The sequence below is a fragment of the Nitrospirillum iridis genome, assembly GCF_014205765.1.
Taxonomy (GTDB): domain Bacteria; phylum Pseudomonadota; class Alphaproteobacteria; order Azospirillales; family Azospirillaceae; genus Nitrospirillum; species Nitrospirillum iridis.
Map to the genome: position 1 here is coordinate 114,225 of NZ_JACIIZ010000009.1, position 56,760 is coordinate 170,984.

Below are 56,760 nucleotides of genomic sequence, written 5' to 3' on the forward strand. Positions count from 1 at the left end.
GCCATCGGCGTTGGTGCGGGCCTCTGCCACGCGGGTGCGACCGCCGTCGTCGCCCAGCCGGTCCAGCACCACGGTTATGCCGGCCCCTGGCCTGCCCGCCATGGTGTCCAACACATGGGTTGTCAGCCGTCCGTCGCCCTTGCCCGCGCCCTTGACCGCACTCATGATTCGCCGCCCGTTCGTCGCCCTGATCTCGCTTGTGCACAAAGGGTACATGGGGTCCCACCCCACCGTCAGCCAGCCACCCCCGGAAAGTCTTTCAAAACAATCAGGAAGGCGCCCACGGCAACCCGCACGATATGCTGGCGGCCTATGCTGGACCTTTAAGGGTCGCGGCGGCAACCCTATCGGGCGATGATGCGTCTTAAGGGCTGTGATACAGGCGGGAGACCACACGGGCATGACGGCGGATTATCCTCGCGACCTGATCGGCTACGGCGCCACCCCGCCCCAGGCAGACTGGCCGAACGCGGCCCGCATCGCGGTGCAGCTGGTGCTGAACTATGAGGAGGGCGGGGAGAACTGCGTGCTGCACGGCGATGCCGCGTCGGAGGCCTTCCTGTCGGAGATGGTGGCGGCCCAGGCCCTGCCGGGCGTGCGCCACATGTCCATGGAATCGCTGTACGAATACGGATCGCGCGTCGGCGTCTGGCGCCTGCTGAAGCTGTTCGAGCGCCAGAAAATCCCCCTGACCATCTTCGCCGTCGCCATGGCCGCCGAACGCCATCCGGCGGTGATACACGCCATGGTGGACCAGGGCCATGAGATCGCCAGCCACGGCTATCGCTGGATCAACTACCAGTACATGTCCCCGGAGGAGGAGGCCGCGCACATGCGCCAGGCCATGACCATCCTGGAACAGGTCAGCGGCACGCGGCCCGTCGGCTGGTACACCGGCCGCACCAGCCCCAACACCCGCCGCCTGGTGGCGGAGCATGGCGGCTTCCTCTACGACGCCGACGCCTATGACGACGACCTGCCCTATTGGCAGGACGTCGCGGTCAGCGATGGCGGCACCCGGCCGCAATTGATCGTGCCCTACACCCTGGACTGCAACGACATGCGCTTCGTCCAGGTCCAGGGCTTTCACTCCGGCGACCAGTTCTTCACCTACCTCAAGGACAGCTTCGACGCCCTGTATGCCGAGGGGGCGGAGACGCCGCGCATGATGTCGGTGGGCCTGCACTGCCGCCTGGTGGGCAAGCCCGGCCGCATCCAGGCGCTGGAACGCTTCCTGGATTATGCCCGGGGCCACGAGGGCGTGTGGTTCGCCACCCGCGCCGACATCGCCCGCCATTGGCACGCCCGGCATCCGTACAAGGGCGCTGTCGCATGAGCGAAGGTTTCGACAGCCGCGAGGCCTTCGTCGCCCGCTTCGGCGGGGTGTTCGAGCATTCGCCCTGGATCGCGGCGCGGGCCTGGGACGCCGGCCTGCCGTCCGACGCCGCGACGGCGGACGGCCTGCACGCGGCCCTGGTGGCCCCGTTCCGCGCCGCCAGCCGGGAAGAGCGCCTGGGGGTGCTGCTGGCCCATCCCGACCTGGCCGGCCGCCTGGCCGTCCGGGGCGAGCTGACGGCGGACTCCACGGCGGAACAGGCCTCCGCCGGGCTGGACAAGTGCACGCCGGAGGAATTCGCCCGCTTCCAGTCCCTGAACAACGCCTACAAGGCGCGCTTCGGCTTTCCCTTCATCCTGGCGGTGCGGGGCCTGACCCGCGCCGCCATCCTGGCCAACTTCGAGGGCCGCGTGGACAACGACACGGAGACGGAGTTCGCCACGGCGACAGCCCAGGTGGAGCGCATCGCGCTGCTGCGCCTGCGGGAGATGCTGCCATGAGCGGTATCTTCGGCCCCGCCCTGATGGCGCGCCTGGAGAACTTCGCCCGGCACAGCGCCGATGCCCCGGCCCTGACCCGCCTGTACCTGACACGGGAGCACCGCGCGGCAGCCGACCAGTTGCTGATCTGGATGCGCGAGGCGGGGATGGAGGCGCACGTGGACGCCGCCGGCACCGTTGTCGGCCGCTATGAGGGCCTGGCACCCAACCAGCCCGCCCTGCTGCTGGGTTCCCACATCGACACGGTGCGCAATGCCGGCCGGTATGACGGCAACCTGGGTGTGCTGGCCGCCGTCACCGCCGTGGCGGAGCTGAACCGCCGGGGCGAGCGCCTGCCCTACGCCATCGAGGTGCTGGGATTTGGCGATGAGGAAGGCGTGCGTTTCCCCGTCACCCTGACCGGCAGCCGCGCCGTGGCGGGAACCCTGGCGCCTGACGCGATGGCCGCGCGCGACCGCGACGGCGTTACCTTGGGCGAGGCGCTGAAACTCTTCGGCGGTGATCCGGCCCGACTGGACGCCGTGGCCCGGGACCCGGCCAAGGTGCTGGGCTTCGTCGAGGTGCATATCGAACAGGGGCCGGTGCTGGAAAGCCTGAACCTGCCTCTGGGCATCGTCACCGCCATCAATGGCGCCAGCCGCTACGCCGTCACCATCACCGGCCAGGCGGGCCATGCCGGCACCGTGCCCATGGGCCTGCGCCGCGACGCGCTGGCGGCGGCGGCGGAAATGGTGCTGGCCGTGGAAGCGCGCGGGGGGGCGGAGCCCGACCTGGTTGCCACCGTGGGCCGCATCGAGGCCAAGCCCGGCGCCATCAATGTCATCCCCGGCCAGGTCACCTTCACCATTGACCTGCGCAGCCCCAGCGACGACAGCCGCCGCCAAGCCGCCGCCGACTTGGCCGAGACGCTGACCGCCATCGCGGGGCGACGCGGCGTGACCCTGGAACTGCGGCAGACCCACGATGCCGCCGCCGCCCGCTGCCATCCGGGCCTGATGCGCCAGCTAGACCAGGCGGTGGCGAGGGCGGGCCTGTCCATCCACCGCCTGCCCAGCGGCGCCGGACACGACGCCATGGCCCTGGCGGCCCTCTGCCCCATCGCCATGCTGTTCGTCCGCTGCAAGGGCGGCGTCAGCCACCACCCGGCGGAAAGCATCACGGGGCCCGACGCCGACCTGGCCGTCGCCGTGCTGCTGGACTTTCTGCGCCGTTTCGAGCCCGTTTCCCCCATCGCTCCTTACCCCGCCAAAGGACCGCTTTCATGACCACCGATGTCGGCGCCACCGTCCACGCCTTCCTGACGGCCAAGCGAGAGGAGCAGGTCCGCTTCCTGGCGGAACTGATCAAGGTGCCGTCCGACAACCCGCCGGGCGATTGCGCCCCCCATGCCGGCCGAGCCGCCCAGTTGCTGGAGGGCCTGGGCTATGCGGTGGAGCGGCATGCCGTGCCGGAGGACCTGGTCAAGGCCAACGGCATGATCAGCGCCACCAACCTGATCGTGCGCCGGACATTCGGGACCGGCGGCCCCACCATCGCGCTGAACGCCCATGGCGATGTGGTGGCGCCGGGCGAGGGCTGGACGGTCGATCCCTATGCCGCCACCATCAAGGATGGCTGGATGTATGGGCGCGGCGTCGCCGTCTCCAAATCCGACTTCGCCTCCTACACCTACGCCCTGATGGCGCTGGACGAACTGGCCCGCCAGGGTGCCGCCCTGAACGGCACGGTGGAACTCCACCTGACCTATGATGAGGAGGTGGGCGGGGAGATCGGGCCCCGCTGGCTGCTGGACCAGGGCCTGAGCAAGCCGGACTACGCCGTGTCCGCCGGCTTCAGCTACGGCATCGTCACCGCCCACAACGGCTGCCTGCATCTGGAGGTCGAGGTGCGCGGCAAGTCCGCCCACGCGGCCTTGCCCGCCACCGGCATCGACGCGCTGGAGGCCGCGACCGTCATCCTCGGCTGGCTGTACCAGCATCGCGCCGGCTATGCCGCCACCGTCTCGGCCGTGCCCGGCATCGGCAGCCCGCAGTTGACCGTGGGCCTCATCTCCGGCGGCATCAACACCAACGTCGTGCCCGACCGCATCACCTTCCGCCTGGACCGTCGCCTGATCCCGGAGGAGCAGGGTGCCACGGTGGAGGCCACCTTGCGCCAGGTCATCGCCGCGGCGGCCGCCGAACGGCCGGAGGCGACGGTCACCGTCCGCCGCATCCTGCTGGCCGAACCGCTGAAGCCCATCGCCGGCACCGACCGCCTGACCGAGACGATCAGCCGCCACGCCAGCCGCATCCTGGGCGAGCCGGTGGCCGCCAAGGGCGTGCCGATCTACACCGACGCCCGGCACTACGCCGCCGCCGGCATCCCCACCGTGCTCTATGGCGCCGGCCCCCACACCATCGAGGAGGCCAACGCCCACCGCGCGGACGAACGCCTGCCGCTGAGCGACCTATACAAGGCGACGGAGGTCATGGCCCTGACCTTGGTGGATTTCCTGACAGCCTGACGATGTGCGCAGGCGCTGCCCTCACAGCCGGGGCCGGCGCGGCTTCCAGGGCTTGCCGCTGACGATCTGCGCCAGGACCAGGGCGCCGTTGATCAGGCCCAGCGCGCCCAGGATGAGCGCGCCCAGCCGGGCGCCATGCAGGGGACCGCTGTCAAGCAGGGGATCGGCCACCAGCGCCGCCAGCGCCAGCACCGTCACGCCGCCCATCAGCAGGAAGCCCTTGCGGACCCTGGCCGTGCGCAGGCCATGGACGCAGATGGCGAGGATGGCCAGCAGGCCCACGGCGGCGAGGATATCGAGGATCATGCCGGCTGTCTTACGGGATGACCGGCGGCGATGGCTATCGGTTTTTGACATGCCCCGGGCGACTTGCGGCCATCGGCGAAAATGACCATATTGACCAATATGGTCATCGAAGGGATCGCGCCATGAAGACCTGGACCGTCGCGGAAGCGAAAGCCAAGTTCAGCGAGGTGATCGACCGTGCGGCCGCCGGCACACCGCAAGTGATCTCCCGTAACGGCCGAACCACCGCCGTCATCGTTTCCGCCGAAGAGTGGGAGCGCAAGACGAAACGGGTGGGCAATCTGGCCGAGTTTTTCGCCGCGTCCCCCTTGCCGGATTCCGGCTTGTCCGTGGAGCGCACGCCGGAGCGCCCTCGTGAGACCGATCTTTGAACTATCTGCTGGACACCAACGTCGTGTCGGAGTGGGTGAAACCCCGTCCGGACGCAGGCGTCATGCAATGGCTGGCCACGGTGGATGAAGATCGCGTCCATCTGAGTGTCGCAACCCTGGCGGAACTGCGCCAGGGCATGCAGCGACTGGTGCCCAGCCAACGCCGGGATCGCCTGGACATCTGGCTGAAGGATGACCTGCCGCTGCGCTTCGACCAGCGCATCCTGGCCATCGATAGCGCCGTGGCCGATGCCTGGGGCGTTATCGTGGCGCGGGGGCAAGCCTCCGGCCGGTCGATCAGTGTCATGGACGCCTTCATCGCCGCGACGGCAGAAGTGCATGACCTGACCCTGGTGACGCGCAATGTGGCCGACTTCGGTCTGCTGAAGCAGCCAATCCTGAATCCCTGGACCGCCGCCTGATGGCAGCCGCGCACCTGGGTGGGTCATCTCTCTTGACTCTTCCGTTCGTCATGACTTACCGTAAGTCATGTCTTACGAACAAGCCTTGACCGCCCTGGCCGATCCCACCCGGCGGGCGGTGTTCGAGCGGTTGCGGGCGGGGCCGCAGCCGGTGGGGGAGCTGGCCCGCCACCTGCCCATCAGCCGGCCGGCGGTGTCGCAACATCTGAAGGTGCTGAAGGATGCCGGCCTGGTGACCGACCATGCCGAGGGGACCCGCCGCATCTATCACATCGACCCGCACGGCCTGGGCGCATTGCGCCGCTGGCTGGACCAGTTCTGGGATACCGCGCTCGACGCTTTCGCGGCCGAGGCGGAAAGGACCGCCGATAACCCCTAATCAGGGAATCACCGCCATGACGCCTGCCGAGACGCGCACCATCGCCATCGCCCCCGTCGTGAAGACGGTCCAGGTGAGGGCCAGCCAGGCCCACGCCTTCCAGGTCTTCACCACCCGTTTCAGCAGCTGGTGGCCGTCCACCCATCACATCGGCAAAACGCCCATGGTGAACGCAGTCATCGAGCCGAAGGTGGACGGCCGCTGGTACGAGGTGGGCGATGATGGGTCGGAATGCGACTGGGGCCGCGTGCTGGCGTGGGAGCCGCCAGCACGCCTGGTGCTGAGCTGGCATCTGGACGGCGATTTCCAGTATCGCACCGACACCTATTCGGAGGTGGAGGTGACCTTCACCGAACTTGACGCCTCCCTGACCCGGGTGACGTTGGAACACCGCGACCTGGAGCGCTTCGGCCTGGAGAATGGGGCGCGGCTGCGCGGCAAGGTGGATGGCGGCTGGGCCGGCATCCTGGACCTGTATGGCGTGGCGGCGAACCGCTGAAGGACGGCACCGACCAAACGGGGGGCCCAAACGGGGGGCGACAATGGGCAAGAGGGTGGACCGCGTTCTGGCGGTGCTGTTGATCCTGGGGGCAGGCGGGCACACCGCCGGCTCCTTCCGCGCCTATGGCGACCAGCCCATCGTGCTGCTGTGGTCGCTATGCGCCAGCGTGCTCGTCATTCTGCTGGGGGCGGTGAACCTGCTGCGCAGCGGTAGGCCGGCCGATCGCGCGCTGGCCTGGCTCAGCGCCGGCGGGCTGGTGGCGTGGATGGCCAGTTGCGTCGCCTTCGCCGCGATCGCCGGCACGTGGCTGGAACCGCACGCCGTCTTCTTCTTCCTGCTGTCGGCCGGCCTGCTGGCCTTCAGCTTGCGGACGGCGCTGCGCCGCGAAAGCTGGCCGCCACCGGCCTGACACGCCCCATCAAAGCTGGGCGGCGGACCGCTTAAAGCCCGACGGGCATGGGCAGGGCCTCGAACCCGGGCCGGGCGAAGAGATAGCCCTGGAACAGGGTCATGCCCATGTCGCGCAGCGCCTGAAGCTCGGCCTCCGTCTCCACCCCTTCCGCGATGGTGGTGATGTTCAAGGTGCGGCAGACTTGCAGGATGGCGCTGACGATCGTGCGCGCCACGAAGCGTTCATGGATGTCCCGGGTCAGTTCCATGTCCAGCTTGATGACCTGGGGCTGGAACTTGGCCAGCAGGTTGAGGCCGGCATAGCCGGCGCCGAAGTCGTCAATGGCGGAAATGAACCCCTGACGCTGGTATTCCTGGAAAATGCCCAGCAAATGGGCCGGATCCTGTACCGGCTCGTTCTCCGTTACCTCGAACATCAACCGATCAAGCGGCATGCCCACCCGGCGGCTGGTGCGCAGGGTGGTCCGCAGGCAATTCTCGGGCCGGTAGACGGCGGCCGGCATGAAATTGATGGACAGCTTCGCGGAGGTGGCCGGCAGCCCCAACCGGGCCGCCAGTTCTATCGCCTTCACACGGCAGGCCTGGTCGAAGGCGTATCGGTTGCCGGCATCGACCTGGCCCAGCACGGAGGCGGCAGACTGCCCGTCCGGCCCGCGGACCAGGGCCTCATACGCGAAGATGCTTCGGCTGGACAAATCCACGATGGGTTGGAAGGCCATGGAAAAAGAGAAGGGAAGTTCGGTCCCCTCCAGACAGGCCTCACACGTCATGCCACACCACCGCCCTATATCATGCCACGGGAAACGGCCGCCCGGGTCCTCTCCAAAACCATGATGGTACTTGGGAACGGTTGGCTATTGATCAATGACCGAATCGGTCGAACCATCATGATCAGGTATGCGCGGTCCACAGCCAGGGCAGGCATTGGGCAACCGCTCAGGCATCCGCCGCGACACGGACATGGCGATCGATATAGGCGCTGATGTGCTGAGCCAACGTCGCCGCCTGCATCCGGATATCCGGCACCGCCGTCATTTCCCAGAACGTGCCGCGGGTGACCGGACCGATGGCGTAAAGCCCGGCGACAGGCCGGCCGCCGGCGTCCAGCACCCGCGCCTCCACATCCACATCCAGCCCCAGATGCAGGGGATCGGGGCGGATGGTGCCCTGGGCCAGCAGATCGCGGACCAGCGGGTCGGTCACCCGCAGGATGTCGCAGCAGGGTCCGGAACAGTTGATGACCTGGTCCACTGGGAAGGTGATGTCCGATGCCTCATTACGGGGGCGGTAAGTCACCCGCACCCGGCCCTGCACGGCGTCCGGGACCTCCTCTATCCTCTGCAGGCGGCCCGCGGTGACGATCAGCGCGCCCGTCGCCTGCAAGGCGGTCAGCTGCGTGGCCACCGATGGCGCCAGGCGGTGGCGGTGCACATCCCACCAAGGCCGCAAATGGCGCAGGAAGCGCTTGCGCTCCACCAGCGGCAGGGCCTGCCAGTAGGCGACGGTTCGGGGCCGCAGGCTGTCGATCACCGGTTGCCAGGCTCGCCCGGCGGCTTGTTCCTGACGGACGGTACGCCGCACATGGGCCAGGATGCGGGACAGCGAGGCCGGCATGTCCGGCGGCGGCGGCACGACATGGGGGGCGGCGTCGGTATGGCGACGGGGCAGCAGACCACGCCGCGACAGCGCCACGATCTGCCCCTGGTGGCCGCGCGCGCGCAACGACAGCACGGTATCCACCATGGTGAGCCCGGTGCCGATGACCAGCACGCTGTCACGCACGCCAATGTCCCGGGCGACGCTGGGCGCCCAGGGATCGGGATGGAAGCGGGGCGAGCGGAAGAAGGAACCGTCAAACAGATGCGGCGGCTGGGGCGGGAAGTTGCCGATGGCCAGGACCGCGGCGTCCAGGGTGTATTCACGGCCCACATCCAGGCGCACCACCATGCGCTCTCCCTCCCGCCGCAGGGCGACGGCGGTGTCCGGCACCAAGATGAGGCGACCGGCCGAGCGCGACTGCTTGGCCGCGTCCGACACCAGCTTCTGCAGGTAATGGCCGTAGGTCTGCCGGGCGACGAAGCTGGCGGGCCCCGCCCCCTCGGCCCCGGGGACGGCGTCGCCCTGGGCGCGCAGCCAGGACAGGAAATGTTCCGGCTGGTCCGGGAACGCGCTCATGTTGCCGGCGCGCACATTCAGCAGATGGGCGGGATTGCCGGTGGCGTATGCGAGGCCGCGCCCGAAATCGGAGGCGCGTTCGATCAGCAGCACGCGGGGACAGTCGACCCCACGGGAAAGAAGGTGCAAGGCCAGCAATGAGCCGCTGAAGCCCGCGCCGATGATGGCGATGGTCGGCCGTGTCGTCATAGGGTGTTCCTGCCCGGCGCCAGAGAGGCGGCCCAAGTTGGTCCCCATGCTCAATGGCCGCCACCCCGCTGTCAAGCGACGTTTGGCTTACATAACACATTATCCATAACGTGAAATGAAAAAGCCCGGGGATCAGCCGAAAGGCCTGACGTCTATACCATTCGGGCATGGCACCCCCGCCCGCCAAACGATGCGATCGACACTTGCAGGACTATCGCACATCGGTCCATGCTTTTTGTGGTTGTTGAATTAAATTATGCACAGAAAAAAAGTGTTGTTATTGCTCCTTCCCGTGATCCGGGTGGGCGCGTGGTGACGACGCCTCGTCCGGACGCCCTTCCAGAACGGCACCGGACGGTGATAACCTCATGGGAGCCTTCATTCATGTCCATCATCCTGCCCCGCCGCCGTCCGGCGGCCACCGCCCTGGCGCTGATCCTGGGCGCCCCCTTTCTTGCCCTCGCCGCCCAGGCGGCGGAGCCCTCCCCCCAGGCCACCAGCGCCAATAGCACCTTAAGCGACCTGGACGAGGTGGTGGTGACAGGCACGCGGCGCAGCGACCGCACCGTCGCATCCTCCCCCGTGCCCATCGACGTGCTGCCGGTGGAGGAACTGGAGAAGACGGGCCTGGTGCAGACCACCCAGATGCTCCGGGCGCTGGTGCCCAGCTTCAACTTCCCGCAGCCGGCCAACACCGACGGCACCGACCATGTCCGCCCCGCCACCCTGCGCGGCCTGAGCCCCGACCAGACCCTGGTGCTGGTCAACGGCAAACGCCGTCATGTCAGCGCCGTGCTGAACCTGAACGGCAGCGTGGGCCGCGGGTCCGATGCCGTGGATCTGAACACCATCCCGTCCATCGCCATTGAAAAGATCGAGGTGCTGCGCGACGGCGCCGCCGCCCAGTATGGCTCCGACGCCATCGCCGGCGTGATCAACATCCGCCTGAGGGGCCAGGACAGCGGCGGCAGCGCCGCCGTGGAATATGGCGAATACGGCGCCGGCGACGGCCAGACCGGCCGGGTGGAGGCCAATGTCGGCCTGCCCCTGCCGCGCAACGGCTACGTCACCCTGTCAGCGGAGGCGCATCGGTCGCGCCCCACCGACCGTTCGGGCGATGACCCGCGCCAGCAATATCTGACGGCGGGCGACCCGCGCGAAGCCACGTTCAACCGCCATGACAGCCGCTTCGGCGATCCGCTGGACAAGGAATACAACCTTTTCCTGAACGCCAGCCTGCCGGTGAGCGACAAGGCGGAGATCTACGCCTTCGCCAGCCTGGGACAACGTGACGGGCAGAGCGCCGGCTTCTACCGCCGGGCGCTGGACGCGCGCACGGTGCGGGCCCTGACGCCCGATGGCTACCTGCCCTACATCACCTCCAAGCAGTTGGACCTGTCCACCACGGTGGGCGTGCGCGGCGACCTGCCCGACGACTGGACCTATGACCTGAGCGTCGACTATGGCCGCAACCGCTTCGACTATGGCGTGGAGAATTCGGTCAACGTGTCCCTGGGCACGGCCAGCCCGCGCAGCTTCTACGCCGGTGAGCTGGTATCGGACGACCTGGTCGGCAACCTGGATGTCCGCAAGCTGGCCCATGTCGGCTTCCTGCCCGACACGCTCTCCATCGCCTTGGGCACGGAGGTGCGGCGCGAGGACTACACCATCAAGGCCGGCGAACCCGCCAGCTACATCAACGGTGGGGTGCCGGTGCTGGACGGCCCGTCCAAGGGGACGCCGGCCGCCCCCGGCGCCCAGGTCTTCCCAGGGTTCGAGCCCGCTGACGCCGGCACCAACAGCCGGGGCAGCGTCGGCACCTATGCCGAGCTGGAAACCAAGCTGACGCCCGATTTCCTGGTCAACCTGGCTGGCCGATACGAGCATTACAGCGACTTCGGCGACACCACCAATGGCGAGCTGTCGGCCAAGTACGACCTGATCTCGTTCCTGTCGGTGCGCGGCGCCGTCAGCACCGGCTTCCGCGCGCCCTCCTTGGCGCAATCGCACTACTCCGCCACCAGCACGGTGTTCATCAACAGCGTGCCCTATGACGTGCGCACCTTCCCGGTCACCGATCCGGCGGCCAAGGCGCTGGGGGCCGAGCCGCTGAAGCCGGAGAAATCCACCAACTACAGCGCCGGCCTGGTGTTTCGCCCGGCGGACAACTTTTACGCCACTGTGGATTTCTACCAGATCGACATCGATGACCGCATCGTGCTGTCCGAGAACCTGACCGGCGCGGCGGTGGTGAAGTTGCTGGCGGCCAACGGCGTCACCGGCGTCGGCGGCGGCCGGTTCTTCACCAACGCCGTCGACACCCGCACGCGGGGTGTGGATATCGTCGGCCGCTACGCCATCGACCTGGGCGATGTCGGCAGCCTGTCGCTGACCGCCGGCCTGAACCTGAACGACACGGAAGTGACGCGGGTTGAGGGCAATCCGTCGCAGTTGGCCAGCCTGGGCACCACCGTCTTCCGCTTCGGCCGGTCGGAGAAGGGGCGCATCGAAAAGGGCCAGCCCAAGAACAAGCTGAACCTGGCGGCCACCTATGACTGGGACAAGCTGTCGACCACGGTGCGCACCACCCGGTATGGCAGCACCACGTCGCTGGACAGCAGCAACCCGGCGCTGGACCAGACCTATGGCGCCAAGTGGATCACCGATATCGCCATCAGCTATCAGGTGACCGACGCCATCGGCGTCACCGTCGGGGCGGACAACGTGTTCGATGTCTATCCCGACAAGGTCATCGCCGCCAACAGCACCAGCGGCATCTATCCCTACAGCAACTACTCGCCCTTCGGTTTCAACGGGGCTTTCTACTACGGCCGCGTCAGCTACAAGTTCTGATAGGCGCGCGATGACGGCGGCCGCCCGAGGACCATCCCCGTGGCGGCCGTATCCTTTTAGCGGGATGCGATCACCTGTGATCGCATCCCGCTCGTAACCTGTTCATGATGGAGCCCCCTGGCTCAGCCCTTGGGCGACGGCTTGGGCTTGTGCGCGTCGAGGAAGGCGCGGAACTGATCCTGGTCCAGGAAATACAGCTCCAGGCACTTCTCGTAATCGGCCTTCTCTTTAATGACCCGGCACAGGGTCTCCGCGTCCTCATTCTCCTTCTGCTGCTGGATGACCGCCTTCTTGTCGGGATCGGGCTGAGGAGATGTCTGCGCCACCGCCGGCAAGGCCAGCAGCAGGGGAAGGGCGACGGGGACGCAAAGGGCGAAAGCGGAAAGGATACGCACCGGTAACCTCCTGACGGCTGGCTTCAAGGCTGGGGACGGCGCCCCCTACGACCGGAAGTTTAGCGACCAACGGTTAAGGTTCAACACAGCGTTTCCATAGCCCCCGGCTATCGCCGCCCCCGTCGCCGGCTTGAAAGTCTTCCCGGATTTGCCGGGTGGCATGCCTGGCCGTCCACCGCCATAATGCCCTGGAGTGGCAACGGCATAACCGCCCGCGGCCCCCGCCCCTGGTGTGCCGACGGCCTGACCCTGTCCCATCCGGCGGGGTGCGCCATGGGTGGTCAGAACGATAAGGGGCATGGGGTATGAGCATGGGGGGATTCCGCACCCGACGGGGACGCACCGGGATATCGGGGCGCCGTCTGATGCTGGCGGCAGCCAGCCTGCTGGTGACCGCATGCGCGGCAGAAGGTGGACCAGGCGCCGGGCCGGCGGTGGTACCCCCATCCGCGCCAATGGTGGTGGCGCCCCCGGCCCTGACAGCGGAAGCCAAGACCGCCGACCTGTTCAGCCATCTGCGGTCGGATCCCGTGCGTCTGGCCATGTTCCTGCGCCGCATGCCCAAGGGGGCGGACCTGCACAACCACCTGACAGGCGGCATCTATGCCGAGAACATGGTGGACTGGGCGGCGGCGGGAAGCGCCTGCGTCGAGCCCAAGGCCCTGGTGCTGAAACCCGCCCCCTGCACCGGCGGCCTGGTGCCCGCGGCGGACGCGCGGCGCGATGTCGGCCTGTACAACCGCCTGATCAACACCCTGTCCATGCGCGGCTTCGTGCCGGGCGCCGAGTCCGGCCACGACCATTTCTTCGATACCTTCGCCAAATTCGAACCGGCGGTGAAAACCCACGTGGGCGAGATGCTGGCGGAAGCCGCCAACCGCGCCGCCGCCAGCCACGTGCTGTACCTGGAACTGATGTGGTCCAACGGCATGTCCCAAGCCGCCGGCCTGGCGGCCAAACTGGGCACCCCGGCGCCCGGGGCGACCGCCGGGGACACCGCGACGTTCGACGCCTGGCGCACGGCGGTGGAGCCCGGCCTGCCGGCCGTGATCGCCGCCGCCAAGGCCGACACCGACGCGGCCGAGGCGCGCATGCGCCAGATCCTGCGCTGCGGCACGGCCGAGGCCCAGCCCGGCTGCGCCGTGCAAATCCGCTATCTGGCCCAGGTCATCCGGGTGCTGCCGGCGCCGCAGGTGTTCGCGCAGAGCCTCTACGGCTATGCCCTGACCGCCGCCGACCCCCGCTTCGTCGGCATCAACCTGGTGGCACCGGAGGACAACCCGGTCAGCTTGCGTGACTACGGCCTGCACATGCGGGCGCTGCAATACCTGGGTGCCCGCTATCCCGCGGCCAACCTGTCGCTGCATGCCGGCGAGCTGACGCTGGGCCTGGTGCCACCGGAGGATTTGCGCGACCACATCCGCCTGGCGGTGGAGGTGGCGGGCGCCAAGCGCATCGGCCACGGCGTGGACATCGGCCAGGAGACCGGCGCCCAGCAGCTTCTGCGCACCATGGCGGAGCGGGGCGTGCTGGTGGAGATCAACCTGACCAGCAACGACGTCATCCTGGGTGTGTCTGGCCGCGACCATCCCATCACCACCTACCGCGCCTTCAGCGTGCCGCTGGCGCTGTCCACCGATGACGAGGGCGTGTCGCGCATCGACCTGACGCACGAGTATGGTCGGGCGGCGGAGACCTACGCCCTGGACTACGCCACGCTGAAGGCCTTCTCCCGCAATGGGCTGGAGCACGCCTTCCTGCCCGGCGCCAGCCTATGGGCGACACCGGGCCAATTGGCGGCCGCCTGCGCCGGCGCGGCACCCGGCGGCACCCCGACGGCCCCCTGCCGGGCCTTCCTGGACCAGAGCCCCAAAGCCGCCCTGCAATGGCGCCTGGAGGCTGATTTCAACGATTTCGAGGCGGCGGTGGCCACCGAAACCGAAAGCGGCTTGTGGGGCCAGGGCCACCACCCTAAAACCACGCCCCAATCTCCCAGCTGAGTTCTCCCTGCCTGAGTTCTCCCCACCTGAGTTATGACGAGAGAGTCCGTGGCCATGCGCCTTCTGATCGACACCGACACCGCCGGCGACGACGCCTTCTCCCTGCTGCTGGCCCTGCGCAATCCCAAGGTCCAGTTGGACGCCATCACCATCTGCCACGGTAACGTGACGTTCGACCAGTGCGTGGAGAACGCGCTGTACACGGTGGAGGCAGCCGGCCGCTCGGGCGAAGTGCCGGTCTATCCGGGCGCCCGCCTGCCGATGATGCGCAAGCCACTGGACGCGGCCTACGTCTTCGGCAAGGACGGCATGAGCGACGCCAACTATCCGCCGGCCAAGCAGCGGCCGGAAACCCGCCACGCCGTCGACGCCATCATCGACACCGTCATGGCCCACCCGGGTGAGGTCACCATCATCGCCCAGGCGCCGCTGACCAACCTGGCGCTGGCGGTGATGAAGGAGCCGGCCATCGCCCAGGCCGCCAAGCACCTGTGGATCATGGGCGGCACCGACAACGCCGTGGGCAACGTCACCAGTGCCGCCGAGTTCAATTTCTATGTCGATCCCGAAGCCGCCAAGATCGTGGTCAACGCCGGCTTCAAGGCCAGCCTACTGACCTGGACCCGATCCATGGTGGAGGGCGTGATCACCAGCGCGGAACTGGACGCCATCGCCGCCCTGGACACGCCGGTCTCGCGGTTCTTCACCCGTGTGAACCGCGACAGCCTCGCCTTCTCCCGCGATCGCCAGCGCATCGACGGCAGCATCCATCCCGACGCCCTGACCTGCGCCTGCGCCCTGGATGAAAGCCTGGTGCTGGAGGCGGAGGACTGCGTGGTGGATGTGGAGACGGCGGGCACCCTGACCCGCGGCTATTCCAGCGTGTCGTCCGCCATCCTGCCCGATGCCGCCGACGCTGACCCGGACCTGGCGCCGCAGGTCCCGAACATGCGGGTGATCAAGCGCGCCGACCGCGACGGCTTCGTGCGCATGATGACCGACGCCGTGCGCTAAGCACAGCCACCGGTGGTGGCGCCCCCTATCCTTTTCGTGTAGCCTGTCCGGGTAAGTCGTTCGGATGAGCGCACGGATTCGCCCGCCAATATCCTGTTCCAGGGTGGCGTGCTCCAGACCTTCTTTGACGCGCATCCCAGCCTTCGATCACCCGGGACCGAACACACGGGGGGGCCGTCATGAGTGGCATCACCCTGGATCGCCGGGTCCTGTTCCTGGGGGCTGGCGCCCTTGGCCTCAGCCGCTGGCCCGCCGCGCGGGCGGCGATCCCCACCTTGCGCTTCGTTTACGCCGAGAATGTGGTGCCGTTCAGCTTCGCCGATGCCGACGACAACGCCACCGGCCTGTTGAAGGACGACGTCGACGTGGTGCTGGCGGCGGCGGGCTATACCCAGGTCAGCACCCTGATGCCCTGGGCCCGCGCCCAGGCCATGGTGCGCATGGGCCAGGCCGATGGGTTCTGCACAGTGCCATCGGTGGAGCGCGGCGCCTATGCCCTGTTCTGCCAGCAACCGGTGATGAATTGCGACATCGGCATCTGGCACCGCCGTGACGATCCCCGCTTGCAGACCGTGGACAGCCTGGATGAGCTGGCGACGTTCCGCCTGGGCAGCTATGTCGGCAATGGCTGGGCGACGGAACACATGCGCGGCGCGGCCAACATGGCCTGGGTCTCCGACCCCGTCAGCGTGCTGAAGATGCTGGCCGCCGGCCGCATCGACGCCTTCGTCCACGATGAGCTGCAAATGAGTTATCTGGCCCGCGGCGCGGGGCTGACCGCCGCGTTGGCCTACACCGTCCGCCCCTTCCTGGGCACGGTGGTGCGCACGCTGGCCCTCCGCCGCAGCCTGCCGGAGTGTGCCGCGGTGGTGGCCGCCCTGGACGGGGCCATCCTCGCCCGCCGCGCCGAGCTGGACGCCCTGGCGCAGCGGGTACGGCTGGGCATGACGTGACCGAAGACGCGCTTAAGGTCGTGGGGCATCCGGGTGTAGGGTGTACGGCAGGCGGACGGGGTAGCCTATGGGACGGGGACATCCGGAACGGAAACGGGAAGAAGGGCGGCGCGGGACGTGGTCCTGGCGGGCGGGCGCCCTGGTGGTTGCCTTGTCCTGCGCGCCCTGCGGGCAACACACGATAGCCGCCCCCACGCCCGATGGCGTGCATGAGCCGGCGCGGGACCTCCGGATCCCCTATCATGGCCCGGCGGACGCCAAGTCCCCCAGCATGTGCGAGGAAATCATGCTGGCGCTGGTGCGCCAGGTGGCGGGAGTACGGCTGGTCTGGTCCACCCAGTGGCTGACCCATGGCCGGGCCGTGCAGGAGCTGGCCGCCGGCCGCCTGGATGCCGACTGCGGCTACTATCGCACGCCGGAGCGTGAGGCCCAGTTGCTGTATTCCCGGCAGGCCGCCATCCGGCTGGAAACGGTGCTGGCCGTACGGGTCGACGACCCGGCGACCGTCGAGAGCTTCGATGACCTGCGGGCGGCGTTGGCGGACGGGCACGACATGGTCCTGGTCAACGCCGGCTCCGCTTTCCTGGATCGTCTGCACCAGGCCGGCATCAGCGACCGCAACATCGACGCCTGGGCCAGCCATAGCGACACCAACCTGCGCAAGCTGATGCGCGGCAGGGGCCGCTTCTTCATCTTCCGCAACCCCGGGCTGACTGAAATCATCCAGAGCAATGGCTGGGACGGGCGTGTGCGGGTCCTGCCCCACCCCCTGGCGATGGATGAACAGTTCCTGGTCTTTTCCCGCCATCTGGATCCCGCCCTCCGGGAACGGCTAGAGGCGGCGCTGGCGGGCCTGGCGGCGGATGGCACACTGGCCCAGATCGCTCAGCGCCATGGGGGGCGTCCACCAGGACTGTAAAGCATCGCGCTGGGCGGAATCGTCTTTGCGCGTCAAGCGGCTCGCGCGGACTCAGCCCGCGTCCTTGACGCAACGGAAACCCACCAGGGCGGAGCGGTCGCGCGACGGCGCCATCAGCAGCAGCTTGCCATGCTGGTCGTTGCGGTAGGCCTGCGGGAAGTACCAGATGGAACCCTGGGGCTGGTAGGGGCTGCCACCGCGCAGGATGGCGGCGCGGGTGTGTTCGTCCTGGTATTCGTCCGTCCATTGCCAGACGGCACCCACCAGATCCTGCACGCCGAAGGGGCTGGCGCCCGCAGGATGCGCGCCCACGACGTCAGGCGGCCGCGACAGACGGCCCCGTTCCGGTACCGGCACGGCGTCATCGCGCCAGACGTCGCCCCAGGGATAGCGGCGACCATCCGGCCCCTGTGCGGCGTATTGCCATTCCCACTCATGGGGCAGGCGCTTGCCGGCCCAGGCGGCGTAGGCCCGCGCATCCTCCTGTGACACCCAGGTGACTGGGCGGTCATCCCAGCCGGCGGGGTAAGTGCCCCCCTTCCAGTCCTTCAGGAAGTTGCGATCGTCCTTGGGGTGGTAGCCGCTGGCATCCAGGAAGCGCTTGAAGTCCGCGTTCGTCACGGGGAAGCGGTCGATGAAGAAGCGCGGGAGGGACAGGCGATGCTCATGATGGCGGCGGGGGCTCTCCTCCCAGGGATAGGCCACGTCCACGCCGGCGGCGGTGCCCCCCTCGATCTCCAGCCCCTGGACGCGGAAGGTGAAGTCACCGGCCGGAATCTCCACCATGCCCGGCGGCGCCTCGGCAGCCGGCGCCGTGGCCGGGATGTCGACCAGACGCTGGGGCAAGGGCGCCCAGGCGCGCGGCAGGTTCGACAAGTTGACGGCCGTCATCGCCTTCATGCGCCCCATCAGCGCGGCCGTGGCGCTATCAGGGGCGCCGGGCAGGGCCAACACGGCACCGAAGCCCTGGGCCTCCACCGGGAAGGCCAGCAGGAGCTGATCACCCTGGTGCCGCGGCGTCAGTTCCACGCCGTGGTACAGGTCGAAGTAGCGCAGCGCCGGCTGGGCGGGGACGGCCAGCACCGCCTGGTCCAGGGCATGATCGTTGCGGTTGATGAGGGTCCAGGCGACACGGCCGTCGGCGCCCGGCCAGCGGCTGGCGAAGACGCCGTTGGCCAGCGTGGGATAGAAGGGCTGCCAGTCCGGGCTGGACAGCAGGGGGGCAAGGCCCCGTTCCAACGTCGCGACCCGGCGCATGGCCTCGCCATCGCGGGCGCTGATGCCGTTCCAGATGCCCCAGACGTTCTCCCACGCCTCCCATCCCACGCCATTGAAGAAGGCGTAGTGCAGGTCATCGGTCTTGTCCCGGGCCCAGCGGTCGGAGATGTTGACCATGTGGCGTGTCTCCAGCCACTTGTAGCGGTCGACCTTGGGCACGGGCGTGAAAGTGTACTGGCCCCAGGACATGAGGTCCCAGGCCACCGCCTCATCCGCCATCACCCCTTCCGGCTGGAAGGCCAGCGGATTGCCGGCCTTGTCCGCCGCCAGGGAAAAGGCCAGCGGCACGCCATCCTGGGTGTCACCGTTGATGCCGTCGATGCCGATCTCCCGGGCGAGGTCCGCGATGGCCTGCGGCCAGGGCCGGGCTGGCGCCCGGGTTCCCTGGTCCCACATCATCATGGGCAGCAGCACCCGCACCCCCCGTCGGTGGAAGTCCGCCACCATGGCCTTCACCGCCGTCAACCCACCCGGCAGGTTGGCCACCTGGTCCAGCTGGTTGCGATCATCGATGCCCATGTTGGGATAGTCGGGCCACAGCAGAACGGCATCGATGCCGCCGAAACGGGCCGTCAAATCGTCCAGATAGCGGTCGACGGTGTAGCGGCCGGCGACCGGATCATAGAAATAGCGGTCCTCCACCATCATCTGGGTCTGGACGAAGCTGGTCCGCGTCCAGGCCAGGCGGGGATCGTCATAGCGGGCGGCATCATAGCCGATGCGGATGCGCCGCTCCTGGCGCCAATGGCGGATGTCCGCCAGCCAGGCGTCATAATCGGCCGCCGTGCACTCCTGGTTCCCCCCTTCCCACGCCTCACGCGGGGTGAGGCAGGGCGGACTGTTGATCATCAGCTGCTTCCAGCTGCCATAAGGCACCGCATGCGTGTCCTGCGCGCCCGCCGGGCCGGCCGTCAGCAGGCCCAGGAGTAGCGCGGGGACGAAGCGGCGCATGGCGTTCCCTTCAGGGCTGGGTCAGCAGGTTGTTCATCAGCAAATCCAGGATGCCTTCCTTATCCTCTTTCAGGCAGACCTGCATGTTGGTGGGGCCGGGCGCCGGCACCGTCTCCCCCTTCGGGCCCACCGTCAGGCGCAGGGGCGTGGCGGGACACAGCTTGGGGTCCAGCACATAGGCCACGGGCACCAGGTCAAACAGCGTGGGGGTGATCTGGCCCCAGCCGTTGAGCCGGCGCCACTGGTGGTACATCAGGGCCAGCGCGTCAGTCATGGGCGTGCCGGCGGCAAACAGGATGTCGCGCTTCACCTCGTCCAGTTTCAACCGCGTGCTGTCCAGCGGCATGACCACCAGGGGAACGCCGCTGGCGAACAGCTTCCGGGCGGACGGGATGTCGGAATAGATGTTGTATTCCGGCGTCGGTCCCTTCAGCGGGCCATAACCCGTGTCGTCATAGCCGGCATGGACCGATCCGCCCATCATCACCACCCGCTTGAGCTTGGCAAAGCCTGCGGGGTCGCGGTCGATCACCGCGCCCAGGGTGCTGGGCGGCGCCAGCGAGATCAGGGTGACCTGACCCGGATAGCGGCGCGCCTGCTCCAGAATGAAGTCAACGGCCGAGGGCACGGCGGCGACCGGGGCCGGCTGCGCCTCCGCCCAGCGCTTCTGGGTGTACGGCGTGGTATTGGCGGTGGCCGGGCCTTGGGCCACGGGAATATCGGTGCGGCCGGCGATGGCCAGCAGACGATGCAGCTGGCGCACGCGCAAGGCCGTGTCACCCCACGCGGCGGTGACGCCCAGGACCTCCAGGCGCGGATCGGTCAGGGCAGGCGCCAGCGCGAAAGCGTCGTCGATATCATCGCCGATATCGGTGTCGATGATGACCTTTTCCGTCGCCAGCGCGACGGGCGGCGCCAGCACGAAGGTGCCCAACACGCCCATGGCGAGCGCGCGGAACAGGAAAGCGATTCGGATCATGAGTCCCCTCAGGGGCGCCAGGGCCCCTCCACGCCGGCGGGGTTCCGGCGAATGAGGTCCCGTCACGGTATCCCGGCGGCGGTTCGCGCCGCCGGGAAAGACCGCTGGACTGGTATTAGAACGAGTACTTGGCCTGAACACCGAAGATGCGGGGTTCGTTGACCATGCCCGTCAGGTTGTTGAAGTCGATGGCGCCGATGACGCGAATCTGGTCCAGCACGTTGCGGACGAAGCCCGCGACCTCGTACCCGGCATCGTTCTTGTAGCCGATGCGGATGCCGCCATCCAGGAAGGGCTTACCCGTGAACTCCTTCGCCGTGTACAGGAAGAAGTTGTCTTCGCCGCGGTAGGCCCAGTCGGTGTAGAAGAACACCTCGCCGTCCGCGCCAACCGGCACGCCATAGCGCAGGGTGGCGTTCAGGATCCACTTCGGCGCCTCGGGCAGCGGGTTGCCGTTGAGCAGGGCGTTGCCCGACGCGTTCAGCGCATTGGTCACAGTGCAGCCGCCGCCGCAGGTGGCGACCGACACGGTCGGATCCTGGATTTCGGTGTGGTTGTAGCTGCCGCCGGCGGTGACCAGCAGATGCTCGATCGGCTTCGCCTCGATCTCCAACTCCACGCCATAGCCGATGGCGTGATCGGCGTTCAGCAGACGGGCGGTGTTGCTGGCGCCGCCCACGGCGGTCAGCTGCATGTCGCTGGTGTCGTAGTAGTAGCCGGTCAGGTTGAGGCTGGCGCGCTTGTCGAACAGCGACGACTTGATGCCCGCCTCATAGGAGATGGTGGTCTCGGCCTTGGCGGTCGACGTGGCGTTGGCGAAGGTGACGCGATCCTGGATGGACGGCGCCAGATAGCCGGTGGCCACACGGACGAAGGCGTTCACGTCGCTGGTGATGGCGTAATCGGCCGACACGTCCCAGGAGGCGTTGCCACCGTTGACGCTGGTGCGCAGGAACAAGGGGCCGGTGTAGCCGAAGTCGCGAATGGATTCGACCGACTTGTTGTCGTGCGAGTAGCGCACGCCGCCGCCCAGGGTCAGGGCGTCGGTGACCTTGTACTTGACCGAGCCGAAGATGCCATCGGTCTCGCTGCGGTCCTTGTGGCGGACCTGGTCGTCAATGGCGCCGGTGGAGGTGACGTAGTCGTAGTCCTTACCGGTCATATAGGAGTTGAAGTAGTACAAGCCCCCCTGCAGCAACCAGGGGCCCAGGTCGTTGGTGGCCAGGCGCACTTCCTGGCTCAGCTCACGCGGGGAGTTGTAGCCGCCCGTCTCCACCGAGAACGGCACGGTGGACGGCACGCCGCCGTCGATGTCGCCGCGGCTGAAGACATTGGCGCGCTCATACCCGCTGACCGAGGTGATGGTCACCGGGCCAGCGTCGTAGACGACGTGCAGGTTGGAACCGAAGGAGTTCAGCTTCTGCGGGTTGGCGCCATCCTGGTTGGCCTTCTCGATATCGAAGCCGTCGACCAGGTCGTTGGTGCCCTTCTTGATGATGTTGGCGCGGAACAGGCGAGCGGAGCCGTCCAATTCGCGGCCATGGACATTCAGCAGGATGTCCAGGTTCTCATTCGGCGTGTATTCCAGCTGGAAGCGACCGGCCAGATCGCGATAGCCCTCGAAGTCCGTGTCGTTCTTGGTGCTGATGTCCTGGTTTTGGACCCAGTCGTTCCGGCGCTGCATGTTCACCGAGGCGCGGTACTTCAGCACGTTCTTGACGATGGGGCCGCTGACGGCGCCGGTGAAGTTCACCGTGTCATAGCTGCCGTAGGTCAGGTCGGAGAAGCCGCTGAAGGTGTCGGTCGGCTTGGCGCTGTCGATCTTGACCACGCCGGCCGGGGTGTTCTTGCCGAACAGCGTGCCCTGGGGGCCGCGCAGCACTTCCACCGCGCCGACGTCGAACACCGGGAAGGCCTTCAGCATGGGGTTTTCCATGGCGACATCGTCGAACACCACAGATACCGGCTGCGAAGCGTTGGGATCGAAGTCGGCGTTGCCCAGGCCGCGTATATAGAAGCGCGGATAGGTGCGACCGAATGACGACTCCGCCTGCAGGCTGGGCGTGCGCGCCGCCAGGAAGCGGATGTCCATGCCGCTGGAGTTCAGGACATCCAGCTTCTCGCCGCTGATGGAGGTGACGGCGATGGGCACTTCACGCTCCAGCGCCGGTCGACGTTCCGCCGACACAATAATTTCTTGAAGCTTGTCCGACGCCTCTTCGGCGTGGACCACGCCAGCCAGACCGACCAGGCCAAAAGCCGACATACCCATAAGCGCGGACTTCAGCCCGCGGCTCTTCTCAACCCTCATCATGCTCGATCCCTTCAACTTTTCCAGGCCCTTGGCGGACCTGCTTTTGCGTTGCCCGTAGCACCATCCCCGCCTCGAAGCCTAGGCCAGGTCCGGCTGGGGAAGGGTACATGGCAGCTTTTGTTTGCGGCAGCCCCACTACTCCCGAAGGTCTTTCAAATCCAACAAGAAAGCGAGGGCCGGACCGAATTTTTGCGGCGGCGCACATAATTTGATGCGCGGGTGTTGCCGCAATGCGGCACCCATGCCGGAGGTCCTAGCAAAATCAGCGCCACTCCAGGGTTTGCGCGACGCAAGCAGGTTGACGCCTCGGGACTTTGGCAAAAATGCTCATAGACTGGGCGCACGCGCCGAGGAAACCGCCCAGTAATTAGGCATTTGCCTACCCTCTCGGCGACCTTTCCGATGGGAACCCTTCAATTGAAGGGCGTTGGCAGACAGAGCCTTAGAATAGCCACACAGAGCCGGTGGAGTGTCCGCCCTCAGTCCGGAAGCCCCCCACAACGCGCATTCCGGCCTGCGATCCACGCCGGGGAGAGTTCGAGGTTTTAGGATGGATCAGCACGAGGGGGTTATGGTAACCCCTGAGCGGTTGAGAACGCCCCTGACCGCCGTCTTGGAAATGGATCTCCTGGGACTATCCCGGGGGGAGACTGTCCTGGACGACGGTGAAGGACCGCCTCAGGCCGACCGCCATGCCCGTCTTCCGGCGCGTCAGCGCCCGTCGTCCACACTAAACGGAACCCGGTGACCGGACCATGGCGAGATTTGTTTTGGAGCCGTCTTACACATGACCGTCGCCGGTAAGCCGCTTTCCGCCCAGGCGGACCCCATCGAAACCGCCAAGTCGGCGAGACCCAATCGCGGATCGCTGGCCCTTCAAGACCTGGGTAGCGGACTCAGCAAGCACTGGCTTTGGCGCGCCATGGCCATGCAGGACATCGTGTTGCGGTATCGGGGTTCCGTCCTGGGGCCCTTATGGCTGACCCTGAGCGCCGCCATCATGATCGCGGCGATGGGCTTGATCTATTCACAGCTCTTCAACATCGACCCCATCCGCTATGTGCCGTTCCTGGCCGTTGGCTTGCTAACCTGGCAGTTCATCTCCTCTGTCATCACCGATGGCTGTGAGGTGTTCATGTCGGTGCAGCACGCGATCCAGCAGGTGCGGCTGCCCTATACGGTGCATGTGTTCCGCAGTGTGTTCCGCAACCTGCTGATCCTGGGCCACAACGCGGTGCTGATCCCCATCGCCTTCCTGGTGATGGGTCACGGCATCGGTTGGGAGGCGCTGATGGCCATCCCCGGACTGCTGCTGCTGTGTCTCAACGGCATTTGGATCAGCCTATTGCTGGGTATGGTCAGCGCCCGCTTCCGCGACATTCCGCCCATCGTGGCCGCCCTGCTGCAGGTCGTGTTTTTCGCCACCCCGGTCTTCTGGCCGGTGGAAAATCTGGGCAGGTTCCGCCACCTTGGCGAAATGAACCCGCTGTTTGCCGCCATTGACATCGTCCGGGCACCATTGCTCGGCGAACCGACCGCGCCGCACTCCTGGCTGATCGTGGGCATCATGACCACGGGAGGCTTGGTCATGACCGCCGGCTTCTTCAGCCGGTTCCGGTCCCGGATCGCTTATTGGGTGTGATCTTATGGCCTCGTTGCATTTGCAAGACCTGACGGTCGAGTTTCCCATCTACCAGGCCAGCGGACGGTCGCTGAAAAAGGCGCTCTTCTCAGCCCCCCTGGTCGGCAGCAACCTGGCCCGGGATGCGTCAAACCGCATCCAGGTTCGCGCCTTGAACCATCTGACCTTGTCGATCGAGAAGGGCGACCGCGTCGGCCTGATCGGCCCCAATGGCTCGGGAAAGACAACGCTGCTGAAAACGCTGGCCGGGATTTATGAACCGACCGGCGGCGCGCTGCACATCCAAGGTCGTATTTCCGCCCTGCTGGACGTGTCCTTGGGCCTGAACCCGGAAGCCACGGGGCGTGAGAACATCATGCTGCGCGGGATGTACATGGGCATCCACCCCAAGGACATGCAGGGCCATGTCGAGGAGGTCGTCGAGTTCACGGAACTCGGCCCCTATATCGACATGCCGGTGCGGACTTATTCAGCGGGCATGATGCTGCGTCTGGCCTTCGCCGCGTCCACATGCGTCGAGCCGGAAATCCTGCTGATGGACGAATGGCTGGCGGCCGGCGACAGCCACTTCCTGGCGAAGGCGCAAAAGCGCATGGAAGATTTCGTGCAACGGTCCAGCCTCATGGTGCTGGCGTCGCATTCGCTGGATCTGCTGGGCAAGTGGTGCAACAAAGGGCTGTACTTGCGCAACGGCAACGTCATCGCATACGGTCCCCTGGCCGAGGTTGCGGACATCTACCAGCAGTCGCTGGCTGACACCTGATAGCCGCCGCTCCACCAGTTCTTCCCCGCAGGGACATCCCGGAACAAACCGTCGATCATGGTCAGAAAATACGTCTGGGCAGGCATCGCTGTCATGCTTGCCGTCATCGTGTTCAAGCTGGCCCAGGCCGGCGGTGACATGTCCTCGTTCTTCTTGACGATCCGTGAAGTGGCCAAGCCGCTGGCCGTCGTCTATCTCAAGCTGTTCGGCCAGCCGGAGTTCGCGCTGGTGCTGGCGGCGGGCATGATGCTGGCCTGCCTGGGCCTGCTGGGCGGATTCTGGGGTGGACAGGTGCGACGCACCCTGGACACGCTGAAGCACATCACCGGCTCCGCCCTGCCGATCATGTCGGAACCGAACGACCGCCGGATCGCCTCCATGAAGCGGCTGATGGAATCCAGCCCCCTGCTGATGGATGAGTGGCGGATGTTCGAGGCCACCCTGCTGGATGCCGGTCGGGGGAATGGCCGGCGCGTCTATTCCACCATCCGGCCCCAGGAGTATTTCTCCATGGAGGCGATGGAGAGCCGGGGTCTGGATTTCCGCTTTTATGTCGCCTTGCCCAATTATTTCGTGGGCGTGGGCCTGATGTTCACCTTTCTGGGCTTGGTGGCGGGACTGTATTTCGCCAGCAAGGGCTTGCAGATGGGCGATCTCGCGGAGGCCCGCCAGGCCTTGGGCCAGTTGCTGGCCGCCTCCACCATGAAATTCGTCAGTTCGGTTGTGGGCATCGGCGCTTCGCTGGTGACCTCCATGGCCGTGCGCCACTGGCAGCGCAAGGTGCAGGCGGCGCTGGACGATCTATGCCGCGCGATCGAGCTGTGTTTCCCCCTGATCTCCGCCCACCGCCTGATGGGCAACTGGGCCCAGGAGGACACCCCCGGTAATGCCATGGCGGTCTCTCCGCCAGAGCATGGCCCCGTGCCGCCCCCAGCCTCGCTGGATACCGCCGACCAGGCATCATAAGGCGGAGTGCGGCCATGCGACGCGGAACCAGGGCGCACGGGGAGGATCAGGAGAGCTATTTCGCCTCCATGTCCGACCTCATGGCCGGCATCGTCTTCATCTTCCTGATCATGTTGATGGCCCTGTCGATGTACAACATCGAAGAGGCGACGAAGACACAAGATCAGCCCGCCGAAAAGACCTACCAGGACACCATCGATACCATCATGGAGGAGCGCGCCCGCATGGTGGAAGCGCTGCGCCAGGATCTCGCGGCCCGGCATATCGAGGCAACGGCGGATGCCGCCAACGGCATCCTGCGGCTGCCGGCCCCGCAGTTCTTTGCATCCGGTGCTGCCGCTCTGAAGCCTGAGGGGCGGGAGAAGCTGGCCGCCGCCGCCGCCCTGTTGGCCCGCTATCTGACGTGCACGCCGCAGACGCCTGACCTGCCCGCCGGCGCCTGCCCCAGAACCGCCCCCGTGGACCAGGTGGACACGGCGATCGCCAACACCACGCCGCCCAGCCAGGGCATGGCGCCGGAAACGATGGCACGCATCCAGGCGTTGGAGATCAGCGCCGCCCTGACCTCCGCCCAGCCCACCTTGTATGAACTGCACGGCCGGGCGGGCCAGCCGATGCTGGCGGTGCGCGGCACCACCATCACCCCGCCCGCAGCCCCCAAAGCCGTGACTGCACGCCACGGGCACCGCCCGGCGCCCGCGGCGCCGACCACCACGCCACCGATAACCGCGCCGGCGGCGGACCAGTTGACGCTGACCTTCACCATGGCCCTGCCCGCCCGGCCCTAACCTAAGCCCCCCCTAAGATCAAAGGCATCCCATGCCACCGTCCACCGCCTTCACCCGTTACGCTTTCGACCGTCTACTGCCCCTCTGCCACCAACGGTTCGCGGATACGACGCATGGCGGCTTCTATGAGCGTCTGGACGCGGCGGGGCGGCCGTTGCCGCTGGGCTACAAGCGCTCCATGGTGCAGGCTCGTCAGCTGTATGTCCTGGCGCACGCCGCGCTGTTGGGCGACAGCGCCGGACTGGCGGCGGCGGAGCGGGGGTATGATTTCCTGGTACGCCATTTCTGGGATGACAGGCATGGCGGCTGGTTCTTCAAGGCGCAATCGGACGGGCAGCCGCTGGATCCGTCCAAGGACTTCTACGGCCACGCCTTCGTGATGTTTGGCCTGGCGTATGCGCATGCGGCTTTCGCCGCGCCCAACGCCGTGACGCTTGCCCAGGAAACATGGTCGGTGATGCGCCAACGGCTGGCGATGCCCGCGCTGGCCGATGGCGGCTGGGGCGGCCTGGCGGAGAGTGCCAGCGCCGAGTGGACACTGAATGGCGCCACGCGCCGCCAGAACCCCCACATGCACCTGCTGGAGGCGCTGCTGGCCCTGCATGAGTTCACCGGGGACGCCACTTGGCTGTCAGAGGCCACGGCGGTCGTGCACCTGTTCCGCAACCGCTTCTACAGCGCGACAACCCAAACCTTGGGCGAATTCTTCACCCAGGATTGGCAGCCCGCCCCGGCCACGGGACACATCGTGGAACCGGGCCACCATTTCGAATGGGCCTGGCTGCTGGATCGCTATGTCAGACAGGGGGGTGAGGCCACCGTCCTGCCCCTGGCCGACGCCTTGTTCGCCAAGGCTGTGGCTCACGGCTTCCTACCCGACGGCGGCATCATGGACCAGATGGATCCCATGGGCACGCCTGTCCAGCGCACCCGCCGCATCTGGCCGGTGGCCGAGGCGATCAAGGCCGCGCTGTCCCAGGCTCGCCGCCACCGGGGGACGCCGGCGGGCGACGCCGCCGACGCCATGGTCCAGCGTCTGGCGCTCCACCTTCAAACGGCCTTCCTGGATATGGACACGGGGCACTGGATCGAAACCCAGGACGAGGCGGGCAAGCCCAGCATGCGGGACCTGCCTGGCAGCACCCCCTACCACCTGTTCCTGGCGGCGGCTGAGGCCGCCCACCGCGGCTAATCGGCGCGCAAGCGCGATAGAGCAGATCGCCCAAAGGTGAAATCGCCTTTGAGCGTGAAGTTGCTCGTGAACAGACTCAGCTATAGCCTGCCCGGAGCACGGGATTCGACATGGGCTTTTGGCTATCGGCCGGAACCATGGGCGGATGACCAGGGATGCTGATGCGGCAGCGCCGGTTGCCGGTTACGGGTTCCGGTCCAGGCATTGACATTGGTCAGCGAGCCTATTTCCGCGTCCAGCGGCAACGCGCCCGGCCTCACAAACTCGACAAGAGGCCAGGCCATCTCCACCGCTGGCGGCGGAACGGATGTCCTCAATTTCACGGCGTGGTCCCGGGCGAATGCCATCGCCCCGTCGGTCAAGGCGGAAATGACGGCGGCCCGCCGACCCGTCGCCTCCCAGCGTTCATCCCTCACGACCTCCACCCGGCCGACACCCGGATCCAGGCCGATGATGGCATCCTGAGGGGCACCGAAAAGCAGGTCGATCAAAAGCCGGTTCTCATAAAGCCGGTGAATGATGGATGGCGCAACGGTCCGGGTGGAAAGCAGCGCGTCCGCCCGTCGTGGCGGCGCCCAGGCGCCTGCTTGCGTACCGGTGATCGCCCGGCACAGGGAATACCCGTGGATATTCAGCTCGAACAGCCCCTGCAGGGCAACCTCCAGCGCGTCCTGTGTTGCGCCGTCCCAATCCAGACCGACGAGCGCTACCCGGGCGCCGCGCCGCGCCTCCAGCTGCTTAAGCTGCGCAAACAGGCCGCGGCGGTTGCGGCGGCAAACCTTCAGTATCTCGAACCGGAGCTCATACAGGAAATGCAGCAGCCGGACGTGCGATGCCGTCGAAAGTTGGACGTCATCGCCCAAATTGTAATCCGCCATCACCTCGGGCGCCAGCGCCGGCACGCCGAGACGTTCCAGCACCTCATAGGGGGCCAAACCATCGCTGTCAGCGACCAGGAAAGGCAAGTGACCCTGGAAATTCTGGTCGTTCATCGCCGCCAGGGTGAAAGCGAGGTGCGACCCCTGGAATGAGGCGCATGGCGGCAGGTCCCATGCCCCGGGGTTTTCCCTGACGATGCGCTCCAGGAGGCCGCCACCGGGCGCCAGGAACAGCACCTGATTGATTCCGTCGGCTTTGACCTGGCGCTCCAGCCAGTTCAGAAAGCCCACAGCGGCAGGGCCGCTGACCTGATATCCCAACTCTCGCGGTGCCAACGGCTCAGCCGTCGCTTTTGTCTCAACCGTCGCTGGCGGAGATGGCGGCGCCGGACAGCGATAGTGGAACGTGGCGAACCCCTTGGCGGCGGCCTGCGCGATTTCCGCCTGTAAGTCCCCGCCGATATGCAGCAACCGATCGCGCGGCATCGCCAAGTAATCGGCGGCCAAGTCAAAAAGATCACCGCCGCGCGTGGTCGCGTTGCAGTCACTGGAAATGAAGAGGGCCACCGGGTCAAGACCATGCCGGATCAGCGCCTCGCGAATGAATGCGCGGCCCAGATACGTGTCGGCGATGATCAGCGATGGCCGGCCAAGCTCCAAGGCATGGTGAAAGGCGGCTTGGGCCACCAAGTCAGGACGGAGCACATCGAGTTCAAGGGCCAGCTCAGCCGCCTGCAAGGCCTCCGCCAAAGCCGGTTCCACCGGCAGGCGGTCGTAAATATTCGCGAGGGTGATCTCGCGACGGCCGGCTTGCCGCATACGCTCTACGGCCTCCGCCTGCGCCGCTCGGCGCAAGGCCGGGAATTCGGGTAGGTCGAAGCGGCGCCCCAGGATGGCGAAAACCTCATCCGCCGTTGCAATCGACCGATGGAAAAGGGTGCCGAAGAAGCCGAAGGAAACCGCCGCCGCTGTTAATATGGCATCGCGCATCCCCTCGCCCACGCTTGCGGATCCGGCATCCCGCGCGACGCCGATGGAGAGGGCCACCGTCTCCAGGGCGAAATTCTCATTCATGGCCGTCATCACACGATCTCGAAATTGATGCCGTTGGGATGCAGGTTGGGATTGTTGAACGGGTCGCGCTGGAAAAGATCGGGATGCAGGTCGAACAGGCAATCCCGATCCCGCTTCAACCTTTCCATTTTTTCCCTGGACACGAAATCCAGGCCGCGGCTGACGGATTCATGATGGATCAGTTGCACCGCCTGGCACATCACGTTGTAGTACCCGGCCTCATAGAGGCGCATGCACACATCGATGTCGTTATAGGCCACGGGCAGCCTGAGGTCGAAGCCGCCAATCGCCTCGAACTTGCGACGCTCCACCATCAGGCAAGCCCCCGTCACCGCCAACCAATTGTATTCCAGCAGGTTGCGCAGGAAATAGCCGTAATGGTCCGGGCTGTGCCGCAGGAAGGCGTGGCTGGGACCGGCGTCGATATTGAGGACGCCCGCATGCTGGATCTCGCTACCGCCGGGATAAAGCAGCTTGGCACCCACGGCCCCCACATGGTCCAGCTGCGCGAAGCCCGCCATACGTTCCAGCCAGTCCGGGGTCAGCACTTCGGTATCATCGTTCAGGAACAGCAGGATGTCCCCGGCTGCCGCCGCCACGCCCAGATTGTTCAGCTCGGAATAATTGAACGGCGCGTCATGACGAATGACCTTCACCCCCGGCCAGGACCGTATCCGGTTCAGATAGCCCAGGGTGGCGGGTTCCCGGCTGCCGTTGTCCACAACCACGATTTCATAACGATCGTAGCTGGACTTGCCACGGATGCTCTCAAGGCATGCGGCCAGCACGGCCTGATTGTCCCGCGACGGAATGATGACGGATACGGTGGGCGTGCCACGCATCTCATAACGAACGCGATGGTATGCAGGCAATTGGGGCAGCGGCTCCAGCGTGCCCTTCAGGCCACGGCGGGCCAGGGTATCGGCCCGCAGCCGTTCGGAAACGGCCACGACATAGGGCTTGGCCTGCAAGTCGGCGGCCGTCGACTGCGGAATGATGCGCCAGTGGTAAAGGACCTTGGCCACATGCTGAATGCGGGTGGTCCTTTCCGACAGCCGCAGAACCAAGTCCCAGTCCTGGCAGCCATCGTATTCAGACCGGAGGCCACCCAGCTCCTCGACCAGGCTACGCCGGACACAGCTGACATGGCACGTGTACATCGTGCTCATCATCGTGTCGGGCGACCAGTCCGGCTTGAAGAAGGGCTGGGTGTAGCGGCCGTCCTCGGTGATCTTGTCCTCGTCACTGTAGACGAAATCGGGATCGTGCGCCGCGATGCACAGCGCCAGCTCATAAAGGCAGTCGGCCGTCAGTTCGTCATCATGGTCCAGGAAGACGATGAAATCCCCGGTGGCCTTGGCCAATCCATCGTTGGTGGCCCCGGCAATACCCTGATTTTTCGGGGATCGCAGGACGGTCACGCGTGGATCGCGCGGCAAATCCAGCGCGGCGCGGGTGGCCAGATCGGTGCTGGCGTCGTCCACCAGTACCAACTGCCAGTGGGGATACCATTGCGCTTCGACCGAGCGAATGGCGGCCTCGAGCAGGGCCGGCGCCGTGTTATAGACCGGGACCACGATGGAAAAAGTGATCGACAGGTCCTTCAGGCGAAGGTCCAGATCGAACGGTCGGCGCAAAGCGCGATAAACATAACCGTCCGGCCCACGAATATCGCCTAATGGCACCCCAGATAAGGGGTTGGGCCCAGGGGCCATGCCCGGGGCCACACCGTTCAAAAGCCAGAATTTGAAACCGCTCGGGCCATGGTCCCGATAGAGACGGACGCCATCGACCACCGGCGCCAGCATGCCATGACGGCGCATCGTACCGCTCACCGTCCGCAGGACGGTCTTGAACTGCCCCGCCCGACGGAGGGCCCAGCGCAATGGGCGGGTTAGCTGCCAGCTGCGCGACCCGTGGATCAGCGCCAGCTCCTGCTGCAGGGCGTCCCGTTCCCCGGCCTGCTGGCGCAAAATCTCCAAACGTTCATCTGCCAGCCGGCTCAGACGCTGGATGTCGAGATCCCGATCCGCCAACGCCCGGGCAAGTTCCGCTATACGGCTTTCCTGCTCATCCAACCAAATATCCCTTCTTCCGATTCCTTATAGATGGCAATTCCGCGGAGACATACACAGACACATTGGATCATTTACTTATAAATAGACGGCTTTAAGGAATCTTGATCGTTCGACTAAGGAAATTCGGCAATAAACCTATAGAGCCTGGGCATTCATGTCAACCAGAGGCGGGCGTTCGCATTGCGGCGCAAACCGCCATTTTTCTTTGCCATTCAATCCTGTCCAGCCTTCGGCGACGGCGCCGCATGGGCTGACGGCCCAAAGCGCCGGGCCACGGCGGCCCACCCCAAGCGCCCCGCTGTGACGGCGGCGTCAGCGAGGGAGAGGATACGGTCGCGCTGCCGATTGGGGGCGGCGCAAGCGGCATGCAAGGCCTCGCCCAGCGCCTGCAACTGCTTCAAGCCGGCATTGCCGGCGGTGGCGATCAAATCATGGGCCTCGGCGCGCAGCCCGTCCACATCACCCCGGGCGCGCAGGGTGGCCACGCGCTCCAGACGTTCCCCACCATGGGTGACCAGGCTGCCGATCAGGCTGAGAAACTGCTCCCGGCCGGCAATGAGCTCCAGCCGCTCCAGTACCGCGTCGTCCAGCACGGGTGCCGTCGGCACGGGCGCCGCCGGCGCCAAGGGGGCGGGCTCGTAGGGCGACGCATCAGCCCACCGCGCGACGGCCGCCAGGAATTTACGCTGGTCGAAAGGCTTGGCCACCACGTCGTCCATCCCGGCCTCCAGATATTCCTCGCGCATACCGGCCATGGCGTTGGCCGTCAGGGCGATGATAGGGACCCGCGGACCGTCCTGGCGTGCCCGGATGAGACGCGTCGCCTCCAGCCCGTCCATCCGCGGCATCTGGACGTCCATCAGGATCAGGTCGTAAACGGCGCCTGCCGCGGTCGCCGCCTTGACCCCCTCCTCGCCATCCTCGGCCAGAGTGACCTCATACCCCTCCTTGCGCAGCATCAGCAGGGCGACCTGCTGGTTGATCTGGTTGTCCTCCACCAGCAGCACGCGCCGGCCAGCGCCCACACCAGCCTTTTGGGGGTCGGATTTGGCCGGAACGGCAGCCACCTGACTTAGAAACAGGCGGCTCAGCACGTCCAGCAAGGTCTGGCGGCGAACCGGCTTGGCCAGCACGGCGGAGAAAACGTCGACATCGGCGCTACCCCGATCCATCAACCCGAAGGAGGAGATGAGCACCAGTTTGGTTTCCGCGAAGCGTCCATCCTGGCGGATGCGCTGGCCCAGCTGGTCGCCCCGGCCATCGGCCAGGGAGAAATCGACCATCACCATGTCCGGCGGCGCGCCGGCCGCCCAGCTTTCCTCAAGCGCCGCGAATGCGGAGCCCGCGCCATCGGCGACGCTGACCACCAGGCCCAGGTCCCCCAGCGCGCGCGCCAGGATCTTCTGGTGCAAGGGGATGTCGTCCACCACCATGACCCGCAACCCCCTGATGCCGTCCACTAGGGAGTCGCGGCTGACCAGGGTGGCGGCCACCGGCTGCAAGGGCACGGTGAACCAGAAGGTGCTGCCCTGGCCCATGGCGCTGTCCACGCCAATCGCCCCACCCATCAGTTCCACCAACTGCCGGCAGATGGACAGACCCAGGCCCGTGCCGCCGAAGCGGCGGGTGATGGAACTGTCGGCCTGGCTGAACTTTTGGAACAGCCGGACGCGCTGTTGCTCGGGAATGCCGATGCCGGTATCGCTGACGGCGATGCGCAGCAGGGCCTTGCCATCCGCCCCCTTGACGGCCCGAGGCTCCAGCCCGATCTCGATGGCCACCGTGCCCCTGCCGGTGAACTTGATGGCGTTGGAGACCAGGTTGGCCAGGATCTGACGCAGGCGGGTGGGGTCGCCACGAAAGGCGCCCCGCGCGGCATCCTCCACGTAACAGACCAGATCCAGGCCCTTTTCCGCCGCCTTGGGTGACAGCAGCATGGCGACGCCGTCCGCCATCTCATCCATGGAAAAGTCGATCTCCTCCAGCTCGACCTTGCCGGCCTCAAGCTTGGAGACGTCCAGGATGTCGTTGATGATGGACAAAAGCATTTCGCCGCTGTCGTGGATGGCGGCGGCCAGCACCCGCTGCTCGCTGTCGAGCTTGGTGTCCAGGATCAGCTGGGCCATGCCCAGCACCCCGTTCATGGGGGTGCGGATCTCATGGCTCATATTGGCCAGGAATTCGGATTTCGCCCGGCTGGCCGCCTCGGCGGCCAAGCGGGCATGGTCGCGCTGTTCAGCCAGCGTCGCCATTTCCAGGGCTTGGGCCTGCAGGGCGATCTCGGCTCGGCGGCGCTCCCCCACCTCCACCTCCAGACGGGCGACGGTGGCCGTCCGCTCCTCCAGCAGCATCTGCTTCTCGTGGAAGCTGAGCTGCTTGCCCAACGCCCCGGCAAGGGCCTTGGCCATCATCTGCAGCAGCGCCACATCCTCGGTGGTGAAGGCCCCCGGCGCGGTGCCCATCACTTTGAGCACGCCGACAGCCCGCCCCGCCTCGAACAACGGGGCGCAGATCATGGAGCGGACGCCCACCAGGCGGCAGGCGTCGCGGTCAACCCGGTCGTCGGTCTCGCTGTCCTCACACATGAGGACCTTTTCGGTTTCAACGCAAAAGCCGGACAAGCTGCCCTTGCGCTTCAGGCGCACGCCCACGAACTGCGACACGGCCCCGCTGGCGGCGCGGTAGACCATGTCCTCGCCCTCCGCCAGTTCCACCACGGCGCCCTTGGCCCGCATGAGACGCTGCAGGCGGTCCACCACCGTCTGCATGAAAGCGTCCAGATCCAGGTCCGAATCCGCCAGCAGCGATTGGGTGAGCACCACTTCGCCCAGGCGCTCCACCTGATGCTCCAGCGCACGAATGCGATCCGTTTCGCGCTCCGACCGGGTCACGCCTGCCTCATCCACGCTCAAGCCATCGAACCTAACCATACCCAGAAATCCACTATACGTGCGCCATTCCCCGCGAACACCGGACAAGTGGGCGCGGCAATGCTATCTTTGGCAGTAAATAGTGGGGGGCGCCACCAATCCAGGCAGGTGGCGACGAAGCGGTGTTGTTCATCTTCCTTTAACTTTGACGTTCTATCGATATATCGCACGCCTGATCGGCGGCATCGCCATGGCAAACCCTGCTTGTTCGGAGGCCCGTCCCCGTGAACATCAGCAAGACCGTTTTGTCGGGTATCGGCGGCATCGCCATCCTGGCCGTCACGCTTTCCGGAATAATCGCCTTTGTCGCCGCGCGCGACTTGGCACGCCAGGCCGACGCCAGCCATGGCTTGGCCGCCTATGGTGACGCGCTGCGGCTGGGCGCGCTGCTGGCGTCGGAACGCAGCGCCTGGAACGCCGCCTTCAGCGCGGAGACGGCCGCGGAGCTGGGGACGGACTCGCCCCAGGGCAAGGCCATGGCGGCGACCGACGCGGCCCTGGTAACGGCCCGCGTCAGCGCCGCCACGGCCGGTCTGGACCCCGCCCCGTTGGGCAAGGCGGAAACCCTGCTGGCGGATATGCGCGCGGCCGCGCGCGCCGCGACCGGCAGGGCCAAGACCGACCGGCCGGCCGACGGCGCCGGCCGCATGCAGGACGGCATCGCCAACGCCGCCGCCACCATCGACCATGTCGCCGATCTGGCCTTCCGCCGCACCGCCACCTCGGCCGTGGCCCTGACCATCCCCATGCAGATCGCCGGCATGGCCCAGGACTTGCGCACAGCCGCCGGCACGCGATCCGCCATCCTCAGCCTGTTCCAGGCCGGCCAGGCCCTGGACGCCAAGCGGCTGCAGACCGCCACCCAGCTGACCGGCCAAGTGGCGACGCTGTGGCGGCTGCAAAGCCAGGCCGTGGCCAATCTGGGCAGCCCGGCCAAGCTGGCCGAAGCCCTGGCCTTGGAAGACAGCACCCTGATGAAGGAGGGGGAACCGCGCTACCAGGCCATTCTGGAAGCGGCGCGCACCGGCGGCCCCAGCCCCATGGACAACGCGGCCTGGCGCGCCTGGACCAGCCCCATGCTGGACAAGGCGCTGATCCTACGGGACCGCGCCCTGGAAACGGCGCGCGACTTGAACCGCGACGCCCTGGCCCAGGCCCGCTGGCGCCTTGGTCTCAGCGGCCTGACCCTGGCCTTCGTCGCCGCCATCACCGCCCTGGTGGCCTGGGTGCTGCGCCGCCGCGTCACCCTGCCCATCAAGGATTTGACCCAGGCCATCACCCGTCTGGCCGAGGGGGACCTTGAGGTGGTCATCGCCGCACCGCGCGTGCAGGACGAGGTGGGGGCGATGGCCACGGCCCTGACGGTGCTGCGCGACAACGCCGCCCAGGCGCGGGCGGCCGAGCGCGAGGCCGCGGCCGGCCGTCAAGCGGCCCTGGACCGCGCGCGGATGGTGGAACGCCTGTGCCATGACTTTGACAGTCGCGCCACCGCCGGCCTGAACGCCGTGGAGGAAGCGGCCGGCCACCTGGCCACCACCTCCGTCACCATGACGGAGACGGCACAGCATTCCAGCCGCCAGACGGCGACCGTGGCCAGCGCGGCGGAGAACGCGTCCAACGGCATCAATACCGTGGCGGCGGCGGCCGAGGAACTGTCGGCCTCCATTTCCGAGATCAGCCGCCAGATGGCCCAGTCCACCACCATCGCCAACGACGCCATCGCCAAGGCGAAAGAGACCGACCAGGCCATCGCCGTGCTGGCCGCCGCCAGCGCCAAGATCGGCGAGATTGTCGGCCTGATCACCGCCATCGCCAGCCAGACCAACCTGCTAGCCCTGAACGCCACCATCGAGGCGGCCCGGGCGGGCGAGGCCGGCAAGGGCTTCGCCGTCGTGGCGTCGGAAGTAAAGCACCTGGCGGGCCAGACCGCGCAGGCGACGGACGAGATCACCCGACAGATCGGGGAAATTCAGACGGTGACGCGTGCGGCCGTGGCCGGCGTACGCGGCATTTCAGACGTCATCCATACGATGGGGGGCATCACCGCCGGCATCGCGGCCGCGGTGGAGGAACAGGGGGCGGCCACCAGCGAGATCGCCCGCAACGTGCAGGAGGTGGCCATGGCCACCCACCAGATCACCGCCAGCATTGACGACGTGCGCGCGGCGGTGGACCAGTCCAGCGCCGTGGCCGGCGACCTGCGGCAGGCGTCCACCTCGATGACCGACCGGGCGGAGCGGCTGAAAGGCGATGTGGCGGGATTCCTGGGCGGCGTGCGCACCGCCTGATTCGGCCCACGGCCGCCTGGCCAACCCGCCGGCCTCGGGATTACAAGGGAACCCCGTAACGGAAGGACCCTTGCGCCATGATGCTGACGCACCGCCCACTGACGCCGGAAGACCTGGACCTGGTGTGCCGGCATCGCGCCGCCATGTTCCGCGACGCGGGCCGGCGGGAAGACGCCATCGCGGCCATGGCGGCACCCTTCCGGCACTGGCTGGCCCCCCGCCTGGCGGATGGGCGCTATTTTGGCTTCGTGTTGCACGGGGCGGACGGCATGCCGGTGGCCGGCATCGGCCTGATGGAGCTCGATTGGCCCCCCCACCCCGCCCATCCGCAGGACGGGCGCCGCGGCTATGTGCTGAACGTCTATGTCGAACCCAGCCATCGCCGCCAGGGGCTGGCCCGGCGGCTGATGGACCTGGCCGAGACGGAATTCCGTGGGCGCGGCGTCACCTACACCATCCTGCACGCCACCGCCGCCGGCCGGCCGCTGTACGAACAGGCCGGTTGGGCCCCCACCACGGAAATGGCCAAGGCCCTGGCCTGATCCGTCAGCCCCGGGCCAGGCCCAGCCCTTCGTCGATCCAGCCGGTCAGGCCGCCGATCATCTCCTTCACCGGGCGGCCCAGGCGCGCCAGCTTCAGCGCCGCCTTGGTGGAACCGTTGCAGTGCGGGCCAGCGCAATAGACGACGAACAGCGTGTCGGCCGGATACTCCGCCAGCCGCACCTCGCTCAATTGGCGGGTGGGGATGTTGATGGCGCCCGGCACATGACCGGCGGCGAACATCGCCGGGGAGCGCACGTCCACCAGCACGAAGTCCTTGGCTTCCTGGGTGGTGGCGTACCAGACGTCGGCGCAGTCGGTCTCGAACGCCAGCTTGGCCTCGAAATGCGCGGCGGCCGCGTGGGACGCAGCCGCCGGGGTCTTGGCAACGACGGAGCGGGTGGCAGTGAAGGGGACAGACGTCATGGAGAGATCTCCTGTCAGGCGGGGCGATGGCCCTTTGTCGCCCGCGCCCGATTTTCCCGCCAGTGGCGGGCCCGCCAATATGCGGGTAATTCCGGCCAACAAAACCTACTGACAGCGACTGTCACCAGGGCGCGCTATCCTGCCGCCATCGCCGACATCGCGGAAGGACACCCGACATGGCCCGCCCCAACTACATCGAACTGCCCACGCGCGACATCGCCGCTGCGCGGAGCTTTTACGAACAGGCCTTCGGCTGGTCGCTGACCGCCTTCGGCCCCACCTACGCCTGCACCATGACGGGCGACGTCGACATCGGCCTGCAGGCCGATGCGGCGGAGGCGACCAAGGCGCCCCTGACGGTCATCCAGGTGGACGATCTTGAAACGGCACTGGCTGCCGTCACCCGGGCCGGCGGCACCGTCGTCCGCCCCATCTTCAGCTTCCCCGGCGGTCGCCGTTTCCAGTTCACCGACCCCTCGGGCAATGAGCTGGCGGTGATGCAGTCAAGCGCGGACCACGGCTGACGCCCGCGTTGTTTGCAGGGCTGCACGGGCACCACCCCGCGTCTTCGGGTGGATGAGCGGGCTTAAAATACCCTCATCGCGGGTGACCTTCCGATCATCGGCTGGTCCTCCCGTTGGGAGGTTCATATGGTTCACGCCCATCCCCTGTCCAGCTTGGCCCTGCTGTTGCTGATCCTGGGGGCCTTGTTCGCCTTTGGCTTTGGCTTCGTGCTGTTTCATGTGCCGGGGGAGCCCGCTGTCCGGCGCGCCATCCTGCCCTTTTACTGCGCGGTCCCCGTCATCCTGATGGGCGCCGCGTTGCTGCTGAACGTGGGTTTAGCCAAAGGCTGGCCTGGCTTGCTGTTGATGGCCGGCATAGCCGCCGTGGTCCTGGCCACCTCACGTGTCTGCGGCAAATGTGGCATCGCCGTCCAGCCCCGCAGCCTGATCACGCCCAAATTCTGCGCCCACTGCGGCCATGCGCTGTCGGAATAGGAGGACGACACGCCTGACAGCGTGGCACACCCGCCAATAGCCGGGCATTTCCGGCCAAGGAGGCGCTCGCCCCTTGGCGGCCGGCGGCCGGCGGTGTTTCATCCCATGCATGACCCTGCGCCGCCCCACCCCACCCACCCCGCCGCCCTTGCGCAACCGCATCGTGGCCGTCCTGGCCTATGACGGGCTGTGCACCTTCGAGTTCGGGGTGGCGGTGGAGGTGTTCGGCTTGCCCCGGCCAGAGATGGCCAACTGGTACCAGTTCCGCGTCTGCGCCGCCGACCCCGGCCCCCTGCGCGCCGTCGGCGGCATCCAGGTGCTGGCCGAGGGCGGGCTGGAGGATTTGGCGGCGGCCGGCACCATCGTCATCCCCGGCTGGCGCGGCATGGACACGCCGGTGCCGGCGGACCTGCTGGACGCGCTGCAACGGGCGCACGCGAACGGCGCCCGGCTGGTGTCCATCTGTTCCGGCGTCTTCGTCCTGGCGGCGGCCGGCGTGCTGGCGGGCAAGCGCGCCACCACCCATTGGCGCTATGCCCGGACCCTGGCGGAGCGCTTCCCCGACATCCGGGTGGAACCCGACGTGCTGTACGTGGACGAGGGGGCTGTCCTCACCTCCGCCGGCAGCGCCGCCGGCCTGGATCTATGCCTGCACATCGTGCGTCGCGACCACGGCGCCCGTATCGCCAACCAGGTGGCCCGCCGCCTGGTCATCCCGCCCCACCGCGACGGCGGCCAGGCCCAGTTCGTCGAGGCGCCGCTGGCGGAAGAGGCCGCCCCCCTGTCGGCCCTGTTCGACTGGATGCGCCGCAACCTGGACCAGGAGTTGCCTCTGGCCCGGCTGGCCGCCCAGGCGCGCATGAGCGAGCGCACCCTGGTCCGCCGCTTCCGCGAAGCGGCCGGCACCAGCCCGAAGGACTGGATCCTGACGGAGCGGCTGAGCCGCGCCCGCACCCTGCTGGAAGCCACGTCCCTGCCGCTGGAGCAGGTGGCGGCCGAGTGCGGATTCGGCAGCGCCGACAGCCTGCGCCACCATTTCCGCGCCCGCCTGCGCACCAGCCCGGCCGCCTATCGCGGCCGCTTCGCCGACGCCGCCGAGTAGGTGCCTAAAGCGCCCCGCCGTTTGCGTTGATCCAGGCCATGGCGGTGCGCACATCCTCCGACACCGCATAATGGCCGCCGGCCAGGACGACGGCCTTCACGGTGCCATCCGGCGGCACCTCGGTGGCCAACGGCTCCCGCACCAGGCTGACGGCCGCCCCCTTGACCCACAGGGCCGATCCATCCGGCCGGGTCAGCCGGGCGAACCCCTTGGTCAGTGACAGCCGGGCCAGTAGGGCTTCCGGCGCTTCCGCCGTCGTCACCTGCTCACCCAGTCCGCCCAGGACAGTGCCACCCGTCCCCAGGGTAAGAACGCTGATGCCGCCGGCGTCGACGTGGACGACCGTACCGGCGGTGGTCTTGATTTCAGCCATGAAAAACACCCCAGATTGCGTCTTATGGCGACAAGACAACCAGAGTAGCGGGTAACCCACCCCAGGTAAACCGACCATACCGCGTCCCGCATCCAGGGCATCATCACGCGCCCGCCGCCGTGATCCCCATAAACAGGGTTGCACCCAATCCGGCCAAACCCTAGAGTGCCCGCCATATGACAAGGCTGTCATATGCTCCGCCGGGCCCGTCCGGCGGCAATAAAACAGGGAGTATCGCGTCCATGCCCCGCCTGCCGTTCGGGCCCCGCTCACGCGTCTTGACCACCGGCGCCGCCCTCTGCGCGCTGCTCATCGGTGGTGCCTTGGCCCCATCCGCCCAGGCCCAGATCCCGCTGGAGGCCGAGATGTCGGCGCGGGCCACGGCCGCCACCGTGCCGCCCACCCCCACGGTGCCCGGCCCGTGGATGGACACCAAGCTGTCGCCCGATGAACGCGCCCGTCTGCTGGAAAGCCAGCTGACGCTGGATGAGCGCATCGGCATGCTGCACGGCATCATGGCCCTGCCCTTCAAGATCGAGGGACTGCCGGACGGCGTGGTCTGGTCCGCCGGCTACATCCCCGGCGTGCCGCGCCTGGGCATCCCGGCGTTGCGGGAGACGGACGCCAGCCTGGGCGTGGCGACCCCCCACCGCCTGCGCCCCGACGGCGCCACCGGCCTGCCCGCCGGTTTGGCCATCGCAGCGACGTGGAGCCCGGAGTTGGCCTACCAGGGCGGCGCCATGGTGGGTGACGAGGCCACGCGGAAGGGCTTCAACGTCCTGCTGGGCGGCGGCGTCAACCTGACGCGTGAGGCCCGCAACGGCCGCAATTTCGAATATCTGGGCGAGGATCCGCTGCTGGCCGGCACGCTGGCAGGCCAGGCCATCCGCGGCACCCAGGACCAGCACATCGTGGCGACAGTGAAGCACTTCGCCATCAACAGCCAGGAGAGCAGCCGCCGCGCCGTGAACGCGGTGATCGCCGAAGCCCCTTTGCGCGAAAGCGACCTGCTGGCCTTCCAGTTCGCCATCGAGGCGGGCAAGCCCGGCTCCGTCATGTGTTCCTACAACCGGGTCAACGGCCCCTGGGCCTGCGACAATGACTTCCTGCTCAATAAGGTGCTGAAGGGCGACTGGGCCTATCCCGGCTGGGTCATGTCCGACTGGGGCGCCACCCCGGCCTTGAGCGCCGCCCTGAACGGCCTGGACCAGCAGTCGGGCGAGCAGATCGACAAGGACGTCTTCTTCGACAAGCCGCTGAAGGCGGCGGTGGAGTCCGGTCAGGTGCCGACGGCGCGGGTGTCGGACATGGTGCGGCGCATCCTGCGCTCCCTGTTCGCCGCCGGCGTGTTCGACGTGAAGGCCCCCACCGGCCCCATCGATTTCAAGGCGCATGCCGACATCACGCGCACGGTGGCCGAGCAGGGCATCGTGCTGCTGAAGAACAAGGGTGGCGTCCTGCCGTTATCCACCCAAGGGGGAGCCCCCAAAGGCAAGCGCATCGCCGTCATCGGCGGCCTGGCCGACGCCGGCGTGCTGTCGGGCGGCGGATCATCCCAGGTCATGGCGCCGGACGGGCCCAACCATGACTACAAGAACGGCGCCTTCCTGCACATCGGCGGCACGGGCGAGTTGGCCCACATCTCCGACGCCATCTACCAGCCCGATGCGCCCCTGGCCGCCATCGAGGCCAAGGTTGGGAAGGACAACGTCATTTTCGCCGATGGCCGCTACGTCAGCGAGTCCGTGGCCGCCGCCAAGGAGGCGGACATCGCCATCGTCTTCGCCACCCAATGGAACATCGAAGGCCAGGACGTGCCGGACCTGACCCTGCCCCAGGGCCAGGACGCCGTCATCGCCGCCGTGGCCGCCGCCAACCCCAACACCATCGTCGTGCTGGAAACCGGCGGTCCCGTCGCCATGCCCTGGCTGGACACTGTGGCCGGCGTGGTGGAGGCGTGGTACCCCGGCACCCGGGGCGGCCAAGCCATCGCCAACATCCTGTTCGGCGACGTCAACCCGTCCGGCCATCTGCCCATCACCTTCCCCAAGGAGGAGAGCCAGCTGCCCAGCCCGGTGCTGGCGGGCCTGTACAACCGTGACCGGACGGAACTATTCGACGCCCATTATCCGGAGGGGTCGGATGTCGGCTACCGCTGGTACGCGGCCAAGGGCCACACCCCCCTGTTCCCCTTCGGCTACGGCCTCAGCTACACCACCTTCGCCCAAGGCGGGCTGAAGGCGGCGGCCGGGTCCAAGGCGGGGGAGGCGATGAATATCAGCTTCACCGTCACCAACACCGGCACGCGCGCCGGCCAGGATGTGGGACAGGTCTATCTGGTGTCCGGCCCCCAGGGGAACCGCACCCGCCTGCTGGGCTTTGGCCGCGTCGACCTGAAGCCGGGCGAGAAGAAGACCGTCAGCGTCAGCGTCGACCCCCGCCTGCTGGCCGATTTCGACACCCAGGCCCACGCCTGGAAGGTTGCGGCCGGCAGCTACACCGTGGCCCTGGGCAGCGACGCCCTGAGCCTGGGCGAGAAGCGGACGGTGACGCTGAAGGCCCAAACCCTGAAGCCATGATGTGAGGCGCCTGGCGAGCACCGGCGCTTGCCAGGCCACGTCCCGGGGCGCGACACTGGCGGCAAAACAGCCGCCTGGGAGGACGCCTCATGACCGCCACCGAAGCCGACATCTTCGACTATATCGTCGTTGGCGCCGGATCGGCCGGGTGCGTGCTGGCCAACCGTCTCTCCGCCGATCCCGCCGTGCGCGTGGCTTTGGTGGAGGCTGGCGGCAAGGACGACTGGATCTGGTTCCACATCCCGGTGGGCTATCTGTTCGCCATCGGCAATCCCCGCGCCGACTGGATGTTCAAGACCGAGGCCGTGCCGGGTCTGAACGGCCGCAGCCTGGCCTATCCCCGGGGCAAGGTGTTGGGCGGATGCTCCGCCATCAACGCCATGATCTACATGCGCGGCCAGGCCGCCGACTATGATGGCTGGCGCCAGATGGGGCTGGCGGGCTGGGGCTGGGAGGATGTGCTGCCCATCTTCCTGGCGCAGGAGGACCACGTGGCGGGCGGTAGCCTGTTCCACGGGGCGGGTGGAGAATGGCATGTCGACCATCCCCGCATTCGCTGGGCCCTGCTGGATGCCTTCATCGCCGCCGCCGAGCAATGCGGCATCCCCCGCACCGACGATTTCAACCGGGGCGACAATGAGGGCTGCGGTTATTTCCAGGTGAACCAGAAGGGCGGCCGGCGATGGAGTGCGGCCCGCGCCTTCCTGGACCCGGTCCGCCACCGCCCCAACCTCAGTGTCATCACCGGCGCCCTGGCCGAACGCCTGGTCATCGAGAACCGGCGCGCCACCGGCGTGCGCCTGCGCATGCCGGGCGGCACCCGCACCCTGACGGCGCGGCGGGAGGTGGTGGTGGCCACCGGTGCCGTGGCGACGCCGGCCCTGCTGGAACGGTCCGGCATCGGCGCCGGCGCGCGGCTGCGCGACCTGGGCGTGGAGGTGGTGGCCGACCGGCCGGGCGTGGGGGAGAATTTGCAGGATCACCTGCAACTGCGCCCCATCTTCAAGGTCACGGGCGTGCCCACCATGAATGGCCTCTACCAGTCCCTGCCCCGCCGCGCGTGGATGGGGCTGGACTACGCGTTGCGCCGACGGGGGCCGCTGACCATGGCGCCGTCGCAGCTGGGCGCCTTCACCCGCAGCGGGCCGGAATACGCGACACCCAACCTGCAATTCCACATCCAACCCCTGTCGCTGGACACGTTCGGCGACGCCCTGCACCCCTTCGGCGCCTTCACCGCCAGCGTCTGCAACCTGCGCCCCACGAGCCGGGGTGCCATCCATGCCCGCAGCCCCGACCCCGCCGACGCCCCCCTCATCCAGCCCAACTATCTGGCGACGGAGGAGGACCGGCGGGTGGCGGTGGACAGCCTGCGCCTGGCCCGCCGCGTCGCCCAGGCCCCCGCCCTCGCCGCCTTCAAGCCGGAGGAATACAAGCCCGGCATCCACCTGCAAAGCGACCAGGAGATTGCGCACGCCGCCGGCGATGTCGGCACCACCATCTTCCATCCCGTGGGCACCGCCCGCATGGGAACGACGGACGATCCGCTGGCCGTGACCGACGACCGGCTGCGGGTGATTGGCGTCGAGGGGCTGCGGGTGGCGGATGCCTCGGTCATGCCCCGCATCACGTCCGGCAATACCGCCGCACCCACCATGATGATCGCCGAGCGCGCGGGACGGATGATCCTTCAGGATTGGCGTCACCGCCCCTCCGCCTGATCGAAAGGCCCCCCTGCGCGAGTTGGGGCGCGTATCACTTAAGGGTGTATTGTTGCCGCTTCTTTCGCAATAGTCGACCAACCGGAGCATAACTGCCGTACACTTACACAATTTTTGATAAATATGCGCGCTACAGTTGCGCTATTGTGCCGCACCATTCGGCCCCCAACCCAGCGGGCGGGCCGTTTGATGGCGCATAGAGGACGGCTGGAACGGACCAACATCGCATCCGCCGACGGCCAGGCAGAGCCGCCGGGGGTGGCCTGGGGCCCTTTCAGCATAACCATGCGTCTCCGCTTGGGCATTGGTTTCTTTGGGGGCGGCCAGCATGGCTTTGGGGATGGTAGTGCGCACGCGGGCGATGCGTGCCGGAGACGCATGGGCTGGCCATCAAAATCTTTGCGTACCCCCTGGCGTACCCCCTGCCGGCGCCGTTCGCCACGGCGGCACCCGCGCGACCCTGCTGGCCGGCACCGCCCTGACCCTGCTGGCCGTCGCCCTGCCCGGCGCGGCCTGGGCCGGCAACGGCCCAGCGCTCCCCACCGGCGGCGCCTTTCAGGCGGGTACGGGCAGCATCAGCGGCGCGGCCAACGGCTTGACGATCGATCAGACCAGCCGCCGTGCCATCATCGACTGGAAAACCTTCTCCATCGGCCAAGGCGGCACCGTCAGTTTCAACAATGGCGCTGGCGCCACCCTTAACCGTGTCACCGGCGGCAACCTGTCGACCATCCTGGGCACGTTGAAGGCCACCGGCACCCTGTATGTCATCAACCCGGCCGGCGTGGTGGTGGGCTCCACGGGCGTGGTGGTGACGGGCGGCAGCTTCACCGCCAGCACACTGGACATCGCCAACGACGCCTTCATGGCGGGCGGCACCTTGCTGTTCAAGGGCGACAGCGATGCCGAGGTTAAAAACCTGGGCAAGATCTCCGCCACCGGCGGCGACGTTTTCCTGATCGCCCGCAGCGTGACGAACGAGGGCACGATCACCGCCCCCAACGGCACCGTGGGCCTGGCCGCCGGCCAGCAGGTGCTGCTGAAGGACGGCGACGCGGGAGAGCGCGTTTATGTCGAGGTGGGAAGTGGGGACGTCACCAATACCGGCGCCATCGAGGCGGCGCAGGCGGAGCTGAAGGCCGCCGGCGGCAACGTCTATGCGCTGGCCGGCAATGGCGGCGGGGCCATCCGCGCCACCGGCACCACCCTGAAGGATGGCCATGTCTGGCTGTCGGCCAGCGGCGCCACCGAGACCGCCACCGACGCCGGCGGCGCCGTCAGCATCACCGGCGCGGTGTCCGCCACCAATGCCGACGGTTCGGGCGGCACCGTCATCGCCACCGGCAAATCGGTGGCGGTGCAGGCCGGTGCCGTGGTCGACGCCAGCGGCACCACCGGCGCCGGCGGTACCATCCTGCTGGGTGGCGACCGCCAGGGCGGGGGCGACGCGGCCACCAAGCTGGTGAAGCAGGCCGTGGCCACCGCCGCCCAGACAACCATCGGCGCGGGCGCAACCCTGAAGGCCGACGCGGGCGCCACCGGCAACGGTGGCAGCGTCATCGTCTGGTCGGATCAGCAGACAGGGTTCGCCGGCACCCTCAGCGCCAAGGGCGGGCCCCGGGCCGGCAACGGCGGCTTCGCCGAAGTGTCCAGCCACAGGCTTCTGGACTTCACCGGCGCGGTAGACCTGACCGCCCCGCTGGGCAGCGTCGGCCAATTGCTGCTGGATCCGGAGAACGTCACAATCTCCACCGGCAGCAATTCCAACAGCAGCCAATCCGGCGGCACCTTCACCCCCACGGGTAACAGCTCCGTCATCAACACGACCACGCTGCAGAACGTCCTGGCCACGGCAGACGTCACCATCACGACCGGCTCCATCGGCAGCCAGACGGGCGACATCACCGTCGCCAACAACGTGACCTGGTCGGCCAGCCACAGCCTGACGCTGTCGGCCTATCACAGCATCATCTTCAACGGCGGCACACTGAGCCACACCGCCGGGTCTGGCGACGTCACCCTGCGGGCCGACAACACCGGGACGGGCAGCGGCACCGTCACGTTCACCAGCGGTGGTGTCAACATGGTCGGCAGCAGCGGGTCGGTGAACCTCTACTACAACCCCGCCAGCTATGCCTCCCCCACCAGCTATGCCGGCAATGTCGCCTTGGGGTCGGGCGCCCTGACGACCTACATGCTGGTGAACACCGCCACCAACCTGCAGAACCTGTCGACCAACCTGACCGAAACCTATGCCCTGGGCCGGGATATCGACGCGAGCGGCACCGCCGCCTGGAACAGCGGCGCGGGTTTCGTCCCCATCGACAGCTTCTCCGGTACCCTGGACGGCCTGGGCCACACCATCACCGGCCTGACCATCAACCGGCCCACCACCGTCGCGGTGGGCCTGTTCGGCGACACACCCACAAGCAACGGCCCCAAGATCCGCAATCTGGGGCTCGTGGATGTGAACATCGCCGGATTCAACCGTGTGGGCGGCCTGGTTGGGCGCGCCAACAGCGGCGGGTCCCTCACCAACGTCCATGTCACCGGCGCCATCACCGGCTATGGCGACTTCATCGGCGGCCTGGTCGGCCTGGACGACCAGCAGTCGATCAGCAACAGCTGGACCGACGTCACCATCACCGTCCCCAAAGGCTACAGCGGCAGCGGCGTGGGCGGCCTGGTCGGTTGGCAGCGCTCCGGCTCGCTGACCAACGTCTATGCCCTGGGCACCGTTTATGCCCCCGACGCGAGCCGGGTCGGCGGCCTGGTGGGAACGGACGGCTTCATCGGTTTTGGCCAGGGTGCCACTATCACCAACGCCTACGCCACCGGCAATGTCACCGGCAACGATGCTGTCGGCGGCCTGATCGGCATCGCCGAGGGCGGCAGCATCACCAAGACCTATGCCACCGGGTCCGTCACCGGCGTCACCAACCTGGGCGGTCTGGTGGGCATCAACGCCAACCCCATCACCCTCAGCTGGGCCAGCGGCGGTATTACCCGCAGCAGCGGCAGCGCCACCAGCGTGGGCGCCCTGGTGGGCAGCAACGGCGACAGCGTCAGCGCCGGCAGCATCGCCACCAGCTATTGGGACAGCTACACCGCCGCCGGCTTCTCCGCCGTGGGCGCCACCGTGGGCGCCAGCACCAGCAGCGCCACCGCCGTCACCAGCGACCCGGCGCAGTCGGCCGCCAGCACCTATGCCTACAAGGCCAGCGCCTACGGTGCCTTCAACTTCACCACCGATTGGTGGCTGAGCGACGGCGGCACCCGGCCTCTGGGCCTGTGGGAATATTCACTAACCGTCAGCAACGCCCACCAGCTGCAGTTGGTCGCCCACGACCTGACGGCCAGCTATACCCAGAGCAACGACATCCGCATGCCGGCCCCGACCGCCAGCGGCATCTGGAAGTCCACCAGCGGCAGCGTGCCCGCTGGCTTCATCCCCCTGGGCACCCCCTCGACGCCGTTCAGCGGCACCTATAACGGCCAGGGGTATGCCATCGATGGGCTGACCATCACCTACGGTGGCGGGAGCAACACCTATATCGGCCTGTTCGGCGGCAACACCGGTACCCTCAACAACATCGCCCTGACCAACGTGGCCATCACCGTCACCAACGCCGACAGCCATGTCGGCGCCCTGGTGGGCGCCAACGGTGGCGGCCAGATCACGAACGCCTATGTCTCCGGCACATTGACTTTCCGTGGCGGTGGCGGCTACGGCGTCGGCGGCATCGTGGGGATACAGTACAACGGCGGAACCATCACCGGTTCCACCTCGATGGCCGACGTCAATCTCAGCTTCGTCAATGGCGGGCAGGGTTATGCCGGCGGCGTTCTGGGCGTTACCGCCGACCTGAGCGCCACGGCCATCAACACGTCCTACGCCGGCGGCACCATCACCGTCACCGGTGGCAACGGGGTCAGTGGCCAGGCACTGGCGGGTGGCCTGGCGGGGATATCCACCAACATCTCCAACAGCTATTCCACCGCCACCGTCACAGAAACCGGCGGCAGCGGCGGCGGCGATCATATCGGCGGCCTGGTGGGCCAGAGCTCCACCGGCACCATCAGCAACAGCTACGCCAGCGGCGCCGTCAGCGCGCCGGGCACGACGGTTGGCGGCCTGATCGGCTACAACGTCAACGCCACCGTCAACAATTCCTATTGGGATAAGCAGACCACCGGCCTATCCAGCGGCGTCGGAAGCGGCAGCGCCACCGGCATCACCGGCCGCACCACCGCCGAGATGGCGGTTCAATCCAACTTCAGTGGCTGGGATTTCAGCAACACCTGGTATCTGCCCGCCGGCCTGTCCCGCCCGATCCTACGTGCGGAGGCCAGCACAACCATCCGCGACGCCCATGAACTGCAATTGGTGGCCCTGGACCCCACCGCCCGCTACACCATCGCCAATGACATCAGCTTGGCCTCCCCCCTCACGGACGCCGCTGACATATGGAGCGGCGGGTTCGTGCCCATCGCCAACTTCTCCGGCGAGCTGTCGGGCCAGGATCACACCATCAGCGGCCTGACCATCACCGGCAGCGCCGCCAATAGGGGCCTGTTCGCCTCCACCACCGCCTCGGCCAGACTGGCCAACCTGGCGCTCACCAACGTCTCCGTCTCCGGCGGCAACAACGTGGGTGCCCTGGTGGGCTCCGCCACCGGCACCACCATCAGCAACATCACCGTTTCCGGCACGGTCAGCGGCGCCAGCCAGGTGGGCGGCGTCGTGGGCAGCGCCACCGGCCCCATCAGCTTCGCCGGCATGTCGGGCACGGTCAGCGCCACCGCCGACAGTGTCGGCGGCGTGGTGGGCTTCACCAATGGCGCCATCGCGGACAGCTGGTCCACCGCCACGGTCAGCAGTTCGGGCACCAGCAGCCACGGCTTGTACGTGGGCGGCCTGGCTGGGCAAAGCACCGGCACCATCGACCGATCCTGGGCCTCCGGCTCCGTCAGCGGCTGGACCGATGTCGGTGGCCTGGTGGGCCTTGCCAGCGGCGCCATCACCACCTCCAGCGCCAGTGGCGCCGTCACCGGCGGGGGCAGCGTGGTCGGTGGGCTGGTGGGAAACCTGTATGGCACCAGCCTGACCAACACCTACGCCACCGGCGCCGTCACCGGCTTTCAGGAGACGGGCGGCCTGGTCGGCATCATCCAGGTGGCGGGCGCCAGCATCAACAACAGCTACGCCAGCGGCGCCGTCAGCAGCACCAGCGGCAGCGTCTACACCAGCGGCCTGGTGGGCATCTCCAGCGTGGCGTTCACCGCCAGCAATTCGTTCTGGGACATCACCACCACGGGGCGGAGCTACGGCGCCGCCAGCGGCGGCAGCGGCCTGACGGTGAGCGGCTTCACCGGCCTCACCGGCACCCAGGGCTTCACCCAGGCCACCTTCACCGGCGCCGGCTGGGATTTCACCAACACCTGGTACATGGTGGACGGCAGCACGCGGCCCTTGTTGCAGGCGGAGGCATCCACCACCTTACGCTCGGCCCATCAACTGCAGCTGATGAGCCTGAACCCCACGCTCAACTACACCCTGGCGAACGACATCAACCTGGGCAGCGCCCTGTCCGCCACCGGAGAGGTCTGGACCAGTGGCGGCTTCTCCCCCATCGACAACTTCGGTGGCAGTTTCGCCACCACGTTCAATGGCGCCGGCCATACCATCACCGGCCTGACCATCAACCGGTCCGGCACCAGCGATGTCGGTTTGTTCACCCAACTCTCCGGCTATGTCCATGATTTGACGCTCAGCAACGTCTCCGTCACCGGCGACACCAATGTCGGCGGCTTGGCGGGGGCCACGAGCGGGGGCAATATCACCAAGGTCACGGTGACCGGCAGCATCACCGGCAACAGCACCGTCGGTGGGATGGTGGGTAGCAACGGCGGCCTGCTGCTGCAGACCAAGTCGGATATCCTGATCACCACCAGCGGCACCAACGTGGGGGGCCTGGCGGGCAGCAACGGCGGAACGATCCAGGACAGCTATTCCCTGGGCGGCATCCGCACGACGGCCGGCGGTAGCGGACAGGCCGTTGGCGGTCTGGTCGGCAGCAACAGCGGAACGGTCCAGGACGCCTACGCGCAGACGGCCCTGCTGGGCACGGTGAATGCCAGCGGCTCGGCCGTGGGCGGTTTGGTGGGCAGCAACAGCGGCACCGTGGCCAACACCTACAGCATCGGCGCGGTGGTCACCACCGGCACCACCACGCTGGGTGGTCTGATCGGCAGCAACGCCGGCAGCGCCAGCAACAGCTTCTATGACACCGAAACCTCCGGCCTGTCCGCCGGCGTGGGCAGCGGCACCGCCACCGGCATCACGGGCAAGACCACCGCCCAATTGCAGACGCGGTCCACCTTGACCGGTGCCGGCTGGGACTACACCACCCCGGTCTGGGGCATGATCGACGGCACCACCCTGCCTTATTTCACCTGGGAACATTCGGGCGGCGTCCAGATCGTGACCGGCACCGCCTACAGCGATGCCGCCGGCAGCGGCTTCGCCGTCGCCAACCGGGTCAGCGCGCTGACCAACGGCACCAGCCTGGGCAGTGGCTTCGCCGGTGCCAACGGTTATTACTACATCCTGGCCGATGGCAGCCCCATCACCGGCGGTACCCTCGTGGCCTACCTGAACCCGGTGCTGAGTAACACGACGCTGGGCAACGCCGTCCACCTGACCACCAGCGGCGGTACCACCACCGGCCTGACCGTGCTGGGCAACGCGGTGCAGATGACCAGCGACGGCCCGGTCGTCAGCACCAGCGCGTTGGCCAGCGCCCGGCCGTCCGGCATCGATTCCAGCCTGCTCTATACCGTGTCGGGCAGCACCATCACGCTGTCCGCCAACGCCAGCCTGGATATCGAGGCCGGCAGCCGCGCGATCACCATCGACGATGCCTTGGTGTTGAGCGGCACGGGCACCCTGACGCTGAACAGCACCGGCACCAGCACGCAGTCGGCCGCCATCACCACGCCCAGCCTGCTGCTGACGGGCGCCGGCGGCATCTGGCAACTGGGCAGCCTGTCCAGCGGTAACGGCATCAACAGCATCGGCACCCTGGCGGCCGACACCGGCACCGTGCTGATCGGCTCCAATACCGCCATGGCGGTGGGCACGGTGGGGTCCACCAACGGCGTCACGGTGACGGGCGGCCTGGGCTTCATCGGCGCCACCACCAGTGTCACCCAGACCCAGGCGATCAGCGCCGGCGGCCTGGCGTTGGAGGGCGGCAGCTACACCCTGACCAACGCCGGCAACAGTTTCAGCCACTTCACCGCCAACGGCGCCAGCTTCACCGCCGTCACAACCGGCGCCGTCACCGTGGACACGGTGTCCGCCGGCGGCACCAGCTATAGCGGCCTGACCCTCAGCGGAACGGCCAGCAACAGCCTGACGGCCGGCACCAACCTGACGGTGGCGACACCCAGCAACAGCGCGACCCTGGCGGCTGGGGGCACCCTGACCCTGACGGCTGGCGGCGACCTGGCCCTGACCGACACCAGCCTGACGGTCGGCAGCGGCAGCGGCACCAGCACCCTGACGCTGGCCGCCGCCAACAACCTCACCCTGCAGGGCACATCCAGCGCCATCACCATCACCGGCACGGCCACCGCCGGCCTGGCCTTGTCACTGTACGCCGACACCGACAGCAGCGGCGCCGGCGGCATCACGCTCAGCCGCACCAACATCCTGACCAAGGGTGGCACCCTGGCCCTGGTGGGCGGCAGCGTCGTCAGCGATCCCACGACCGCGGGCAACGCCCACAGCACAGGCGCGAGCGCGACCGACGATGCCGCCATCGGCATCACCAACAGCACCATCAGCCTGGAGGGGGGCAACGCCATCCTGAAGGGCGACGGGCAGGCCAACGTCACCGGCACCTCCTCCGGCATCGTGCTGACCAACAGCAGCCTCACCACCACCGTCACCGGCACCCTGACGCTGACCGGCAGCGCCACGACCAGCACCGCCGCCGGCGCGCATGCCGGCATTCAACTGGTGGGCAGCACGCTGCAGACGGCAGCCGGGGCCATCATCCTGACCGGCACGGCGGCGGCGGGGCCCGGTGGCAATACCGGCCTGCTGGTCAACGGCGGCAGCGTCACCGCCACCACCGGCGGCATCACCCTGACCGGCACGGGCACGGGCGGCACCGGCCTGCGGCTTTACGGCGAAACGCTTGGCACCACCAGCGGCGCCATCGTCCTGACGGGCAGCGGCACCACCGGCGCCGGCCTGGTGCTGGGTGACGGCACCAGCACCGCCGCCAGCATCGGCGGCGGCACGCAGACAGGCGCCATCACGCTGACCAGCGACGACTTCGCCTTGTCCAGCGGTGCCGCGCCCACCATCACCACCACCGGCACGGTGACCCTGCGCCAGCAGTCCGCCGACCGGGCGCTGGCCGTGGGGGGCAGCGTCACCGGCGCCGACAACCTGAGCGCCGCGGGCATCAACGGCATCACCGCCGGCACCCTGGTCATCGGCCGCAACGACATCAGCGAGACCGCCGGCTTCACCATCGCCGGCGCCATCGCGCCAACGGTCACCACCCTGGTCCTGACCACCGGCGGCGCCATCAGCCAGAATAGCGCCGCGACCATCACCGCGACCAATCTGGCCGTCCGGGCCGCCGGCACCATCGACTTGGCCACCGCCGCCAACAGCGTCGGCACCCTGGCCGCCGCCACCACCTCCGGCGGCGTCTCGTTCAAGGCCGTCGGCGACCTCACCATTGGCACCGCGGATGGCCTCAGCGGCGTCAGCGGCACCACCCAGGTGCAGCTGACGACCGGCGTCAACGGCCTGCTGACCGTGTCGCAGGCCGTCAGCGGCGGCGGCGTCACCCTGACCGCCGACCGTATGGACCTGGCCAGCACCGTCTCCGCCACGGGGGGCACCACCGTCACGCTGGCCACGACCAGCAGCAGCGGCTGGGCCGTGGACCTGGGCGGTACCGGCAACGCCACCGCCAGCACCCTGGAACTGTCGGCGGCGGAGTTGGACCGGATCACCGCCGCCACCCTGGCCATCTCCGGCGGGAACATCACGCTGACCAGCGCCCTGACCCCGGCGCATGTCACCAGCCTGGCCCTGACGGGCACCGGTACCATCAGCCAGACCAGCGGCAGCGCCCTGAGCATCAGCGGCCTGGCCGCCAACGCCGGCAGCGGCGTCCTGCTGAACCAGGCCAACACCGTCGCCACCCTGGCCGCGCGGGGCGGCAGTGGCGCCGTGCAGTTCACCACCACGGGTGATCTCACCCTCGGTACCGTGAACAGCTTGGCCGGCGCCACCGGCACCAGCGTCAGCCTGGTCACCGGGGCCGGCGGCACGTTGGTCATCTCCCAGGCCGTTTCAGCCACCACCGTCACCCTGACGGCCGACCGAATGAACCTGGGCGGCACCGTCACCGCCACGGGCGCGGCGCAGGTGAACACCGTCACCAGCGGCTGGTCCGTCAATCTGGGGTCCGCCACCGACGTCGCGGCAACGACGCTGGAGCTGTCGTCGGCCGAACTCAACCGGATTGATGCCAGCAGCCTGGCCATTTCTGGCGGCGGCATCACCGTCAGCGGCGCCATCGCCCCCACCCACGTCACCAACCTGACCCTGACCAGCACGGGGGCCATCGGCCAGACCAGCGGCAGCACCCTGACGGTGGGCAGTCTGGGCATCAGCGCCGGCGGCGCCATCACCCTGGACCAGGCCAACGTCGTCACCACCCTGGCCGCCAGCGCCACCGGCGCCGTCACGGTCACGGCCACCGGCGCCTTGACCGTTGGCACGGTGGGCGGGGTCAGCGGGGTCAGCGGCACGACCATCGCCCTGACCGCCGGCACGGGCAGCCTGCTGACCGTGTCGCAAGCGATCTCGGGCACCGGCGTCGGCCTGACGGCCGACCGCGTGGCCCTGGGCAATACCGTCACCGCCACCGGCGGCGGCACGGTCACCCTGACCACCGCCACCAGCAGCGGCTGGAACGTCGATCTGGGCAGCACCGGCAACGCCGCCGCCAGCACCCTGGAACTGTCGGCGGCTGAGCTGAGCCAGATCACCGCCGGCACCTTGGCCATCGTCGGCAACGCCATCACCATCAGCGCCGCCATCGCGCCCGCGCATGCCGACACCCTGAAACTCACCTCGCTCAGCACCATCGGCCAGGCCAGCGGCGGCACGCTGACCATCGCCACCCTCGGCATGGTCGCCGGCGGCGCCATCACCCTGGACCAGGCGAACACCATCGGGACCCTGGCCGCCCAGGCCACCAGCGGCGGGGTCACGGTCACCAACAGCGGCGCCTTGACCATCGGCACGGCGGGCGGGGTCAGCGGGGTCAGCGGCACGACCATCGCCCTGACCACCGGCGCGGGCAGCCTGCTGACCGTGTCCCAGGGGATATCCGGCACCGGCGTCACCCTGACGGCCGATCGCATCAACCTGGCCGGCAGCGTGACGGCCACGGGCACCCTCACCCTGGTCCCCGTCACCAGCGGCTGGAACGTCGACCTGGGCAGCGCCAGCGACGGCACCGCCAGTACGCTGGAGCTGTCGGCGGCCGAGCTGAACCGGGTCACCGCCAGCACCCTGGTGGTGGACCCGCCGGTGGCCGGCAGCATCGTCATCAGCGGCGCCATCGCCCCAGCCCATGTCAGCACCCTGCTGCTGGAGGCGACAGGAAGCATCAGCCAGGCCACCGGCGCCACCATCACCGTATCCAACCTGCGCCTGGACGCGGGTGGCGCCATCACCCTGACGGAGGCCAATAGCGTGGGCACCCTGGCGGCCAGCGCCGGCGGGGCGCTGGCCTTCACCAACAGCGGCGCCCTGACCATCGGCACCGCCGGCGGCCTCAGCGGCATCTCGGCGACCGGCAGCGTCGCCATCACCGCAGGCGGGACCTTGACCCTGGCCGACGCCGTGACCAGCCAAGCCACCGGCGACGCCGTCACCCTGTCCACCACCGGCGCCTTCGTCAACGCGGCCGGTTCCAACGCCGTGGTGGCGAGCAGCGGCCGCTGGCTGATCTATTCCGCCACGTCCGCCGGCGACACGTTCGGCTCCCTGAACAGCGGCAATACCGCCCTATGGAACCGCACCCTGGCCACCGGCACGGTGACGGCCAGCGGCAACCGCTACGTTTTCGCCGAACAACCGACGCTGGTCGTCACAGCCGACAACCTGACCAAGACCTACGGCCAGGACGCCAGCGGCATCCTGACTTACACCCTGTCCGGCGGGGCCACCGGCGTCACCAACGCCTATCTGGGCAACACCAGCCTCAGCACCGCCCCCACCCTGGCCTCGACAGGGGCGGGCAGCGCCGCGAATGCCGGCAGCTACACCATCACCGCGAGCGGTGCGGTGGCGACAGACGGCTCCGCCATCAGCTATACCGCGGGCACGCTGACGGTGGACAAGGCCGCCCTCACCGTCACCGCCAACTCCGCCACCGTCACCTATGGCCAGACACCCAGCCTCGGCGCCAGCTACAGCGGGTTCGTCAACGGCGAAACGACCACCGTCCTGGGTGGCACCCTGACGGTCGGTGGGGCCGGAACCAACGCCGGCAGCTACACCCTGACCCCGGGCGGCCTCACCGCCGCCAACTACGACATCAGCTACGCCACCGGCACGCTGA

Annotated in this window: 40 protein-coding genes (1 of these 40 cut by a window edge); 27 read left to right on the forward strand and 13 right to left on the reverse strand. The window is 67.7% G+C overall.

Features of this window, described 5'->3' with window-relative positions:
• Positions 1-165 carry the 5' portion of a hydroxyisourate hydrolase gene (gene uraH, locus FHS74_RS16685; protein ID WP_184802570.1) on the reverse strand. Its footprint begins 222 nt before the window's first position, so the window shows 165 of its 387 coding nt (coding positions 1-165); the start codon lies at positions 163-165; its stop codon lies off the left edge, out of view.
• A 235-nt stretch (positions 166-400) separates the two neighbouring features.
• Between uraH and puuE the strand changes: the two genes are divergently transcribed.
• From puuE to FHS74_RS16705, 4 genes are read left to right on the forward strand one after another with little or no spacing between them, the layout of a single operon-like run.
• Positions 401-1,336 (forward strand): allantoinase PuuE, encoded by a 936-nt coding sequence (gene puuE, locus FHS74_RS16690; protein ID WP_184802572.1) that lies wholly within the window; start codon positions 401-403, stop codon positions 1,334-1,336.
• The gene (gene uraD / locus FHS74_RS16695; protein ID WP_184802574.1) at positions 1,333-1,836 is read left to right on the forward strand and encodes a 2-oxo-4-hydroxy-4-carboxy-5-ureidoimidazoline decarboxylase; all 504 of its coding nucleotides are present in this window, start codon (positions 1,333-1,335) and stop codon (positions 1,834-1,836) included. The genes puuE and uraD overlap by 4 nt, the downstream gene beginning before the upstream one ends.
• Entirely contained in the window at positions 1,833-3,101 is a 1,269-nt protein-coding gene (locus FHS74_RS16700) for an allantoate amidohydrolase (protein ID WP_246463186.1), read from the forward strand. Before uraD ends, FHS74_RS16700 begins: the two co-directional genes overlap by 4 nt.
• Positions 3,098-4,342, forward strand: a complete 1,245-nt coding sequence (locus tag FHS74_RS16705; protein WP_184802575.1) for a M20/M25/M40 family metallo-hydrolase — start codon at positions 3,098-3,100, stop codon at positions 4,340-4,342. The genes FHS74_RS16700 and FHS74_RS16705 overlap by 4 nt, the downstream gene beginning before the upstream one ends.
• A 21-nt stretch (positions 4,343-4,363) precedes the next feature.
• Here the strand turns inward: FHS74_RS16705 and FHS74_RS16710 are convergent, their stop codons facing one another.
• The gene (locus FHS74_RS16710) at positions 4,364-4,648 is read right to left on the reverse strand and encodes a hypothetical protein (RefSeq protein ID WP_184802577.1); all 285 of its coding nucleotides are present in this window, start codon (positions 4,646-4,648) and stop codon (positions 4,364-4,366) included.
• A 122-nt stretch (positions 4,649-4,770) separates the two neighbouring features.
• Between FHS74_RS16710 and FHS74_RS16715 the strand changes: the two genes are divergently transcribed.
• From FHS74_RS16715 to FHS74_RS16735, 5 genes are all read left to right on the forward strand, one after another.
• Positions 4,771-5,019, forward strand: coding sequence for a type II toxin-antitoxin system Phd/YefM family antitoxin (locus FHS74_RS16715; protein ID WP_184802579.1), 249 nt, complete (start codon positions 4,771-4,773; stop codon positions 5,017-5,019).
• Positions 5,016-5,441, forward strand: a complete 426-nt coding sequence (locus FHS74_RS16720; protein WP_184802581.1) for a type II toxin-antitoxin system VapC family toxin — start codon at positions 5,016-5,018, stop codon at positions 5,439-5,441. Before FHS74_RS16715 ends, FHS74_RS16720 begins: the two co-directional genes overlap by 4 nt.
• Before the next feature lie 67 nt (positions 5,442-5,508).
• Positions 5,509-5,820, forward strand: coding sequence for an ArsR/SmtB family transcription factor (locus tag FHS74_RS16725; protein WP_184802583.1), 312 nt, complete (start codon positions 5,509-5,511; stop codon positions 5,818-5,820).
• Between the two features lie 16 nt (positions 5,821-5,836).
• Complete coding sequence (locus FHS74_RS16730; RefSeq protein WP_184802585.1) at positions 5,837-6,319, forward strand: SRPBCC family protein; 483 nt, start codon at positions 5,837-5,839, stop codon at positions 6,317-6,319.
• A gap of 43 nt (positions 6,320-6,362) precedes the next feature.
• Positions 6,363-6,731 (forward strand): hypothetical protein, encoded by a 369-nt coding sequence (locus FHS74_RS16735; RefSeq protein WP_184802587.1) that lies wholly within the window; start codon positions 6,363-6,365, stop codon positions 6,729-6,731.
• A gap of 31 nt (positions 6,732-6,762) precedes the next feature.
• Here the strand turns inward: FHS74_RS16735 and FHS74_RS16740 are convergent, their stop codons facing one another.
• Positions 6,763-7,503 carry an EAL domain-containing protein gene (locus FHS74_RS16740; RefSeq protein WP_184802589.1) on the reverse strand — a complete coding sequence of 247 codons (741 nt, stop codon included), beginning with the start codon at positions 7,501-7,503 and terminating at the stop codon, positions 6,763-6,765.
• Positions 7,504-7,669: 166 nt separating this feature from the next.
• Complete coding sequence (locus tag FHS74_RS16745) at positions 7,670-9,097, reverse strand: FAD/NAD(P)-binding protein (protein ID WP_184802590.1); 1,428 nt, start codon at positions 9,095-9,097, stop codon at positions 7,670-7,672.
• Between the two features lie 384 nt (positions 9,098-9,481).
• Here FHS74_RS16745 and FHS74_RS16750 point away from each other — a divergent pair, with 384 nt between their 5' ends.
• A complete protein-coding gene (locus FHS74_RS16750; RefSeq protein WP_246463187.1) occupies positions 9,482-11,950 on the forward strand; it encodes a TonB-dependent receptor plug domain-containing protein in 2,469 nt (822 codons plus the stop codon).
• A gap of 122 nt (positions 11,951-12,072) precedes the next feature.
• Here the strand turns inward: FHS74_RS16750 and FHS74_RS16755 are convergent, their stop codons facing one another.
• Complete coding sequence (locus tag FHS74_RS16755) at positions 12,073-12,345, reverse strand: hypothetical protein (RefSeq protein WP_184802592.1); 273 nt, start codon at positions 12,343-12,345, stop codon at positions 12,073-12,075.
• Between the two features lie 365 nt (positions 12,346-12,710).
• On the opposite strand from FHS74_RS16755, the gene FHS74_RS16760 reads away from it, so the two are divergent.
• From FHS74_RS16760 to FHS74_RS16775, 4 genes are all read left to right on the forward strand, one after another.
• Entirely contained in the window at positions 12,711-14,345 is a 1,635-nt protein-coding gene (locus FHS74_RS16760) for an adenosine deaminase family protein (RefSeq protein WP_246463188.1), read from the forward strand.
• Between the two features lie 54 nt (positions 14,346-14,399).
• Positions 14,400-15,359 (forward strand): nucleoside hydrolase, encoded by a 960-nt coding sequence (locus FHS74_RS16765; RefSeq protein WP_184802842.1) that lies wholly within the window; start codon positions 14,400-14,402, stop codon positions 15,357-15,359.
• Between the two features lie 179 nt (positions 15,360-15,538).
• On the forward strand, positions 15,539-16,312 hold the full coding sequence (locus FHS74_RS16770; protein WP_184802594.1) for a substrate-binding periplasmic protein: 774 nt from the start codon (positions 15,539-15,541) through the stop codon (positions 16,310-16,312).
• 142 nt (positions 16,313-16,454) lie between these two features.
• Complete coding sequence (locus FHS74_RS16775) at positions 16,455-17,231, forward strand: transporter substrate-binding domain-containing protein (RefSeq protein ID WP_184802596.1); 777 nt, start codon at positions 16,455-16,457, stop codon at positions 17,229-17,231.
• Positions 17,232-17,282: 51 nt separating this feature from the next.
• On the opposite strand, the gene FHS74_RS16780 is transcribed toward FHS74_RS16775, so the two are convergent.
• From FHS74_RS16780 to FHS74_RS16790, 3 genes are all read right to left on the reverse strand, one after another.
• Complete coding sequence (locus tag FHS74_RS16780; RefSeq protein WP_184802605.1) at positions 17,283-19,460, reverse strand: formylglycine-generating enzyme family protein; 2,178 nt, start codon at positions 19,458-19,460, stop codon at positions 17,283-17,285.
• 10 nt (positions 19,461-19,470) lie between these two features.
• Positions 19,471-20,439, reverse strand: a complete 969-nt coding sequence (locus tag FHS74_RS16785; protein ID WP_184802607.1) for a nucleoside hydrolase — start codon at positions 20,437-20,439, stop codon at positions 19,471-19,473.
• A gap of 115 nt (positions 20,440-20,554) precedes the next feature.
• Positions 20,555-22,711: a TonB-dependent receptor gene (locus FHS74_RS16790; protein ID WP_246463189.1), complete on the reverse strand. Its 2,157-nt coding sequence runs from the start codon at positions 22,709-22,711 to the stop codon at positions 20,555-20,557.
• Between the two features lie 829 nt (positions 22,712-23,540).
• Here FHS74_RS16790 and FHS74_RS16795 point away from each other — a divergent pair.
• The 5 genes from FHS74_RS16795 to FHS74_RS16815 all read left to right on the forward strand — a co-directional run bounded on the left by FHS74_RS16795 (position 23,541) and on the right by FHS74_RS16815 (position 28,104).
• Positions 23,541-24,395, forward strand: a complete 855-nt coding sequence (locus FHS74_RS16795; protein ID WP_184802610.1) for an ABC transporter permease — start codon at positions 23,541-23,543, stop codon at positions 24,393-24,395.
• A gap of 4 nt (positions 24,396-24,399) precedes the next feature.
• Positions 24,400-25,158: an ABC transporter ATP-binding protein gene (locus tag FHS74_RS16800; protein ID WP_184802612.1), complete on the forward strand. Its 759-nt coding sequence runs from the start codon at positions 24,400-24,402 to the stop codon at positions 25,156-25,158.
• Between the two features lie 93 nt (positions 25,159-25,251).
• Positions 25,252-26,124, forward strand: coding sequence for a hypothetical protein (locus tag FHS74_RS16805; protein WP_184802614.1), 873 nt, complete (start codon positions 25,252-25,254; stop codon positions 26,122-26,124).
• Between the two features lie 14 nt (positions 26,125-26,138).
• Positions 26,139-26,912, forward strand: a complete 774-nt coding sequence (locus FHS74_RS16810; protein WP_184802616.1) for a hypothetical protein — start codon at positions 26,139-26,141, stop codon at positions 26,910-26,912.
• A 31-nt stretch (positions 26,913-26,943) separates the two neighbouring features.
• A complete protein-coding gene (locus tag FHS74_RS16815; protein WP_184802618.1) occupies positions 26,944-28,104 on the forward strand; it encodes an AGE family epimerase/isomerase in 1,161 nt (386 codons plus the stop codon).
• 122 nt (positions 28,105-28,226) lie between these two features.
• Here FHS74_RS16815 and FHS74_RS16820 read toward each other — a convergent pair whose 3' ends face one another.
• The 3 genes from FHS74_RS16820 to FHS74_RS16830 all read right to left on the reverse strand — a co-directional run bounded on the left by FHS74_RS16820 (position 28,227) and on the right by FHS74_RS16830 (position 35,064).
• Positions 28,227-30,056: a hypothetical protein gene (locus tag FHS74_RS16820; protein ID WP_184802620.1), complete on the reverse strand. Its 1,830-nt coding sequence runs from the start codon at positions 30,054-30,056 to the stop codon at positions 28,227-28,229.
• An 8-nt stretch (positions 30,057-30,064) separates the two neighbouring features.
• Positions 30,065-32,134, reverse strand: a complete 2,070-nt coding sequence (locus FHS74_RS16825; protein ID WP_211106355.1) for a glycosyltransferase family 2 protein — start codon at positions 32,132-32,134, stop codon at positions 30,065-30,067.
• Positions 32,135-32,346: 212 nt separating this feature from the next.
• Positions 32,347-35,064 (reverse strand): hybrid sensor histidine kinase/response regulator, encoded by a 2,718-nt coding sequence (locus FHS74_RS16830; protein WP_184802622.1) that lies wholly within the window; start codon positions 35,062-35,064, stop codon positions 32,347-32,349.
• Between the two features lie 224 nt (positions 35,065-35,288).
• Here FHS74_RS16830 and FHS74_RS31170 point away from each other — a divergent pair, with 224 nt between their 5' ends.
• Complete coding sequence (locus tag FHS74_RS31170; RefSeq protein WP_184802624.1) at positions 35,289-37,352, forward strand: methyl-accepting chemotaxis protein; 2,064 nt, start codon at positions 35,289-35,291, stop codon at positions 37,350-37,352.
• Between the two features lie 77 nt (positions 37,353-37,429).
• A complete protein-coding gene (locus FHS74_RS16840) occupies positions 37,430-37,894 on the forward strand; it encodes a GNAT family N-acetyltransferase (protein ID WP_246463190.1) in 465 nt (154 codons plus the stop codon).
• 4 nt (positions 37,895-37,898) lie between these two features.
• Here FHS74_RS16840 and FHS74_RS16845 read toward each other — a convergent pair whose 3' ends face one another.
• Positions 37,899-38,318 carry a rhodanese-like domain-containing protein gene (locus tag FHS74_RS16845; RefSeq protein WP_184802626.1) on the reverse strand — a complete coding sequence of 140 codons (420 nt, stop codon included), beginning with the start codon at positions 38,316-38,318 and terminating at the stop codon, positions 37,899-37,901.
• Between the two features lie 176 nt (positions 38,319-38,494).
• Here FHS74_RS16845 and FHS74_RS16850 point away from each other — a divergent pair, with 176 nt between their 5' ends.
• The 3 genes from FHS74_RS16850 to ftrA all read left to right on the forward strand — a co-directional run bounded on the left by FHS74_RS16850 (position 38,495) and on the right by ftrA (position 40,418).
• Entirely contained in the window at positions 38,495-38,842 is a 348-nt protein-coding gene (locus FHS74_RS16850; RefSeq protein ID WP_184802628.1) for a VOC family protein, read from the forward strand.
• Positions 38,843-38,968: 126 nt separating this feature from the next.
• Positions 38,969-39,316 (forward strand): hypothetical protein, encoded by a 348-nt coding sequence (locus FHS74_RS16855; protein ID WP_184802630.1) that lies wholly within the window; start codon positions 38,969-38,971, stop codon positions 39,314-39,316.
• Between the two features lie 109 nt (positions 39,317-39,425).
• A complete protein-coding gene (gene ftrA / locus FHS74_RS16860; RefSeq protein WP_184802632.1) occupies positions 39,426-40,418 on the forward strand; it encodes a transcriptional regulator FtrA in 993 nt (330 codons plus the stop codon).
• A gap of 4 nt (positions 40,419-40,422) precedes the next feature.
• On the opposite strand, the gene FHS74_RS16865 is transcribed toward ftrA, so the two are convergent.
• Positions 40,423-40,791, reverse strand: a complete 369-nt coding sequence (locus FHS74_RS16865; RefSeq protein WP_184802634.1) for a hypothetical protein — start codon at positions 40,789-40,791, stop codon at positions 40,423-40,425.
• A gap of 242 nt (positions 40,792-41,033) precedes the next feature.
• On the opposite strand from FHS74_RS16865, the gene FHS74_RS16870 reads away from it, so the two are divergent.
• The 3 genes from FHS74_RS16870 to FHS74_RS16880 form a co-directional block, all read left to right on the forward strand.
• Positions 41,034-43,370, forward strand: a complete 2,337-nt coding sequence (locus FHS74_RS16870; RefSeq protein ID WP_246463191.1) for a beta-glucosidase family protein — start codon at positions 41,034-41,036, stop codon at positions 43,368-43,370.
• An 89-nt stretch (positions 43,371-43,459) separates the two neighbouring features.
• Positions 43,460-45,091 (forward strand): GMC family oxidoreductase, encoded by a 1,632-nt coding sequence (locus FHS74_RS16875; protein ID WP_184802635.1) that lies wholly within the window; start codon positions 43,460-43,462, stop codon positions 45,089-45,091.
• A gap of 328 nt (positions 45,092-45,419) precedes the next feature.
• The coding region (locus FHS74_RS16880) for a ZmpA/ZmpB/ZmpC family metallo-endopeptidase-related protein (RefSeq protein ID WP_184802637.1) at positions 45,420-56,760 on the forward strand (11,341 nt) is incomplete at its 3' end.

Coding starts and splice junctions, on each gene's coding strand:
- FHS74_RS16715 (WP_184802579.1), top strand. CDS start 4,771: ATGAAGACCTGGACCGTCGCGGAAGCGAAAGCCAAGTTCAGCGAGGTG.
- FHS74_RS16730 (WP_184802585.1), top strand. CDS start 5,837: ATGACGCCTGCCGAGACGCGCACCATCGCCATCGCCCCCGTCGTGAAG.
- FHS74_RS16780 (WP_184802605.1), bottom strand. CDS start 19,460: ATGCGCCGCTTCGTCCCCGCGCTACTCCTGGGCCTGCTGACGGCCGGC.
- FHS74_RS16865 (WP_184802634.1), bottom strand. CDS start 40,791: ATGGCTGAAATCAAGACCACCGCCGGTACGGTCGTCCACGTCGACGCC.
- FHS74_RS16850 (WP_184802628.1), top strand. CDS start 38,495: ATGGCCCGCCCCAACTACATCGAACTGCCCACGCGCGACATCGCCGCT.
- FHS74_RS16725 (WP_184802583.1), top strand. CDS start 5,509: ATGTCTTACGAACAAGCCTTGACCGCCCTGGCCGATCCCACCCGGCGG.
- FHS74_RS16800 (WP_184802612.1), top strand. CDS start 24,400: ATGGCCTCGTTGCATTTGCAAGACCTGACGGTCGAGTTTCCCATCTAC.
- FHS74_RS16750 (WP_246463187.1), top strand. CDS start 9,482: ATGTCCATCATCCTGCCCCGCCGCCGTCCGGCGGCCACCGCCCTGGCG.
- uraD (WP_184802574.1), top strand. CDS start 1,333: ATGAGCGAAGGTTTCGACAGCCGCGAGGCCTTCGTCGCCCGCTTCGGC.
- puuE (WP_184802572.1), top strand. CDS start 401: ATGACGGCGGATTATCCTCGCGACCTGATCGGCTACGGCGCCACCCCG.
- FHS74_RS16845 (WP_184802626.1), bottom strand. CDS start 38,318: ATGACGTCTGTCCCCTTCACTGCCACCCGCTCCGTCGTTGCCAAGACC.
- FHS74_RS16785 (WP_184802607.1), bottom strand. CDS start 20,439: ATGATCCGAATCGCTTTCCTGTTCCGCGCGCTCGCCATGGGCGTGTTG.
- FHS74_RS16770 (WP_184802594.1), top strand. CDS start 15,539: ATGAGTGGCATCACCCTGGATCGCCGGGTCCTGTTCCTGGGGGCTGGC.
- FHS74_RS16760 (WP_246463188.1), top strand. CDS start 12,711: ATGCTGGCGGCAGCCAGCCTGCTGGTGACCGCATGCGCGGCAGAAGGT.
- FHS74_RS16745 (WP_184802590.1), bottom strand. CDS start 9,097: ATGACGACACGGCCGACCATCGCCATCATCGGCGCGGGCTTCAGCGGC.
- FHS74_RS16830 (WP_184802622.1), bottom strand. CDS start 35,064: ATGGTTAGGTTCGATGGCTTGAGCGTGGATGAGGCAGGCGTGACCCGG.
- FHS74_RS16765 (WP_184802842.1), top strand. CDS start 14,400: ATGCGCCTTCTGATCGACACCGACACCGCCGGCGACGACGCCTTCTCC.
- FHS74_RS16700 (WP_246463186.1), top strand. CDS start 1,833: ATGAGCGGTATCTTCGGCCCCGCCCTGATGGCGCGCCTGGAGAACTTC.
- FHS74_RS16705 (WP_184802575.1), top strand. CDS start 3,098: ATGACCACCGATGTCGGCGCCACCGTCCACGCCTTCCTGACGGCCAAG.
- ftrA (WP_184802632.1), top strand. CDS start 39,426: ATGACCCTGCGCCGCCCCACCCCACCCACCCCGCCGCCCTTGCGCAAC.
- FHS74_RS16805 (WP_184802614.1), top strand. CDS start 25,252: ATGCTTGCCGTCATCGTGTTCAAGCTGGCCCAGGCCGGCGGTGACATG.
- FHS74_RS16815 (WP_184802618.1), top strand. CDS start 26,944: ATGCCACCGTCCACCGCCTTCACCCGTTACGCTTTCGACCGTCTACTG.
- FHS74_RS16735 (WP_184802587.1), top strand. CDS start 6,363: ATGGGCAAGAGGGTGGACCGCGTTCTGGCGGTGCTGTTGATCCTGGGG.
- FHS74_RS16875 (WP_184802635.1), top strand. CDS start 43,460: ATGACCGCCACCGAAGCCGACATCTTCGACTATATCGTCGTTGGCGCC.
- FHS74_RS16820 (WP_184802620.1), bottom strand. CDS start 30,056: ATGAATGAGAATTTCGCCCTGGAGACGGTGGCCCTCTCCATCGGCGTC.
- FHS74_RS16840 (WP_246463190.1), top strand. CDS start 37,430: ATGATGCTGACGCACCGCCCACTGACGCCGGAAGACCTGGACCTGGTG.
- FHS74_RS16810 (WP_184802616.1), top strand. CDS start 26,139: ATGCGACGCGGAACCAGGGCGCACGGGGAGGATCAGGAGAGCTATTTC.
- FHS74_RS16855 (WP_184802630.1), top strand. CDS start 38,969: ATGGTTCACGCCCATCCCCTGTCCAGCTTGGCCCTGCTGTTGCTGATC.
- FHS74_RS16710 (WP_184802577.1), bottom strand. CDS start 4,648: ATGATCCTCGATATCCTCGCCGCCGTGGGCCTGCTGGCCATCCTCGCC.
- FHS74_RS16740 (WP_184802589.1), bottom strand. CDS start 7,503: ATGACGTGTGAGGCCTGTCTGGAGGGGACCGAACTTCCCTTCTCTTTT.
- FHS74_RS16870 (WP_246463191.1), top strand. CDS start 41,034: ATGCCCCGCCTGCCGTTCGGGCCCCGCTCACGCGTCTTGACCACCGGC.
- FHS74_RS16790 (WP_246463189.1), bottom strand. CDS start 22,711: ATGGGTATGTCGGCTTTTGGCCTGGTCGGTCTGGCTGGCGTGGTCCAC.
- FHS74_RS16795 (WP_184802610.1), top strand. CDS start 23,541: ATGACCGTCGCCGGTAAGCCGCTTTCCGCCCAGGCGGACCCCATCGAA.